This window comes from Bacillus sp. NPDC094077 (assembly GCF_050279465.1).
Taxonomy (GTDB): domain Bacteria; phylum Bacillota; class Bacilli; order Bacillales; family Bacillaceae_G; genus Bacillus_A.
In genome coordinates, this window is the sequence record NZ_JBNNUF010000007.1 from 181,335 (window position 1) to 239,005 (window position 57,671).

The window sequence follows — 57,671 nt, forward strand, 5'->3', positions numbered from 1 at the left end:
CCTGTAATCCAGCACTCGCAAAATTATTAGTTGAACAGTACGGTGGTGCAGATGGTGAACTTGCAGCTGCTCTTCGCTACTTAAATCAGCGTTATACTATTCCTGACAAAGTCGTTGGCTTACTGACCGATATTGGCACCGAAGAGTTCGCACACCTAGAAATGATAGCCACGATGATTTATAAATTAACAAAAGATGCAACACCTGAACAAATGAAAGCTGCCGGATTAGATGCACAGTACGCTAATCATGATAGTGCGTTGTTTTATCATAATGCCGGTGGCGCCCCTTTTACTGCTACTTATATTCAAGCAAAAGGAGACCCTATTGCAGATTTATATGAGGATATTGCCGCTGAAGAAAAAGCACGAGCAACTTATCAATGGCTAATTGATTTATCCGACGATCCAGATATAAATGATAGTCTACGTTTCTTGCGTGAAAGAGAAATTGTCCATTCACAACGTTTCCGGGAAGCGGTTGAAATTTTAAAAGAAGAACGCGATAAAAAGATTTACTTTTAACACATATCGTAACGATATGTGTTTTTTTATATGTAAAGTTAAATCCTTCTTATTTAACATACAAATAGTATATTTATTCGATTTAATGCATTATTTTTTAATATTTTCAAAATTCCCTATTGCTTTCTAGTCATCAGACCTTTAAAATAATAACAGTTACTCGACAAATTATTTGAATTTTCGACAAAAATACTCATTAGGAGGATTTTCTTTATATGCGTACAACTTTAAAACCAGCGCAAATACTTTCGATTAGTTTATTGCTATTCGCGGTTTTCTTTGGTGCTGGTAATATGATTTTCCCGCCCCTTCTCGGACTTTCTTCCGGAGAAAACATGTGGGTTTCCATTACAGGATTTATTATTACAGACGTCGGTTTATCTTTACTGGCTATCGTCGCTGTTGCCCTTGCCGGCGGTAGTTTCAACACTTTAGCGAGCCGTGTTCATCCAAAATTCGCAGCCGTATTCGCTATCATTATTTATCTTTCAATCGGCCCACTATTTGTTATTCCACGAACTGGATCTGTATCTTACGAAATTGGGATCGCACCACTTTTCCCAGATCAATGGTATTCTATGTTAGTTTTTAGCGCTATTTTCTTTACAGTCGTTTACTTCCTATCATTAAATCCATCCAAATTAGTAGATCATATCGGTAAAATATTAACACCCATTTTACTTGTAATTATTGCAATTATGGCAACAAAAGCAATTCTTTCACCAGGATTATTCGCTGAGCCTATCGGTGACTATAAAGACATCCCATTTTTCAAAGGGTTTCTTGAAGGATTTTTAACTTTAGATGCAATTGGAGCACTCGTATTATCAACGATTGTTGTAAATGCAATTCGTCAAAACGGTATACAAGAGAAGAAATCAATTGCGAAATATACAATTATTTGCGGAAGTATTGCTGCCCTATTCTTAACAATTGTTTATTTCTTACTCGGTTATATCGGTGCTTCAAACGGAAACTTAGGACAATTCGAAAACGGTGGTCAGCTATTAGCTACTGTTATGTATCAATTCTTTGGGACAAGCGGTAATATTTTATTAAGTATCGCAATTATTTTCGCTTGTTTAACGACAGCAATCGGTGTTGTAAGTGCATTCGCAAACTATTTCACAACAGTACTAACAAATGTTTCATACAAGAAACTTGTACTATATGTTTGTATCTTTAGCTTCGTTATTTCAAACTTAGGTTTAAGTTTATTAATCAAAATTACATTACCTGTATTAATTATTTTATATCCAATTACAATCATTTTAATTTTCGTATCATTTATTGATAAATATACGAAACGTAAACCTTCTGTCTATATTGGAGCGATGATCGCGGCATTCATTATTAGCTGTATTCATGCACTTGATAATGTGGGAATGATACCAGGTTTTATCGCTAACATCGTGCACACAATTCCTTTTTATAGCTTAGGAATTGGCTGGATTGTCCCAGCAATCATCGGTGGTATAATCGGATACTGTATTCCACAAACAGAAGCTGAAGGTGAAGTTTCTGCAAAGTAAAAAGAAGCAAGCATTGATTATGCTTGCTTCTTTTCTATTTTCACATCGTATGTTTAAATGTAAACAACTCTTCTTTTGACTGCATAGCAGGCTGTTCCTCTTCTACAACGGTCTTCTTTCTCTCTCCCCCTAACCGAACTTTCATCATCGCTTCTTCTATACTTTTTACAATCATATTTCCTGAAAAAATAGTAAGCCCGAAGAATGTAATTGGGACAAGAGGAATCCATGGATGCACTGTTAAAGAACGAAAATATACGCCGATTAATCCTGACCATTCATGTGTGTAGGAATCTAACTCTTTCTCCATCATTCCTCCAAATTCAACTGTTCCTCCAAAAAAGACTTCAAGTAACCCTAAGTGCAGCAAAACTGTAAGAGTCTGAGTAAACTGCTGAAGAAATACGAGTATAAACGTCATATAGAGATGCGGAAAAATATGCTTTATAACAATATGTCTTCTCGATCCGCCTAATATGCGCGCGGCATCAATAAATTCTTCTGTTTGTAATTTACGAACTTCCTTTGCAACATAAAGTGCAATAACTGGCAAAGCAAGCGCTACAAGTAATACAACTTGGAACGAAGCTCGCTCAAAAAAAGTTGATGTCTCCTCTCCACTTCCAAATTTATTAACAGATTGAAGGAAGAAATACGCGATCATGACTGTCGGAATAACTGTAAAACTGTCAAAAAAAGCTTCAATCTTCGAAAAACCCCTTTTTATGTATGTTCCGAGGAAAACACCGAAAAATACACCTATTACCATTCTAAGCGCTGCAATTAAAACAGATATACCAATCGTCCACTTCGCTCCCTCAATTACTAAATTTAAAAGGTCATATCCCTTCCGATCTGTTCCGAGGAAAAATTGTGATGAAGGTGAAAATGGTGGTACTTCTGGATTGTCAGCCTCATCATATTGCAATGTTACTTGCCTAATATGTCCATCATTCCATATCGTATTTCCGACGCTCAAAAGAACTAATATGAGAAGAAATCCAATGCTTATCCAAAACCTTTTATCACGTTTTATATACGTCCACATATTATAATCTCTCCTTCATCGCAGCTGGAACGAGATAATGAAACATTTTAAATAAAATAAAAATCGGAATATAAATAAGCAGCACACTAACAATGAACAGCTCAATCTTCATATCTGGATATGATTTCACAAATATAAAAATACCTCTCGTATTAAAAATCCATTCTATAATATATAAATTTGATAACATAAACCAAATATTCGTTTTTGCAAAGAAAAGTGTACTAAGCAGTACATTTCGGAAAATATGACGATTTAAAATATGAAAGCGACCCAAACCCTTCGCCTTAGCAAATAATACATAATCTTTTTCTAACTCATTTTCAAAACGAAGTACTAACAGTTTTACAAACATAATCGTAGTCGGGATGCTCAAGCAAAATATCGGCAATCCCCGGATGGATTCATCTCCAATTGCCGCAATTTTAAAAGGTAAAAAACCTGTTTGTTTAAAAAACCATATAACTAAAATTTGTGATCCTAAAATAAGAAGAATGTCTGGAATGGATTCTAGAAAGATGAGAAACGATTTAATTCGATGTTGTATACGCGGTGAACTACTCATAATCATATAAACGATACAAAATGCTACCAATAACGAAATACAAAATGCAGCCAAAAAAATAACCATCGTTTCTTTATAATGGACAAACAACTGAGGAAATACAAATTTATCTCTTGCATATTGCATATTGGAAATATCCATTAATTTCGCAAATACTTCTTTTAGACTCTTTATGTACTCTGATGCATTCAACTCAAATCCATAAAATAATTTTGGTAACGCCCCCAAACAAATAATACCCAAAATTGAAATGATAAATTGAATCGTCATTTCCATCCCATTCAAAAAAACTTTTCTGACCATTTTCTCCCTTCTCTCTATATAATTTACCCTTTAATTTTATTCTTAATTTTCTGAATTGTAAATATTCACAACAGAAAAATCGCCAGGTTATGATCCTAGCGATTCTTTATGCACACGTTTTTCACTTTTTGAAAACGGCATATACAAAATGAAACACCCAATAAGCGCTGCAATTTCTAATGAAATAATATAGTAAGGATGCGGCCCTAGCATATCGAGTAATGAAGCAGTTTCTGGCTTATGGGCTAAAAACATATAATTACCACCCGTTTTAAAATTCACAAACGAAACGATAGGAATTAATACGTTTAAAAATAGCATCGTACGCTTAATAGATTGTAATGTCGGACGATATCCTTCCACCCATGTCATAAAGAGCGGTGCCCAAATGAGTAGTATATGTGCGATAAAATATTCAATGAAACGAAAATGCGGGAAAGTATATTGCAAGTTTGGCGTTAAAACGGCTTGTGATGCACCAATAATTCCTGTGAAAAACACAATCTCATATATTCGATAACTTTTCGTTACAATCATAATCGATGCTAACAACAAACTAATCGTACATAACTCAAATGGTAATGAAGTGCCTAGCTCAAAAATCCCTGCTTTCCATTCCCACATATGAAGTCCAATCTCACTCCCTATGAATAGAAATGCAATCGCATATCGAACCGTTATATTCCACTCACTTTGACGTAATACATCTTGGTATTGATATAGAAAAAATATCCCCACCAACATAATAAATAATATAATGGCATGTTGCCTTGAGTATGGAATAAATGGTTTTAATGGATGCGCACTAAAATAAGCTTCCATCTTCCTTCCTCCTCTCCTTCATACAATATTATTGTAAGAAAGAAACAACGAGTCAATTCATTTGCTTAGACTAGGACAACCTCTACCTTGCATCTACATATTCATACCTTACAAAATTGTAAGGTTATTGTAAGCTAAAACGATTTGTCAGATTCTTCACCTCTTCTATACTTAATGTAGATACGAAAACGAACGAAAAGGTGATAAATAGATGAAGAAGAAAAATAAAGTGTTAATTACTAGTGTAGTAGCAATCGGAATTGCAGCTGGATCATATTTTGCATTTGCTGGCGGCGGTTCAGAAGTAGCAATGGCGTATAGCGGTTATAAAGTAACAGAAAAACAAATTGAAAACGCACAAAAATTTGGCGGTGAAGTTATTCCAAACGGAATCGAAACAATTTCATTTGATCCAACAAAGGGCACGTATGAATTAGCTGTTCAAAAAGGTGATGAAGTAAAAAAAGGTCAGCTTCTGTTTAAATATAATGACCCTACTGCTAAACAAGGTGTAACGGAAGCAGAAATGCAAAAGAAAATCGCACAAAAAGAAGTAACATTGTACCAAAAACAAATTGATACAGCGAAACAAAAATTACAAAAAGATAAAAATGCAGGCCTTCCTCAGGAAGCATTAAAAGCATCAGAAATCGAATTGCAACAATTAGAATCGCAACTTGAAATGAAAAAGTTTGAAGTAGAAAAAGCAGACGAAATGATTAAAGCTGCAAAAGAGAAGTTAAATACGCTTTCTGTAACGAGCCCTGCTGATGGCGTAATTGATGATATCGTGAAAACTGCGGATGAAAAAACAGGTATGAGTGGCATTACTCTTCGTCACGCTGGTCCATTTAAAGTAAAAGGTCAACTTTCTGAATATGAACTTGCTAGTATGAAGGTTGGGCAAGAAGTAACAGTTTCATCAAAAACGGTTTCCGGTAAGACTTGGACAGGAAAAGTAACAGAAATTAGCTCTACGCCATTAAAGAGCATGGACGAAAACAAAACAGTTTCTAACTATCAATTCACTGTTACATTAGACAATAGTGAAGAATTACAAAACGGTTTCCACGTTTACGTAACAAGTAAATCAGGCGAAGCAACTGGTACGATTGTTCCGAAAAGCAGCATCGTGAAAAAAGGTGACAAAAATGTTGTATTCGTTGTAAAAGACGGTAAAGCAAAAGAACAAGCAGTTACGGTTGAATTCGAGACAGATAGTGAAGCAAAAGTTTCTGGAGTGAAAAAAGGAGAGCAAATTATCTCTAAACCAGAAAAAGACTTAAAAGATGGTATGGAGGTTGTCGTTGAATGATTAACTTAAAAGGCATCACGAAATCCTTCCAGAACGGTGCAGAGTCCGTTCAAATCTTACACGGAATTGACGTAACACTAAACCAAGGAGAATTTACTTCTATTATGGGACCATCTGGTTCTGGTAAATCAACTTTAATGAACATTATCGGTTGCTTAGATAAACCAACGACAGGTACGTATGAACTAGCTGGTCAAAATATTTCAAACATGTCTGAAACAGAACTTGCTCGTGTTCGTAATAAAGAGATCGGATTTGTATTCCAAAACTTTATGTTGCTACCAAGACTTACAGCAATGCAAAATGTTGAATTGCCTCTTATTTATGCAGGTGTTGATAAAAAAGAGCGACGCGAACGCTCACTAGCCGCTTTAACGAAAGTCGGTTTAGCTGACCGCGCTACCCACTTGCCGAACGAATTATCAGGTGGTCAAAAGCAACGTGTCGCAGTTGCACGTGCAATCGTAAATAACCCGAAATTTATCTTAGCCGATGAACCGACGGGTGCACTTGATACGAAAACAAGTACACAAATTATGGACCTCTTTTACGAATTAAACAAACAAGGCTCAACAATCATTATGATTACCCACGATCGTGAAATTGGGGAAGCAGCTGCACGTCAAATTGTAATTCGTGACGGAAATATCGTCCAAGATTGGAGAGGTTAATTTTGAACACGAGTGAAAATATACGTATGGCCCTTTCCTCTATCTTTGCTCATAAAATGCGTTCTATATTAACAATGCTAGGTATTATTATTGGTATTAGCGCCATCATTACTATCATTTCAATGGGTGATGGTACAAACGCAAAGTTTAAAAAAGAGTTAGGTCAAGGAAAAGATACTGAAGTAACGATTTACTACAACAACCCTGATTACGGAACTGATAGTGCCAAAATTACAGCTGATATGTTAAAACGTCTTCAAACTGTGCCAGGCGTTAAAGATGTTTATCCAGATGTAAGTATGAAAGTAAAAGCATCTTCTGGTTCAAAGGATGTTTCTCTTGATTTAAAAGGTGGAACAGGCGCCTTCATGACAGATGCGAAAATAAAATTAGTTCACGGTCGTGAATTAAATGATAGTGAATTAAAGCAAGCAATCCCTGCTGTTATTTTAAATGAAGAAGCTTTCAACAAATTATTTAACGGTTGGGAATCAAATTTATATACAGACATAAAAGGGAAACCGTATAAAGTAGTCGGTGTGTATGAAACAAAAAATGATTTCGGAATGGCTATGTCAGAAGGCTATACATCACTTGAAAACGCCCCTGTAATTTCAGGAGTAACTGAGTATGACTCGGTAAAATTAATACTAAATTCGCCAGCAGAGCGTAAAAGTGTAGAAAAACAAGCCGTTTCCGTTTTAAACGAAATGAAAGCTCCTAAATTTGAGCATAAATTTGAGGCTCAAGATATGGGTGAATTTACGAAGCAACTAGACGAATCAATCGGTATGATGAAAATGGTATTCGGTGGTATCGCTGCTATCTCCTTACTTGTTGGTGGTATCGGTGTAATGAACATTATGCTTGTATCTGTAACAGAACGTACACGTGAGATTGGTATTCGTAAAGCACTTGGTGCAACACGTGGTAAAGTATTAACGCAATTCTTAATCGAATCTTGTATTTTAACAGGACTCGGTGGTTTCATCGGATTCATGCTTGGTATCTTCTTCGCTTGGATCGTCTCAATCTTTGCCGGATGGCCACTTGTTATCTCAAAAGAACTTGGACTTCTTTCAGTAGGTATTTCAATGCTAATCGGTATTGCATTTGGTCTACTACCAGCTAACAAAGCTGCAAAACTTGATCCAATTGAATGCTTACGATATGAGTAAATAAAAAACGTAGGAGTGTACACTCCTACGTTTTTTATTTACCTATCAAATTACGTTTCTTCTATTATATATGTTTCACGTTACAGCTATCTTTCTAATACTCTTCATTATTTATAGGCACTAAGGCTATTATCGAATCCTATTATTGCAAAAATAATATGTAATAGACAAAATGCAAGGCGTAATTTTTTCCATACTTCGACTGATTTTGTAATAATTCTATCGATATTTTATTAAATTTCACCTCATTTATATATTCCCACAGACAAAAAAGTTATCATTTCATAATTAAATTTTCATTTCAACAGTAAAACACACCGTTTTTGTAACACTTAAGAAAATAATCTGTAACACCAACGAAACATTATTAATCTAACAGAAATTGAAATGCTATTCATTTTATGATTTACATGCTCTAACCCCCCAAAAAAACTATAAGGAAACGCTATCAGGATATTAATGGAATTATTACGGAATATTAACGCCCCGTTACGAAAGCTTTGTAATTTTATGTTTTTCGCAAATAAGAAAATAATGGTTGCTATAATGAGGTCAACGAAAACAAATGCAATGGAGGCTATTATGAAAAAATTTATGGGTATAGCAACAGCAGCGGTTTTTGGTCTTGGGATTTTCACAACATCTGCTAAAGCAGAAACTATCGTAACTACTGACGTACTAAATGTACGTGAAAACCCAACTACTGAATCAAAAGTTGTCGGAAAATTATTAGATGGATATAAAGTAAATGTTCTACATACAGAAAATGGATGGTCAAAAGTTAAATTAAATAGTGGTAAAGAAGCTTTCATCAGCGCTGACTACACAAAAGACACTTACTACGTAACAGCAAACGTATTAAACGTACGTGCTGGTGCAAACACAGACTCAGAAATTCTTGGTAAATTGAAAAAAGATGATGTAATCGAAACAACTCACCAAGTACAAAATGATTGGATCCAATTTGAATATAACGGCAAAACAGCTTATGTTCATGTTCCTTACTTAACAGGGACAGCGCCAGTTAAAGTTCAACCAGCAGTTAAGGCTGAAAAGGTAACTAAAGTTCAAGATACAACTAAAGTTCGTGAAGCAGTTAAAGATCAAGAGGTAGCTGAAGCTCAAGCAAAAGCTAAGGCTCAAGAAGCGGCTAAAGCTCGTGAAGAAGCCGAAGCTCAGGCAGAAGCTAAAGCTCAAGAAGCAACTAAAGCTCGTGAAGCGGCTAAGGCTCAAGCAGAAGCTAAAGCTCAGGCAGAAGCTGAAGCTCAAGCAGTGGCTAAAGCCCAGGAAGCAGCTAAAGCTCGTGAAGAAGCTAAAGCTCAAGCAGAAGCTAAAGCTCAAGCAGAAGCTGAAGCTCAAGCAGCGGCTAAAGCTCAAGAAGCAGCTAAAGCTCGTGAAGAAGCTAAAGCTCAAGCAGAAGCTAAGGCTCAAGAGGCAGCTAAGGCCCAAGAGGCAGCTAAAGCTCGTGAAGCGGCTAAAACTCAAAAACCAGCTACACAACAACCTGTTGCAAAAGAAACTGAAACAAGTGCACCATCATCTTCTCGTGAGTTAAGAGTTGTAGCAACAGCTTACACAGCAGATCCACTTGAAAATGGTTACAACGCAGGAGATCACGTAAAATCAGCTATGGGTCATAACTTAACAGCTAATCCAAACATGAAACTTATTGCAGTTGATCCAAGTGTGATTCCATTAGGTTCAAAAGTATGGGTTGAAGGTTACGGAGTAGCAATCGCTGGTGATACTGGTGGAGCGATTAAAGGAAATAAAATTGACGTTCTAATGCCAGATAAAGGCTCATCAAGTAACTGGGGACGTAAAACAGTTACAGTGAAAATTTTAAACTAATTACTATATAAAAAAGAGTCAGTCTCATTGTTGAGACTGACTCTTTTTTTATGATTCTTACATTCTTTCTCCTTCTCTCCCGTCCAAATTAAATCTATCTCTTTGTGATTCAATTTCTGCTCCGTTTTCTCTCAATATATCATTTAATAATTTTATATCTTTTTGAATCGACTTCGTTGATACATGTAAACGGCTCGCTAAAAAGCTCGATTTAACATCGATTTCTCTTCTAAAAACTCTTCTAAAATAGAAAGTAATCGCTGATGCACTTTTGTCATAGCTCTATATATAAAAAGGAAAAAGCTGCTGAGGTCAGTAGTTTTTCCCTTTTTATTTTCTCTATTTCTTTAATGTAAATCCGAATTTATCCCATGCTTGTAAATAGTCTAGTAAGAAAATCTCTTCTTCTACAATTCGACCAACCACATTTGTTTTTCCTGTATTTACCATGTCTTTTAAAGCAATTTGTAATTCACCTTTATATTGGCCATATTGCTCATTATCAATTAAAAGATCGCCACGCTTAATTTCGCGTGTATTATGAGGTTTAAACTCTTCTTTTTTATATTTCACACGACTTTGTGTAGAACGGATCATATATTCAGATACATCCCCGCGATAAAAATGAGGTTCGTCTAACACGATAATTCTTTCTAGTTCTGTTGTTGTATCATATATTTCTATATCAAATGTTTGTTTCTCTTTATTTAATGCACCTAGTGCTTGTAATTCTTTTTCTGATGCATACGCATTCGCAATAATAACATCATCAATTAATTCTGTTGCAAACAAATGCTTTGCCTGTGTTGTCATCGGTAATTCACGATGCTGCTCTAGCGTACATAATCCTTCTGTTACTGGCCAAGGTCCATATGTTGCATCAAATGATGAAATAAATGCAGCTGTTCTCATGCCGTAATCTTTAAATTGTTTCGAGCATTTAATGAAATGATCGTATGATAATCCAGAATAGCGGTGTGGATAAAAATTATGACAGCCAATTAAATTTTCACGATTTGGTCTATGACTCACAATGTTATCTACATATTTCGTACCGTTACTCATATTAATCTCAATTTTCAAACCGTACGGATTGTACGTCATAATCGATTCTTCTAATCCTGAGAAACCAACATCTAAACGGATACCGTACGCACCTAGTTCATGGAAGAACGATAAATCATTATATGAAATACCTAATTGCGTAAAAACAGACGGACTAATATCAACTAATACTTGGAACCCTAATGCGTTCGCATGAGAGATTGTTTCCTTAAACTCTTCTATAATTTTCTCTTTTTCCCCATCCACAGATAGTAAACATGTGAACACACGTGTGAATCCGTATTTACTTGCTAATGTTAAATACTCCTTATCTTTCTCTACTGTTGAATGTTCTGGATAAATAGAAATACCTAATCGTCTCATATGTACACGCCTCTTTCTTCGTCATATTGTAAACCTTTTCAAATATATGTAGTGAAAAAGTATATATCCCCTTCTCATTCACTACTTTTTTGAATGCGCTTTCTTTAAAGGAAAAACAATTTCTATCATTCATAACAACTATAAGTCTATACATCTATACTTTACATCTTTTTTTCATAGTTGTGTAGCTTTTACACAAATTTGTCAGTTTTTTCACCTTAAAAATTGTTATCCATTTTCAAGACACCTTCCTTGACTGTTACATTGGCCCATACATATACTCGAAAGAAAAGAGAAAATTTTATATAGGGGATGAATATATGGGAGAAGCAATACTCGTAAAACGAGAACCGTTATGGACAAAAGAGTTTGTTGCTTTAATTTTTGCAAACTTATGTATGTTTTTAGGGTTTCAAATGTTAATTCCGACTTTACCTGTTTATGTGAAAGAAATTGGTGGCACAAGTTCCAATATCGGATTTGTTGTCGGTATGTTTACCGTGGCAGCACTTTTTGTTAGACCGCTAACTGGAAATGCCTTGCAGAAATTTAATAAAAAAATCATTTTAATGATCGGTACTGCTATTTGTTTACTCGCTATGGGCAGTTACCTTTTCGCCTCAACCATCTTTCTCTTGCTGGCTGTTCGTATTTTACACGGAGCTGGTTTCGGTATTACAACGACTACATATGGAACTGTCGTTTCTGATTTAATTCCAGCAGCTCGCCGCGGAGAAGGCATGGGATATTTCGGCCTTTCTGGAACAATTGCAATGGCCCTCGGTCCACTCATCGGACTATGGCTTATGCAAACATATAATTTCAACGTTCTTTTTTTATCTGCACTTTCATGCACAATTGTTTCATTAATATTAACGAAACTACTTCAAATCAAAAAAACGAAACAACCACCAAAGCAATCATCTAGTACTTTTCTCGATGGATTTATTGAGCGTAAAGCTTTACTTCCTTCATTATTAATATTATGTATTACATTAATGTACGGAGGAATCGGAAGCTTTATCACACTATTCGCTACCGAAGTTGGCATAGCTGATATTAGTCTCTTCTTTTTATGTAATGCACTAGCAATCGCTGTAACTCGTCCATTTTCTGGAAAGCTATATGATGCGAAAGGCCATACATTCGTCATCATTCCAGGAGTTATTCTAACGTTTACAGGTATTATTTTATTGTCGTATACGACGACAATTCCGAGCTTAATTATTGCCGCAGCGTGTTACGGAAGTGGTTTTGGGGCGATTCAACCCGCACTACAAGCATGGATGATTGACCGAGTAGCACCGCACCGACGAGGAGTCGCAACAGCTACATTCTTCTCAGCATTTGATCTTGGAATTGGTGCTGGAGCGATTATTTTTGGATTCATTGCACATTTTACAAACTATGCAACTGTATATCGTTATTCCTCTCTATTACTTATTGCTTTCCTCTTTATCTACATTACAAGTATAAGAAAACAAAAGCACGGAGATAAAAATACAGAAAAAGCTGCTGGATAATTTAGCGGCTTTTTTATTTTACCAATAACCTGATACTAATCAATACATGTTAGACACTCCCAACTTTTTGCTCGTATAAAGTGAAACTTTAATCAGTGGGGGTTTTGTTCATCCCCCACTGATTATTAGCCCACACCAATCGGGCTTTTACGGGCAGTTGATTTCCCATCTAACTCCCTCGCATTCGCCGAATTTTGAGGTGGGAGTCTTACTGCCCACAAATAGCGGAATAAAACTACATTCATTTTTCTACATATTTTTTTAACTTTCATCAAAAAATATACGATGAACTCGCAGATGCTTTCCTTCATATGAAATCGAATAATATTATTCTAAAAAGTGTGACTCCTTTACAAAAATACCATTTACAAAAGTTGAAAACCAATAAAATACAGCTGTTTCTTTAAATAAATGTAAACTTTTCATCTCTTTGTAAATTTAGTGTAAACTTTACTAATAAACCATTTACAGTGACTCAAGATTCAGTTAATAATTACATCGTACATGAAATTTAAGGAGTGGAATGCGTGGAATACAATATTCAAGATATGATCTTCCAGTTCATTGGTGGATTAGGTATTTTCTTATTCGGGATTAAATACATGGGCGATGGACTGCAACAAGCAGCTGGAGATCGTCTTCGCGATATTCTAGATCGCTTTACAACAAACCCACTTATGGGTGTACTAGCAGGTATGTTAGTTACTGTATTAATCCAATCAAGTTCAGGAACAACTGCTTTAACAGTCGGACTTGTAAGTGCCGGATTTATGACATTAAGACAAGCAATCGGTGTTATTATGGGTGCAAACATCGGTACGACAGTTACTGCATTTATTATCGGAATTAAAATCGGAGAATACGCGCTCCCAATTATGGCAGTTGGAGCTATCTTATTATTCTTCTTTAAAAATAAAAAAGTACATTCTGTAGGTCAAGTTGTATTCGGTTTTGGTATGTTATTCTTCGGTTTAGAATTAATGAGCACAGGTATGAAGCCTCTTCGCTCTTTAGAGTCATTCCAAGAATTAATGGTTAGCATGAGCGACAATCCAATTTTAGGTATTGTTGTCGGTACAGTCTTCACTTTAATTGTACAAAGTTCAAGTGCAACAATCGGTATTTTACAAGAACTATTCGGTCAAGGTGCAATCGATTTACAAGCTTCTCTTCCTGTATTATTCGGTGATAACATCGGTACAACAATTACAGCGGTATTAGCAGCAATCGGTACTTCAATTGCAGCAAGACGTGCAGCATTGGTTCACGTTATCTTTAATATCGTCGGTACGATTATCTTTACGATTTTATTAGTACCTTTTACAAGTTTAATTCAATACTTCCAAACGTCATTAAACTTAAATCCAGAAATGACAATTGCATTTGCACACGGAACGTTTAATGTAACAAATACTATTATTCAATTCCCGTTCATTGCTGTATTAGCATGGATTGTAACAAAAATTATTCGCGGCGAAGATTCTGCTATTAATTTCAAACCGCAACATTTAAATCCAATCTTTATTGAACAGTCTCCAGCCATTGCTTTAACAGAAGCTCAAAAAGAAATTATTCGTATGGCTGAGTTTTCATTACATGGATTAAAAGAAGCAAACCAATTTTTAAACACACAAGATAAAAAACACGCTGACATGGCTACTCAATTAGAAGGAGCTATTAACAATTTAGATAAAAAAATTACCGAGTATTTAGTTCTACTATCAGAAAAGCCACTTTCATCAGCAGACTCTGAGAAACATTCTGTTCTAGCAGGTGTTGTTGGAGATATTGAACGTGTCGGTGATCATGTAGAAAACCTTGTAGAGCTTGTAGATTTCCAAATTTCAAACCGCGTTTCACTATCAGGCGAAGCGCTAGCTGAATTAAACGAAATGCTAGAATTAACAATTTCAACATTACAAGACGCAGTTGAAGCTTTAACAAACTTTGACACAGAACTTGCTCAAACAGTTATTGCAAAAGAACGTAAAATCGATCAAATGGAACGTGTTCTTCGCAAACGTCACGTATTACGTCTAAACGAACGTAGCTGTTCAGGTGATGCAAGTATCATCTTCGTTGATATGGTAAGTAACTTAGAGCGTATCGGTGATCACGCTGTAAATATCGCTGACGGTGTTTTAGGTGAACAAGGAAAAATCAATTTAAAACAATCATTATAATTAAGAAAAGAGACGCTAAAAATTACGCGTCTCTTTTTTTATTTCATTTTTACAACTGTTCTTCCTTTTAACTTTCCTTGCAATATCAGTGTAAACTTCTCATCTAATTCTTCTAATATACATGCTTCTGTATAAGATAGTAACTCTTTGTTTTTCCACTCACTCGCTAACAACGCCCACACATCTTCTCTCACATCTACTGGGCATTGTACGGAATCTATCCCTAAAAGGCTAATGCCTCGCAAAATAAACGGATATACCGTTGTATGTAATTCCTGCCCTGCCACATTACCGCATGTCGTTACACAACCGCCATACTTTACAGATTTTAAAGCTGTTTCTAACATATTCCCACCTACAGTATCGATAACCCCGGCGTATATTCCTTTCAGCATCGGTCTTCCTGATTCATCACTCAATTCTTCACGGTGAATCACCTTTTTCGCTCCTAGACGTAGTAGCATCTCTTCCTCTTCCATTTTCCCTGTCGATCCTACTACGTTAAACCCTAACTTACTTAAAATACTAACCGCTATACTACCTACGCCGCCTGTAGCACCCGTTACTAAAACATCTCCCATACTAGGCGTAATTCCCGTTTTCAAGAGTTTATATACCGATAATGCAGCTGTAAAACCTGCTGTCCCATACACCATACTTTCCTTTAAAGACATTCCTTCTGGCAAAGGAATGATCCAAGACGATGGCACACGAATATATTCACCGAAACCACCAGAAGTATTCATGCCTAAATCATATCCCGTTACAATAACATGATCCCCTTCCTTAAAGGCATCATTTCTACTACTCACAACTTCTCCTGCGGCATCGATTCCTGGTGTATGAGGATATGTTCTCGTAACACCTTTATTACCAGTAGCTGAAAGGGCATCTTTATAATTTAATGAAGAATAATGAACCTGTATTAGCACATCTCCTTCAGGTAAACTCCTTACTTCCCTCTCAACAACATTTCTTTCAAACTGATGATTTTCCGTTTCGTTCACAACGATTGCTCGGAATGTTGTATATTTCATTGTGTTCTCTCCTTTATCCGTAAAATCTGTCTTTATTATATACGACACACAAATAAAACTACTCATTTCTTCTTGGCTATATTTCAACAAATCTTACTTCTCTATCACTTTCTCACAAGACATATTTTCATTTCTACTAAAAAAACATATACTTATCCTACATCTAAAAAATAATATATAGAAAATCTGACTTTTTATAAATAAATTGAATTTTTACGAAATGTAAATGTTTTGTAATGTTTTTTTTCGATAAATTTCATTATAATAAGTGGATATGAGTGTCGTATTTCAATCCAAATGAAGGAGTACAGGAAATGGAGCAAAACCCATCTTTGCAAGAAAATACACGCAGTAAACCCAAAAAAGGTAATAAAAAAACAAAAATTATTATAAGCGCTATTCTATTCTTTTTACTAGTAGGTGGCGGTTATACATGGTTTTTAGTAAATAAAGCATCTTCTGCTGTTCGAAATGCCGCACACGGTTTAGCGCGCGGTGATAAATCTGATTTACGTGATAAGGCTGTAAAACCCATTACGAATAACGTCTCTGTCCTAATAATGGGTGTTGATGAAAGTGATGTCCGAGGAAAAGAATATGGTGAGGCTATAAGAACAGATGCACTGTTACTCGCAACTTTTAATAAAGATAGCAAAACTGTAAAACTATTAAGTATTCCACGAGACACATATACTTATATTCCAGTTGAAAAGAAAAAAGATAAAATAACACACGCTCATGCATACGGTTCTACTAAAAACGGAAAAAAGGGTGGACCACAAGCAAGTATTGATGCAGTTGAAAAATTACTAAATGTTCCTGTTGACTACTTTGTAAAGTTTAACTTCAAATCATTTATCAAAATTGTCGATGATTTAGGCGGCATTGAAGTCGATGTTCCTGTTGAATTTACAGAACAAGATAGTAATGATAATGCCGATGCAATTCACCTGAAAAAAGGTGTTCAAAAATTAAATGGTGAAGAAGCTCTTGCTCTTGCTAGAACACGACACATCGATAGTGATGCAATGCGCGGACAACGTCAACAACTCGTTATTGAAGCGATTTTAAAGAAACTAACAAGCGTTGGATCTGTAACAAAAGTTGGCAACATCATTGATGATATTAACGGACAATTCGTTACAAACTTAACATTCGATGATATGCTTTCATTCTATAAATATGGAGTAGATTCTTCAATTGAGAAATTACAAATTCAAGGTGATGACTGCTATATGGAAAAAGGTGATGATACATGTAGCAAATCTGCTGGTGGCGGCCGAACATATTACTACAATCCAGATCAAAAAGAATTAGCAAATGTTACGAACGAACTTCGTACTCACCTTGGACTACCTGCATATACAAAAACTGACTCTGATTCGAAAAAAACAAGTTCAGAGAAAACAAAAGAATCTAAGTCTGAAAATACGAGTGAACGCGAATCAAGTAACAATGAAGTGAAACATAAAAATAGTAGTGAAGATACAGAAACATCGTCTAATGACAATGAATAATATAGAAGCAGTGCTCTATGGAGGTAGAGCACTGCTTCTTTTTATTTCTTTAAGGTTAAAAATCAGAACTTTCTAACTATCTTTTTTAATATTTTTAAATTATAATAAATGATAGTAATCTATTCCAATTACCAGGGGGCTCATACATATGAAAGCTGCAGTAAAACATAACATTTCAGATTTTAAAGAGTACTTAAAATCCAATGATATATACATGGAAGAAAATATAGATGAAAATGATGGTTCTGTACATTTTTCAGTAGGATTAGAGACAGAAGCTGGCGCAAAAATTCAACTTATCGCTGCTTTTCAAAACGAACATCCTACTGTGGATATATACTGCTTCAATGTTGCTCATGTACCTGATTCAACATCAACAAATGACGTTTTACACGTAATCAATGAATTAAACACATCTTATCGATTTGCAAAATTCACACTAAACAAGCAAAATGCAATTGATATTTCAACATCTCTTGCATTCTCAGAACCAAACTTTAATCCAGCACTTGTCTTTGAACATACGAGAATGCTATATAAGTTAGCAAATGACGAATATAAAAACTTAATGAAAGTGATTTGGGCATAAAGTGAAACTATAATCAGTGGGGTTTTGTTCATCCCCCACTGATTATTAGTTGAACCAATCGGGCGTTTACGGGCAGTTAATGCGGGATAAATAAAAGGATGGGCTGCAAGCAGCACCATCCTTTTATTTCGATATCATATCAATCCACATCTTAACAGCAGTTCCTACAATTAAAATCGATAACATATATTGCAGTACTTTTTGATTTATCCTCTTACCAACTCTTGCTCCAAGCGGCGCAGCAAATATACTTGCAATCGCAATAATTAGAGCTGGAATCATAACTACTTGCCCAGTAATCACTTTTCCAGTCGTAATCCCTACTGAGGAAATAAACGTAATAGCGATAGATGTTGCTATCGTCGTGCGCAGTGGTAATTTTAAAATAACTAGCATGATGGGAACTAAAAGAAATGCACCACCAGCCCCAATAATGCCGGAAACACTCCCTACAATAAAAGCTAACATACTTGCTAACCACTTATTATAATTAACTGCTCCGCTATTATTTTTCTTCGGCACAAACATCATCATAGCTGCAACAGTTGCTAATACTGTATAAACAACATTTACAGCATGTTCATTTAATAGATTTGCACTAAAGCTTCCTATAAAACTTCCTATTAGTATACTAACTCCCATATACACAACTAACGTTTTATCCATATCATTACTTTTCCGATATGCCCATGCACCTGCAAAAGTTGCAAAGAATACTTGCACCGCTGTAATACCGCTCACTTCATGTGATGTATACCCCGCAAACCCTAATAATACCGGTATATATAAAATCATGGGGTAATTAATAATAGCCCCGCCAATCCCTACCATTCCGGATATAAACGAGCCGATAAATCCGATAACGAACAGCAACAAGAATAAATTCATATAATTTCTTTCCTCCCTTCTTATAAACAGAAGGCTATCTTTTCATTAAATAAACAAATTTACATTCCCTTCAGAAGCATCCGCCAAATAAGCTGCAACTCCAGCAAACTCCGCCCCTTCCATAATCTCTTCCTCTTTTAACCCTAATAAATCTACTGTCATTTGACAAGCTACAAGTTTAACTCCTTGTTCTTTCGCCAGATCAATTAAATCCGGCAAAGGCATTGCATTATGTTTTTTCATAATGCCTTTAATCATCTTTGGCCCCATACCAGCAAAATTCATTTTTGATAATCCCATTTTATCAGCACCGCGCGGCATCATCTTTCCAAAAACTTTCTCCATAAAAGTCTTCTTCACTTTCACATGTTCATCTTTCCGAAGCGCATTTAAACCCCAGAAAGTATGAAAAATGGTTACTTCTTGATCATACGCTGCTGCGCCATTTGCAATAATATAAGCAGCCATGGCTTTATCATAATCTCCGCTAAATAACACAATTGTTGTTTTCTTCTTCTGTTCCATATTGTTTCTCCTCCAAATTACCTATAGGGGTATTGAAAAATCTATAAAAAACCATTTATTTTCGCCCTATTCTACTTTACCTTCCCAAGCTAACATACCACCTACCATATTTATCGCTCGAAAACCGTGACTTTCTAAAAATTGAACTGCCCTTGCACTTCTCCCGCCAGAACGACACACGATAATATATTCCTGATTTTTATTTAACTCATGCATACGAAATTCTAATAGTCCTAGTGGAATATTACATGCTTCTGGAATTTTCCCTTCAGCTACTTCTTCTACTTCACGTACATCTACGATATTTACTGCTTCTTTACGTAACAATTTTTCTTCTAATTCTTTTACAGTCATTTCTTTCATGTTTCCCATCTCCTTCTTAATTACAAGCATTCATACCGCCTGAAACATTTGTAATATGTTGAAATCCTAATTTTTTTAACATTTTCGCTGCTTGTTTACTTCTCATGCCACTTTGACAAAGAACAATAACTTCTTTACTTTTATCTAACTGTTTCGCTTTATTAGCTAGTTCATTTAATGGGATATTCCGAAACCCTTTCATATTATTTCCTCTATATTCACCAGGTGTACGTACATCAATAAATTGTTTATTATTTTGTCCCATCATATGCTTCAATTCTTTTCCTGAAATGTTTTTTACTCCTCTAGCTGGTAAGAAGCGAGAAATGATAAACCAGGATACAAGTATAATTAAGATTATATTCAATATTGTCTTTCCATCCATATAATGATGTAGCCTCCTTCTGTTATATTTTTTTATTCGTCGCTACACTATAACTTTGAATACAAAGCCCCTTCTTGTTTAAAAACCGAACACTTAAATTTCGATCTACTTTATTATGAACAATAAGATGTATCGGTTTATTTGGTATTTCATAATAGTACCGCTTTAAATACGCATACGGTATACACATAATTTTAGACGCATGATTACCGTGACTCTCTGTATAGTCACGCACATCTATAACAATAACATCCTCACTTTGTCTTACTTGCTCTATTGAAATATGCGTAACATTTAAAACCGGAACGTAACGTTTTAATATATTTCCTATTATCAATACTATTATGGGTATAACTATATAAAGTGAAACTATAATCAGCCCACACCAATCGGGCGTTTACGGGCAGTTGATCTCCCACCTAACTTCTTTGCTCCAGTCGAATTTTGAGGTGGGAGTTTTACTGCCCGTTAATGCGGGATAAAACATATATGACGATCCTCTTCACTTCTAATAATGGGCAGCGAATAACCTCCACTTGTCATTGAAATATTATGCTTTCTTGATCCAAAACTTTAATTCGCCTTCTTCTTCCGTATGTTTTAACACTTCATGACCGCCTGTTTTGGACCATGCTGGGATATCTTTAATCGCACCTTTATCTGTTAAGTGTACTTCTAGCACTTCTCCTGATTGTAATGCTTCCATTGCCTTCTTTGTTTTTACAATTGGCATTGGACATGCTAATCCTTTTACGTCTAATACTTCTTTCACCTTCATCTTATATACCTCCAATTTTTATCATTAAGCCTTCTTAATCCAGAACTTTAATTCGCCTTCTTCTTCTGTATGCTTTAATACTTCATGACCGCCTGTTTTGGACCATGCCGGAATATCTTTAATCGCACCTTTATCTGTTAAGTGTACTTCTAACACGTCGCCTGATTGTAATGCTTCCATCGCCTTTTTTGTTTTCACAATTGGCATTGGACATGCTAATCCTTTTACGTCTAATACTTCTTTCACCTTCATCTTATATACCTCCAATTTTTATTCATTTGAAATCGAATTATTCATGAACAGCACAACGGTTTGGACCAATCTCCATTTCACGCTCTTCTTCTTGACTTGGATTTAATTGGCCCATATTTGTTTGACGAATTTCTTGATATGCATTCGGTTGAGGTGGTAAATTCTCTGTTACAACTTTACGAAACTCTCCCTCATCCTCAATATTTAATCCTGCATTATACTCAAATAAATCTTTTAATTTTGCGCTAACAATACCATTCTCGTTCATTTCACTTATTTTTGAATAATGAGCCGGCAATACAACTAAATTTTGAGATAGTTCTTTATATCGGCTATACAAAGTATTACGTAAATCCCTTACCCAATCTTCAGCTTTCCCAGCAAGATCCGGACGCCCAATCGAATCTACGAATAAAATGTCCCCTGATAATAAATACTCATCATCTACAATAAATGAAGTACTACCAATTGTATGTCCCGGCGAATAGATTGCTTCAATATCAATCTTTGTTTCCCCAACAGGAATTACAGCACCCTCTACAAGTGGCTCGTAAGAAAATACAACTTCTTCCGCATCTTTCGGCGGTAACCAATACATCCCATTTACTTTCTCAGCTAACTTACGACCTCCTGAAATATGATCGGCATGCAAATGCGTATCCATTACATTTGTAATTACAGCACCTTGCTCTTTTGCAAATTCCTCATATGTCTCAACTGTTCGTACTGCATCAATAACAGCAGCTTCTCCTTTAGAAATGACCATATATGATAAACAACCTTTTCCAAGACGGTTAAACTGATACATACTGCCGCCATCCTTTAAATCTCCCACTTTTATAGGCTTTACATATTCATTCCAAGCCTTCATACCACCAGCTAAATAATAAACATTTTCTAATCCAGCCTCTGTTAATTGCTCTGCCACAAATATAGAAGACCCTTCTTTTGCACATACTACTAAAACATCTTTATCTTTAGGTAATTCACTTACAATATGATCTACACCCTCTAATAAATCAAAGTACGGCACATTCATTGAAGTAACTTCTTTCCCTTCAATTTTCCAGTTTTCATAATCCACTTCATTACGTACATCTAAAATAAACAACTCCTCATACATAACCTTTTCTGCAACATCTTTTGCTTCTAAATGTTTAACCTTCATTCCATTACCCCCAGTGGTATATTTATGTTTAAAATTTTTTCCTTATCTTTTTTCTATCTTCCCATTCCAATGTAGCATGCCAGGAATAACATTATTAACATTGTTAAACCCTTGCTTCTTCAATAGTTGACAAGCAAGATCACTGCGATTTCCTGTCCGACAAACAACATATATTGGTTTTGTTTGACTTAGCACACTTTGTTTTTCTTCTAACTCACCTAACGGAATTGAAATTGCAGATGGGATGTGTCCAAATGTATATTCAGCTTCTTCCCTTACATCTAAAACGATGCATTCTTCGCCAGCTAGTAACTTTTCTTGTAATTCCTCATTTGTTACTGTATGAGCGTATTTTACTAATTCGTTTATTTCTTGTGTACTTGCTTTTCTTACATAATGTTTTAAAGTATCTCCCTCTTGCTTTGTACCTATATATTGATGACCAATATTATTGGCCCAACTTTGTAAATCTGCCGTAGAGCCTTTATCTGTTGCTTCTATTTCAATCACTTGCCCAGATTGTAGTGCCTCCATCGCCTTCTTTGTTTTCACAATCGGCATCGGACAAGCCAAACCTTTACAATCTAAACTCATATCCACTTTTATACTCATAATCGATTCCTCCGCAATTTATATACATATACCCGTAGGGGTATATTGAAATGTTTTTGATAATCTGTCAACACTTATGTTTGACAGATTATCGGCTTTTTACAAGTAATTGAACAGCTTCTTTAATTAATTCTTCATTTGAACCATTACCATTTTCAAACTGCTCACGTAAACATTGCTCTAAATTTGTTCCAACAACGAGTCCAATTGTACGATCAAGTGCAGAACGAGATGCCGTTAACTGTGTAATAACCTCTCGGCAATCTTTTCCTTCTTCCATCATACGAAGCACACCGCGAACTTGACCTTCAATACGTTTTAATCTATTTTTCATATCTTGATTATATTCCATTCTATAATCACCTCATTACCATTATGTCACCATTTATAACTTATGACAATATACTATACCCTATAGGGTATCTTGTAAACCCCTATTTTTAATTTTTATCCTATGTGCTCGCAAAACAAAAAGTGAAACCTTAATCTGTGGATTTTCATCTTCCACAAAATTTTGAAGTGGAAGATGAAAAAATATCAATATACAACTCGTTCTGGTAATACGGTCCCGTATAATTTAAAGCCGCCATCTACATTCTTTACCTTATATCCTTTTTCCATTAACATGCGCGCTGCAACATACCCTCTCATACCAAGTTGACAAGTAATATATATTTCTTTGTCCACTGGCACTTTATCTAAACGATCACGTAATTCATCTAACGGAATATTAATAGAACCATTAATTATTCCCTGTTTTAGTTCATTAGGCTCTCGAACATCAATAAGATACCCACCATTTTCAACAATACGATCTATTTCATGCCATTGTACCGTGTCCACAAAACCATCTACTATATTACTTGCCACATACCCCACCATGTTTACTGGGTCTTTTGCAGAAGAATACGGGGGTGCATATGATAACTCTAAATCCGGTAAATCGATTACAGTTAAATTTGCCTTCATTGCCGTTGCAATAACATCGATACGCTTATCTACCCCGTCACGTCCTAAAGCCTGTGCTCCATAAACTTTTCCGCTATCTTTATTAAAAATTAATTTTATTAGCACTGGCGTAGCATTGGGATAGTACCCAGCATGAGAATTTGCCTGTACATGTACTACCTCATAGGGTATATTTAATCGTTTTAATATTTTCTCATTTACTCCCGTCGAAGCAACTGTTAAATCAAAAACTTTAGCTACAGAAGTTCCCATCGTACCTTTATATAAAGAATCCGTATGACCATGAATAATATCTGCTAACATGCGACCTTGACGATTAGCCGGCCACGCTAAAGGAATCATTGTTTCTGTTTCTGTAACAAAATCTTTCACTTCAATCGCATCACCAATTGCATATATATGTTGGTCCGATGTTTGAAATGTCTCATTTACTTTTATCGTTCCTCTAACTCCTAGTTCTAATCCTGCATCCTTCGCTAAACTACTCTCCGGTTGTACACCAATTGCTAAAATAATCATATCTGTCTTTATTATTGAACCACTTTTTAAACGTACAACAGTCCCGTCCTCTTCTAATACATCTACGCCATCTTCAAAAACAAGCTCAACATTGTGATTTTTCATATGCTCATGTACATATGCCGCCATTTCATAATCGATCGGTGGCATCACTTGATTTGCCATTTCTACGAGAGTAACATCAATTCCTCGCTCTCTTAAGTTTTCAACCATTTCCACTCCAATAAATCCGCCACCAATAACAGTCGCATGACGTGGTTTCTTCTCATCAATATACGCTTTAATACGATCTGTGTCAGGTACATTTCGTAACGTAAACAACGCCTTTGCTTCTTCAATACCCGGAATAGGTGGCACAATTGGTTTTGCTCCTGGTGAAAGAATTAAAACATCATATTCCTCGTTATATGTTTCATTTGTAGTTACATTCTTTATAGTAATTGTTTTCTCTTCTTTATTAATCTTTACCACTTCACTCAATACACGTATATCTAAATTAAAACGCTTTGACATCTTTTCGACAGTCTGCACTAATAATTTTTGTCTTTCTGTAATCACACCGCCAATATAGTATGGTAATCCACAGTTCGCAAATGAAATATATTCACCACGCTCAACCATAATAATTTTATCTTCTTCACTTAAACGACGAAGCCTTGCAGCTACTGATGCTCCACCAGCAACTCCGCCTACTACAATAATTTTTCTAGACATATTTCAAACCTCCATGTTGTTTATTATTCTCATATACAAATTACATATACCCGTATGGGTATATAATAAAATATAAAAAAATTATTTTCAATACATATCTCTTTCGTTCACAAATTCGAAACAAAAAAGAACTTAGATATCGCTAAGTTCTTTTTTGTTTCGTTCTATAACTTTCTGTACGATTAAATCCGCTGTGTCCTCTTCCGGTGGCATCAACAAATTTGTAACAGGTCCATACACAACAGGATTCAACTCCACTTCATATCCACCATATGCATACTCGTCTTTTGTCGGTAAATAACCAATATATCCATTCGTATAGCCACCAAAGAAAGCTAGTTCATTTTGAAGGCCCTCTTTCATTTCTAAAGCAGTTTCTGAAAAAGGTTCCATCGGTATGCCAGAAAACATACCGTCATTAATTTGCACCAATTGAATTTCTAAATCGATACTTAACTGTCGAATATTTTGCTTATATTTCTCTAAAACGATAGTAAACCATTCATCAGTATTCACACCCCACTGCTTCTCAGCTAATTGAGCCATGCTTCGTATCTCATCAATTTCAGGAATATCTTTCAACCTCATTTGCATCGTACTCGAAATCGTTCTTAAATTTAAAATTGGGCTATATGTAACTGTTGGTAACATCGTTAATACATGTCCACTAAGCATGTAAGCCATTTGTTTTAATGCTTCCCTTGAACCGCGATACTTCGCATTCACGTTTCCAGCGGCACCTTGAACAATAATAACATGACAGTTTAATATTTTTTCAAGAATCTCTCTCGTCATTCCAGGATAGTCCGCTGATAATACATCACTATCACCTTTTAAAACATTCGGATGAGCAGTACAAAATACTACAATCCCAGACAGCTCCTTCGTTTCAGCATCTCTTATTGCTAACATACCAATTCGGTTATCTACAACACCCTCTATATTTGTTCCCATCTTCGCTTTTCCATCAGATGTTCTCTCTCTTCGATTTACTCCAATTTCACCTATCGTAACACCCCAGCCAACTTCACATAGCTTCAATTTGTTATTCGCAGTAACAGCACCCTGCACTACATTATTTAATAAAATCGTTTTATAAGACTTTATTAAAGGATGATCACCGACCGTTTCCGGACCAGAGTGTGTATGTGTATAAACAACTGTTATTCGCTCAAATGGTACATGAAGCTCACTAGCTACTCGTTCACGAATAATATTCGTATCTTCTACTAACATCCCAATATTATCAATGCTTATAAACACCGTCTTCACTTCATCTTTTTCAAATACAAAGATTGTCCCGTAAATACGCTCTTCAATATGATGAATCCCTGTTTCTCTATGATATCCGATAAAATCAATACCTAAAGGCGGCGTAATATCCACCTTACATACCCCTACTTTGCTCATTTGAATCGCTCCATTTCTCTATGTAACTCCCTCTCTTCAAGAATAGCATATTTACCATTTTCCAAATAAAAAGAACGGACAAGAAATTCTTTGTCCGTTCTTTTTATTACATCACACATACTTCCGATGCACCATCTTCCCATCATAAGAGAACACAACACCCTTACTTTCCACGATCGACTCCATATGCACCGTTCTTCCCCATAACTGATGAAGATACGGCAATACTTTTTCTAAGTATTTTAAATCTAGCTCGATTCCTTCATAGCTATGTTTAATGTACAATTCCCCATTCTTTAAGTAGTCACCATCTTCTACTACTAAGTACGGGAAACCTCCATTTGTACGCATATTTACGAGCTGATCACGTACATGTTTCCACTCTTTATCTATTACTTTATATTCTTTTCCTTGGCGCTGGAATAAGTACATATCTTCTCGCATGACGAGTTCTTTATTTAAGTAGTTTCTTAGGAACGATACGTCCCATTCAATTTCGCGCACTTCAAAGATTTTGTCACGACCAGATCCTGGCTTCACACCGCGTCGTTTCATTTCTTCTGTCGGGTTGTTGTAGCGTTCTTCAATATCCTCAAACATTTTAATACCGAGGTAGTATGGATTAATGCTTGTTTTTGACGGCTGAACTACGCCCGCATTTAATTTTGCAAATTCAATTGCTTCATCAGATGTTAAGTCCATTTCGCGAAGTATGCGTTGGTGCCAGAAGGACGCCCAGCCTTCGTTCATAATTTTTGTTTCAAGCTGTGGCCAGAAATATAACATTTCCTCACGCATCATCGTTAATATGTCGCGCTGCCAATCTTCTAACTCACGGCTATATTCTTCAATAAAGAGGAGCAAATCTTTCTCTGGTTGCGGCGGAATTTTCTTCTTTTTACGTATATTAGAGCGTTCCTGCTTTTTATTTCGGTTATCTAAATTCCATAAATCATCATATTGTGATACTTTTTTCTTTTCCACTTCTTCCTCTTCTAAATCATCAATACTCCACGCGAGTTTCGGACGCATAAGAGATGGATCAATATGTTCTTGAATAGCGAGTACGGCATCTAAAAACGTTTCTACCTCTTCTTTTCCGTACTTATGCTCATATGCTTTCACACGGTCCGCTGTTGCCGCCATACTCTCTACCATATCTCGCTTCGTATTTGAAAAACGAATATTATTTTTGAAGAAGTCACAGTGTGCTAAAACGTGCGCCACGATTAATTTATTTTGAATTAAGGAGTTCGTATCTAATAAAAAGGCGTAACATGGATCTGAGTTAATAACGAGTTCGTATATTTTACTAAGTCCTAAATCGTATTGTAATTTCATTCTGAAAAATTGCTTTCCAAAACTCCAATGTGAAAACCTCGTCGGCATCCCATATGCACCAAATGTATAAATAATTTCCGCTGGGCAGATTTCATAACGCATCGGATAAAAATCAAGCCCAAATCCAGTCGCAATTTCCGTAATTTCCGCAATCGCATATTGCAGTGCTTTATCGTCACTTGCTCTCATTATTTTCCCTCCTTACACTTTCCCTTAAGAAAGTGTATGATGAGGAACAAGCTTTCATGAGGATTGATTACATAATAAAAAGACATCCCCGTAACAACAAGAATGTCTCATCTATTAACCCTCAATAATCTCCATCTTCTCCGTAATCGGCGTACGAGCTTTGCCTTCTGGTGCTTTATCGAAATAGCCGAGGTGAAGAATTCCAACGATGCGTTGGCCTCTTGTTAAACCAATTCCTTCTATAAATAATGGATTGTAGTTTAATCCGCCTGATTTCCAAACACAACCTAAGCCACGTTCCCAAGCTAGTAATTGGAAGTTTTGCATAAATGCACATGTTGCAGCGTAATCTTCATCACGTTGAATTTGACGTGGATCTTCATTCATGTAAACAACGATTTGTGCGGGCGTGCTTAAGAAACGATCTGATAAAATTTTACCGCGTTTCGCTCTTTCTTCTTCTGTGAAAGAGTTTAATACTGCGTCTACTAATTTCTGACGGCCATCCCCAATATATAATTTACAATTCCATGGCTCACGATGTTTATGATTTGGTGCCCACGTTGCGTCGTTTAATAGTTCAATTAATAATTCTTTGTCTACCGCTTTATCTGTAAATGTACGAACAGAACGTCTTTCTTTAATAACATTTGCGATGGAAGTATATGTAGTCATATGTTTCTCTCCCTTATTTTTTATCTATATGTATAAGTTTATTATTGATATTGATTTTCAATTTCGATTATAACCTAGTTTTTCACTATTAATCAATGTTTTATGTTGGAAAACATATAAAAACTTCTTTTTCTACTGTGAATAAAAAAACTTAGCTTGTTCACAAGTTTTTCACATTTTATGGAAATGATATGTGTAAAGTTTTCCACATTATCCATCTAGGAGGAGTTTACATGTACAAAAAAATCGCAGTAAGTATGACTATAGTAGCATTATTGAGCGGGGTATCTACCTTCCCTACTTCCGCTGCCACGCCAAAAGAAGTGACGATGCACCATCATAAACTAATTTCAGAAGAAGAAATGCAGTCGCTCGAAAAACTCGGCTATAACAAACATGAAATTTGGAAAGCTGTCCATATTGCAAGAATCAGTAAAAAAGAAATTAAGGATGTTTTAGCTTACTATAAGCAAAATAAATCTTGGGAGAAAACAGCAAAGCATTTCGGTGTAGACCCAAATAAATTGAAAAAGCATCATATGAATAAGGAAACAAAAAAAGCATTGCTACAAGAGTTAGCAAATATGCAAAAATCCACACCAGATGTACTAAAACAAAAAATGAAGGAGTATAATATCGGCTTACGTCAGCTCACGGTATTAACAATCATCTCTCAAAAAAGTAATACCCCTCTCGATGATGTACTGAAAATGAAAAAAGATGGGATGGACATTAAACAAATTGCAGAAAAATTAAATGTGAAAAAAGAAGATATACGAGCAGAAATGATGAAATTAGTGAAGTCTATTAAAGAAAAGAAAACAAATTAGCGTACCCAAAAGGAAGAGGTATTTAATACTCTTCCTTTTCTTTATGAACTTTCAATTTTCAAGTATAAATTCCCCTCTTTCCCAAAAACTAACATAAGCAAATGATGTAGTAAGGGGTGAGAAAATGTTTCATATATCGTCTAAAAAGAAGAAAAAAACAATCTGTTCCATTCCGGAGTTTATCCACACTATGAAAGAATCTAGTGATTTCGTTTCTTATAACATCGTAGAAGATGGGACGTTATGTTTGTTTTATTATAAATCTACAGCTGAATCACTCCTCATTAATCGATTCATTTTAACACCTATAAAAAGACAATTAGATCACATTGAAAATATAAGTGACATAGCAAATATCGTCACACTCGAAGAGATCATCACCAATCCTTCTATTGATGATATTCGTGAAAAATTATTAGGTGGGTATGTACTCATACAGATAAAAAATGATTCTCAAGCAGCAGAATATGCACTTATTCGTGCTGAAAGTTCAGTTTTAGGTACACGATTATATAACGATACCGAAAATGAATATAGTGTAATCGGTCCAAAAGTCGGATTTGTTGAAAATATTGATACAAATACACACTTACTTCGCCGAAATATTGTAATGGAGCAATTAGTTTTCAAAGAAGTTGTAGTTGGCTCTATATCAAAAACAAAGGTCGTAGTTGCTTACATTGAAGGCATTACAAATGAACAACACGTCAATACTGCAATGCAGCGCCTACAAGACATTGACTTTGATGTTCCTTTTGATGCAACTATGATTGAACAGTTTATTAGCGATAACAGTAACTCACCCTTCCCTGTTTTGCTACCTACAGAGCGGTTAGATCGCTCCGTGTACGCATTAATTAATGGAGGCATTGTCATTTTAACAGACGGTTCACCTTACGCATTAGCCGGACCGGTGACGTTACTCGATTTCTTCGTCTCTCCAGAAGATTATTATTTACCATGGATAGCAGGCTCATTTCTTAGAATAGTTCGTTTTTTTGGAGCTGCATTCTCTTTATTCTCTTCAGCTATTTACACAGCTGTATTAACGTATCACTATCAAATGATCCCAGCCGATTTACTTGGTCCTATTATTTATTCTAGAGCTAACGTACCATTTCCACCTGTTTTAGAGGCGCTTTTTTTAGAAATTACAATTGAATTGCTTCGTGAAGCCGGAGCACGCTTACCGACTAAAGTTGGACAAACGATTGGTATTGTTGGAGGAATCGTAATTGGACAAGCATCTGTTGAAGCTGCTTTAACGAGCACTATTTTATTAATTGCGGTTGCGTTATCTGCACTTGCGTCTTTTACAACACCAACAGTAAAAATGTCTTCCACTATCCGGATATTACGATTTCCTCTCATCATTTTAGCTGGAGCATTTGGTGGTCTAGGTCTCATTGTCGGATTCGTATTCATATTAGCCCATTTAATTCGCTTAAAATCACTTGGATCACCTTATTTATTACCTTTATACCCATTTCGAGGTTTAGGAACAGCAGAAGGACTCCTTCGCTTACCATTTAGTCAAACTGCCGGACGTGCCTCTTTTCTGAGACCGAAAAAGAAATGGCGCTATGATCCAAACAATGCAAAAGGGAAACGTGATGGTGAAAAGAAATGAAAAATATTTTACTATGCTTTGCCATTATCATTATTCTTTTCCAATCGGGCTGTACACAATCGAACATAGTAGATACGCAGCGGATTATTCATGTGGGCGGATTCGATATAACGAAAGACAAACAATTTCGCGGGACGATCCTCTATCCCGATTACACAAAAGGCGTGCAATCAAAGCCACAAACCCAATCAACTACTGCTGGCACGATTGAAACAATCTCTTCACGACTTAATGCAAAATCGCCTCATACTATCGCTGTAGGTCAAATGCGTGTTGTGCTTTTCGGAAAATCCTTTGGTGAACATGGAATTGGCGATATTATAAATAATTTGCAACGTGATTCTAATATTGGGCGGGATGTTCAACTAGCACTTGTAGACGGTTCCACAGAAAAGCTACTCAAACATGTTAAAACAAATGGATCACTATATCTATCAGACTTACTTGAGCAAAACATAGAAAGCGAAACGATTCCACGGACTGCTTTAAATATTTTTTTATATAACTTTTATTCATCAGGATGCGATCCATTTCTTCCTTATATTAAGGTTGATGAAGATCAATCCGCTTCTATTAAAGGACTCGCTTTTTTAAAAAAGGATAAAGTAGTTATGTACACAGATAAAAAAGGCTCTTTTTTATTCAAATTACTTATTAATCCAACTAAAAATGGTCGTTACGAAGTTCCAATACAGCAAGGTAACCATAAAGGATTAATCGCCACTCAAAACTTATCTGGAAAGAGCGTTTGCTATCTTTCCGATACTGGTAACATGCCAAAAGTTCATATTCATCTAAAATTAAATGGACTCATAAAAAACGCTCCGAGCTGGCTTGACTTAGCGAAGAACGAAGATATAAATTACATAAAAAAACATGTAGAAAAAACAGTTGAAAAACATTTAAACGAACTAATAAAACAATTCCAAGAAAAAGAGCTCGATCCAATAGGTATACGGGAAGAAATTCGTAGTCATTCGAGAAAATGGACGATAAAACAAATTCAAGACATGTACCCTAATGTAGATGTTGCTGTTCATGTACAAATCAATGTCGTGCAATCTGGTATCGGAGAATAGTGAGGTGTTACAATGGCTGAACAAAATAAAACAATTACTGTTTCCCCTTATTTCACATTTCTTTTATTACACTCGCTTCAAATTGGAGTAGGCGTGTTAGGATACCAACGAGTTATTGCACAATATGCTGGTTATGATTCTTGGATTTCCCTTATTGTTGCGGGTGTTTTAACTCATATCGTATTGTTTTGTATGTTAAAAATGTTAGATAAAGATAATGATTTAATGACCATTCATGCGACATGTTTCGGAAAATGGTTTGGAACTTTCTTGTCTATGTGCTTTGCCGCATATCTTCTATTATTTTGCCTTACTGTGCTTCGTACATATATTGAAGTCATTCAAGTATGGGTCTTTCCTACAATTAAACCATGGAAACTAACGTTATTATTTTTACTCGTAATGTATTACGTCATAAAAGGTGGATTCCGCTCTGTAACAGGAATTTGTTTTTGGGGCGTCGTAATACCGATTTTCGTACTATTTTTCTTATTTTTCCCTATGAAATATGCACATGTCCGTAATATTTTACCGATTCTCACCCATTCGCCTGCAGACATTCTATATTCAGCGAAAGCATCTGCATTAGAATTTCTTGGCTTTGAAGCAATCCTTATCTTTTACCCACTTATTAAAAAAGGAAAATCACTACATAAATGGGCACATGGTGGTATTGCTTTTACAACTATTTTATATGTCGTACTAGCAATCGTTTCCCTTATGTACTATAGTCATGGGCAACTACATCATACAATTTGGCCTACTTTAACGATGCTAAAAATTATTAAAGTCCCATTCATTCAGCGATTTGAATACATTATTATTTTCATCTGGTTTCTTATTATTTTACCTAACCTTTGTTTAACCATTTGGTCTTCTTGTCGTATTAGTAAATACTCTTTTCACATACCATTTAACATCACATTACCACTTTTTATTGCGACTATATTTATTTCATCTCTGTTTTTCACAAACAGAGAAAGCATTAATACATTAAATACCGTACTTTCTCAGGCCGGCTTATATATTGTATACGCTTATATCCCAATTTTATTTCTCATCCATTCACTACGGTGGCGCTTCAAAGATCAGTCGAAAAAATCTTCACCCGACACACCATGATATTTGATACAATTTGATTAATACATTTGTAAAGGGGACAAGCGAATGAAAAAGTATGTATTTTCTTTACTTGCAGTACTGAGCTTACTTCTTGCTGGATGCGGCAGCACTGGTACAAACGAAAAAAAATCTTCTGAATCAAAAGAAGAGCATGACCATGCATTGCATACTCAGCAAGCTGACATTCAAGAAAAAACAAAAGGAGTCGACACACTCCCAACTTTCCTAGACAAGCTTGATCCACAAATGAAGGATATCTACACTGTCGCTGGACAAAATGCGGAACTATTAGATTGGATTCCATGTTACTGCGGTTGCGGTGAAAGTGTAGGACATAAAAATAATAAAAACTGCTTTATTCGTGAAATTAAAAAGAATGGTGAAGTTGTTTGGGATTCCCACGCAACGACTTGTGCCAATTGCCTAGAAATCGCGGTTGAATCTGCTTCCATGAAACAAAAAGGAAAATCAACGCTCGAAATTCGCAACTATATTGATAATAAGTACAAAGAAGGATACGCAAAACCGACACCTACACCAATGCCAAAAGCTTAAAAAACGAGGAAACACCTCGTTTTTTCTTTTCATTCACTTTTTTTCTTAACAAATTCTTTCAAGTGTATTTCTCCTTACTTGTCACACACTATATATAACTCCTCAGTAAGGAGGGTACACAGTGCAAACATATAACGACTATGATAAAGCTCTCTATTACACGTATTGTTGTAATTGGGATAAATTACTCGTTCTCATGGTTCAAACGAACGATCAATTATTTTCTAAGCGTATCGAGCATTTTTTACACGCTTATCAATACAGCAAAGAACTTCCAGAAGTTGATAAACAATTGCAGCTCCTATTTCAATATATTGACCATGCATCCCAAAAGTCACATATAGAAGAAGTAGAGCAAATTCAAATGTAAAATATAGCGCTATTCTCTTCATGAGAATGGCGCTTTTTTGAAATGTTGATATCAATAAAAGTTTCCTCTTATAAAACTTTTATTGATAAACATATTTTTTCTTTCTTTTCTCTACTACTTCATACTATAATTTAGTATGTAACTATTATAAGAGAGGTATAAAATATGGGACGAGAAAAAAAGCAAGAATATGCTTTACTTACCGCATGGGGAGCTTCTTTTATCGCTACACTAGGAAGTCTATACTTTTCCGAAATCATGAAATTTGAACCTTGTGTCCTTTGTTGGTATCAACGTATTTTTATGTATCCATTCGTTTTATGGCTTGGTATCGCTGTAGCAAAGAAAGACTATCGCATCGCAAGTTATTCTTTACCAATCGCAAGTATTGGTGCTTGTATTTCTTTATATCACTATGCAATTCAAAAAATCGCAGCATTTTCAGCTGCTGGAGCAGCTTGCGGACGTGTACCTTGTACAGGAGAATACATAAACTGGTTCGGCTTTGTGACAATCCCGTTTTTAGCACTTATCGGCTTTATCACAATCGCTGTTTGTAGCTTCATTGTAATCAAAAACAAATAAGGAGATAAAAGAATGAAAAAAATGCTTATATTTGGTGGTATTATTATCGCCTTGTTTGCAGCAATTTTCGCTGTAACACAAATGGAAGAAAAAAACGCATCTACAAGTCAAAAACTTAATAATACTACTAGTAGTCAAACAGATGGTCCTGACTACTACACAAACAAAATCTCTCTTTCAGATCTCCAAAAGAACTTAAAAGAGAAAAAAGAAGAAACTGTATACTTTTATCAAACATCTTGCGTTCATTGCCAAAAGTTATCCCCTATTGTAGTACCAATGGCTAAAGATTTGAATGTTGATATGAAAGTTATGGATATTGAAAAATTAGATGTTCCTTGGGATGAATATAAAATTACAGGAACTCCAACAATCATTCATTTTAAAGATGGCAAAGAAGTGAGCCGTATTAGTGGCGAACAACCGAAAGACAAATTAAAAGAATGGCTTGAGCAAACGAAGAAATAACGAGAAAAGGAAACTCCTTCTACACATGAAATGGGTGTAAAATCCCACACTAATGTATAAGGAGGGGGTTTTATGCCAGAAGTAAAATGCTCTGTTTCCAATTGTTCATTTTGGGGACAAGGTAACTTTTGTCAAGCAAGTGCGATCGTTGTTCAACCCGATGCACAAGAGGCTGGTCAAAATGCAAATGATTCGTATACAAGCGCAGCTTTAACAAACGAGACACTAGAAAGTTCTGTAACAACGAGTGTAGAGACTTGTTGTCATACGTTTAAGCCAAAATATTAATCATTATTCCACCTCATATACGTGAGGTGGTTTTTTCTTTCCCTCTTCTTGTTTACGTCACCCCTAATTCTCCCTATAATAAAGTTAACATTTTTTATGAATACGAAGGTGGAATACTATGGCTAAAACAATTGCAGATATCGCCAAATTAGCTGGGGTTGCAAAGAGCACAGTCTCTCGGTACTTAAACGGCGGATATGTAAGTGATAAAACAAAACAAAAAATCGAAAGTATTATTCAGGAAACAAATTTCTCTCCCAATACATTTGCTCAAAGTTTAAAAGCAAAAACAACAAATTTAATTGGTGTTATTATCCCCCGATTAGACTCCTTCGCTACAATGAAAACACTTATTGGAATCGATAGTACGTTGCAGGAAAATAATTATCAAATGCTTGTAGCAAATGCAAATCAAACAATCGAAACTGAGATACAAGCGATGGAAAACTTTATAAAACAAAAAGTAGCTGGCATTATTTTATTAACCAAAACTTTAACGAACGAGCATCAGCAAATCATTGCTAATTCAAATATCCCCATTTTATTCGTTGGTCAAGAATATAAAGATCAATATTGCCTCGTTCACGATGATTTTGATGCCGCTTATGAGTTAGGAGCATACGTACTATCGCAAGGACACCGAAATATTGCCTATTTAGGGGTAGAACAAGATGATATTTCTGTTGGTATAAATCGAAAAAATGGTTTTCAAAAAGCAATTGAAAATTTAGAACCGACTTGTAATGTTTCTTATTATGAGACAACTTTCCGCATAGAAGATGCAATGAAACAAGTACAACATATTTTAGATAATAACCGCCCGACTCTTATCGTATGTGCTACAGATAACATCGCTCTTGGAGCAATGAAAGTCATTCACTCCCATTCCCTTTCTGTACCAGATGATATTTCTGTTACAGGGTTCGGAGGATACGATATTTCTGAAATGGTACACCCTAGCTTAACGACAATTGCGTTTGACTATGAGTATGCCGGAAAGCTTGCTGCCGATTCTCTTTCACAGCTTGTTGAAAACAAAACCATACCAAAAATATTGCACTCTCGTTATACATTAAAAATTCAAGAAAGCGTTGACAAAATTTAAAGGCGCTCTATAATAAAATTAAAACCGGTTCCACATTTTTAAAAACAGGATTCTTTACATCACTTCCCTGTTTTTTATTTTAACCATTTACGGAACCGGTTCCACAAAGGATATAGTAAGGGGGAATTTTTATGGATATGAAACAAATTGCAACTCAAGTATTACAAAATATTGGCGGAAAGGAAAACATTGTTCGTGCTACACATTGCGCTACCCGCCTTCGTCTTGTACTAAAAGATGACACAAAAATAAACACGGCAGAAATAGAAAACATCGATGGAGTGAAAGGTGCTTTCGCAACGACTGAACAATACCAAATTATTTTTGGAACTGGCATAGTAAACAAAGTATATGATGAATTCTCAAAACTAATTGGAATAGCCGATCTTGATTCTACAACATCAAACGATATGCCTAAGAAAAAAATGAATCCCATCGCTCGCCTAGCAAAGACACTATCTAATATTTTCGTTCCAATTATCCCAGCTATCGTCGCAAGCGGTTTACTTATGGGCTTACTCGGAATGTTGAAAGCGTTTAAATTAGTTCCTGGAGATCACTCACTCATCCAATTACTTGATATGTTCTCAAGTGCGGCCTTCATTATTTTACCTATTTTAATCGGGGTTAGTGCAGCTAAAGAATTTGGAGGGAATATTTTTCTTGGTGCAGTTATTGGTGGTATATTAACGCACCCTAGCTTAACGAATCCTTGGACCCTTGCAAACGCAAAACCAACTGTTTTACATTTCCTTGGTATGGATATTAATATGATTGGCTATCAAGGTACAGTTTTACCAATTTTATTATGTGTATACGTAATGAGTACAATTGAAAAAGAACTTCGAAAACGCGTTCCGAACTCTTTAGATTTATTAATCACACCGTTCTTAACAATTATTATTACTGGATTCTTATCACTTATTATTATCGGACCAGTTGGGTATAAAATCGGTGATGGTATTACGTACCTTTTAAATACTATTTATCAATTTGCAGGACCAGTAGCTGGCCTTATATTCGGAGGATTATATTCAACAATTGTTCTTACCGGCTTACATCATAGCTTCCACGCAATTGAAGCTGGATTACTTGCCAATAAAGATATCGGTGTCAATTTCTTACTTCCTATTTGGTCAATGGCTAACGTTGCACAAGGCGGAGCTACTTTAGCCGTTTATTTCAAAACAAAAAATAAAAAGACGAAAGAAATCGCAATTCCAGCAGCTGCTTCAGCATTTTTAGGAATTACAGAACCAGCTATTTTCGGTGTCAATTTAAAACTTGGAAAACCATTTCTTGCAGCAGCTATTGGCGGTGCAATTGGAGGCGCTTACGTTGTTTGGATGCAAGTGGCCGCTAATGCATACGGTTTAACAGGTATTCCAATGCTTACAATTGTTGCACCTCTTGGCATGATGAATATGATTCACTATATAATTGGCTTCGCTATTGCAGTTATCACTGCTTTTGTTGCCACATTCATTTTATATAAAGAAAGTAAATAATAACGAGGTGAAAACCTATGTCGAAATATAAAACAATACTGCAATCCAACAAAGAAGAATTACATTCTTTATATGAAATTGCAAACCAAGATTCATGGAAACCCATTTATCATATCCATCCACCCTTTGGATTAATGAATGATCCTAACGGTGTATCATACTACAATGATGAATATCACGTTTTTTATCAGTGGTATCCGTTTGGTCCTATTCACGGAATGAAGCATTGGGGACATGTGAAGTCAAAAGATCTTATTAACTGGGAGCGTATGCCTGTAGCCATCATCCCTACTGAAAGCTATGAGTCTCACGGCGCATATTCTGGTAGCGCTATTGTAAAAGACGGACTTCTTCATTTACTGTATACAGGGAATATAAAAAAGGCTGATGGTTCCCGTGATGCAAAACAATGTATAGTGGCAATGGATTCACAATATACGATAACGAAATATGGTAATAATCCTGTTATTGATATAATTCCTGAAGGATATACAAAACATGTACGCGATCCAAAAGTATGGAAACATAACGATATGTATTATATGTTACTCGGTGCCCAACGCGAAAATAAAACAGGAACTCTATTACTATACAAGTCACAAGACCTATACAATTGGAATTTCCAAGGTGAAATTACAACAAACTTAAAAGAATTTGGATTTATGTGGGAATGCCCCGATTACTTCCAATTATCAGGGAAAGATGTACTCCTCTTTTCACCTCAAGGAATTGCAAAAGATGGAGAAAGTTTTCAAAATATATACAATGTCATTTACGCAGTGGGAAATTTCGATATTGAAAATTTATATTTCCATATTGATTCATATTACGAGGTTGATAAAGGATTCGATTTTTACGCCCCTCAAACTCTAGAAGACTCTGCTAGTCGCCGCCTATTGTTTGCTTGGGCAGGATCAAGTGAAATCACCTATCCTTCTGATGATTATATGTGGGCTCATTGTTTAACACTTCCACGTGAATTAACATTAGAAGATAACGTATTAAAACAAAAACCAGTTTCAGAGCTAACAAAACTACGAACAGCAAAAAAAGAAGTTTTAGGAGATATAACAACTGGACTACACGTATTAACAACACTTGATCATGAAGACTCATATGAATTAATTGCCACTCTTAAAACAAAGGATGCGAATAGCTTCGGGCTTTCTCTCTTCCATAATGAAGAGGAATCTTTCCCGATTACATTTAATCGTGAACAAGACACTGTTTCTATAGATAGAAGCAACTTCTATCATCAATTTGGCGGAGAATATGGATATGAACGCTATAAAAAAATCGATATTCAAGATACGATAGAACTACAAATATTTGTAGATAAAAGCATCGTGGAAATTTTCTTATACGATGGTTCAACAGTCTTTACGTCACGAGTCTTCCCGCAAAAAGACATGAAACATCATATCGCAATCTTTTCAGATGCAAAACTAAAATTTACCATTACACAATATAAACTGGAAAGAGGGATTGTATGAGAAATGTCTTTTGTATAGGTGAACTCTTAATTGATTTCGTTTGCCGAAATTCCAACGTTTCTTTAGTAGATGGTTCAGATTTCGAAAAAAAAGCTGGCGGAGCGCCCGCTAACGTCGCTGCTGCTATTACAAAATTAGGTGGACACGCTACATTTATGGGACAAGTAGGAAACGATCCATTTGGTGAGTTTCTTGAACAAACTTTACAACGTGCTCATGTTGACACTTCAATGCTCTTAAAAGATAAACAAACAACACTTGCATTCGTATCCATCGATCAAGATGGTGAGCGCGATTTTACCTTTATGCGTGGCGCGGATGGTGAATATCACTTTGCTAGCATTGATTTATCAAAAATAAAAACGAATGATTTAATACATTTCGGTTCAGCGACAGCTTTACTATCAAGCCCGTTAAAAGACACATATTTCCAATTATTACAATACGCAAGAGACAATGGCCATTTTATTTCTTTTGATCCGAATTATCGAAGTGCGCTCATTACAAATACAGAACAATTTGTTCAAGATTGCTTAACCTTTATAAAACACGCACATTTCGTAAAAGTAAGTCAAGAAGAAGCGATTATGCTTTCTAAAGAGTATGATTTACAACAAGCTGCACTCAAATTATTAAGTTATGGTGCGAAAGCCGTGGCCATTACACTCGGAAAAGACGGTACCCTTCTTGCAACAAAAGAAGGACAAACTATTGTACCTTCTATCTCCATTCAACAAGTCGATACAACTGGTGCTGGTGATGCTTTCGTCGGAGCGATGCTATATCAAATTTCCAAAAGTGAACAAACACTTTCTCATCATGTCAAAGATTTAACAGCGTTTATCTCATTTGCAAATAAAGTAGGCGCTATCACATGTACAAATTACGGAGCAATTGCCTCTCTTCCATCATTAACAGATGTAAAAGCATACGATTAATCGTATGCTTTTACATTCCCCTCCAAAAATCATGCATCATAAACAAGTACAAAATAACGAAAACGACCGTCCCGCATAAGGTAATGCACCGATATATACTCTTCTCCCCTTCTCTTGCTTTAACAAACGCCCAAATAAATCCGAAGAACAATATTAAATCAACATATGGAACATAAAAAGAAAAGACGAGAAACGCGTACAAATACACGATAAATAAACAGGTCGTTACTAAGAAAATTTTAAATGCAAATTCACTTTTCATAATGTAACCGGCCCCCAATCTGTACTGTATTATATTCAGCAAAATATAATAGTTGCTGTTTCATTTTTTCATCCTGCTATTTGCGCGCATCCCGACTAATAGAGACTAATAATTAATGCGAAATGTAGCTTCACTTAATCACAAATAAGCTACCGTCTATAATACGGTAGCTATTACGGAACATTGTGTTTCCGTTTATATATATTACTTAAAGTTGAAGAAGGGATTTGCTCGTAACGAATTTTTTCTCCTGTTTCATCTACAATATACAAATTGTTTCCTATATAATATATTCCATCTTTTTGTTTGGAATACACGGCATATCTTTCGTTTGGCAATACCGTTTTCACTTTTGTTAACTGCCCATTTGGTTCTTGCCAATATATATTTATACGGTCTACTAACGTAAGGATTCCAATTTGTTCTTCTTCTACTTTACGACCATTCCAGCTCACAACACGATAACCAAGCTTATTTGCTTCATATTCAGGACTCGTATGAAAACGAGAAATAATTACTTTGGTCTGTAATGGTACTCGGTCATATAACCATTTTATATCCCGGTCATGCATGCGAATACAACCATTTGATTCCCTACTTCCAATCGTCCATTCTCGATTTGTCCCGTGAATCGCATATTCATTTTTATCTAGTCCGAGCCACCTCGTACCGAGCGGATTATTCGGCGCACCCCCAGCTATTTTTTTACGATGGTATTCCTTATTTTTATATTTAGATATAATACAAAAATTACCTTCAGGCGTAGGCGTACGATCTCTTCCAGTCGTTATTGGAAACGTTCTCGTATAATTGCCATCTTCAAAAAAAGATAGCTGATTTGTCGTAAGATTCACTAAAATCAAATGATCTGTAGTAGCAAAAGCGCTAGCTGGTAGGCAGAAAAATAGGATTACGATAAACAATGCTTTCTTCATCTAAATCCTCCCTAGCACTAGTATCATAATAAATGCAATTAGCTTTACTTTGCTCTTATAAATGAAAACTATCCATTTACGATAACGCCCCCGTTTACATGTATCATTTGCCCGGTAACATAGGATGAATCGCCAGACGCTAAGTATACGTATGCTGGTGCTAATTCATATGGTTGACCAGGTCTTTGCATGGGAACATTGCTTCCAAACTGTGAGACTTTCTTCTCATCAAAGCTCGATGGAATAAGAGGTGTCCAAATTGGACCTGGTGCAACACCATTTACACGAATTCCTTTTTGTACTAACGATTGAGAAAGAGATCTTGTAAAGGCTACAATAGCTCCTTTCGTTGCAGAATAATCAATCAGCGTTTCATTTCCTTCATATGCAACGATAGACGCCGTATTTATAATGCCATCCCCTTGCTTTAAATGAGAAAGTGCTGCTTTCGTAACGTGAAAATAAGAAAAAATATTAATACAAAACGTTTTTTCTAGCTGCTCTGCTGTAATATACTCTAGTCCTTGCTGCGGATATTGCTGTGCGACGTTATTTACTAAAATATTCAAACTACCTAGCTTCACAACAGTCTCTTTCACAATATCTTTACAATGCTGTTCATTACTTAAATCACCCGGCAACAATACACACTTTACCCCTTCTTTTTCAACAAGTTGCTTCGTCTCATTTGCATCTTCTTCCTCATCTAAATAAGCAATCGCAATATTTGCTCCCTCTTTCGCAAAAGCGATGGAAACAGCTCGTCCAATCCCGCTATCTCCCCCTGTAATTAATACATTCTTTCCTTTTAACTTTTCACTTCCCTTATAATTTGGATCTTCAAACTGCGGAAGTGGATTCATTAATGATTCAATACCAGGCTGTTTATTTTGATGCTGCGCTGGCATTGTTAAAAAGTTTTTTTGCTGTGGCATACTTTCAATCAGCTCCTTTTCCTTTATGATGTGCACAATATGAAAAACTACTTACATATAAAAAACGTAATTTACACGTAGTTCTAAGGTTAATATTCGAATTTAAGACACAAAATATGAATTGTTCTAAAGTTTTTATGCAAAACTATTGCAAAATAGATAAAAAACGAATATTATATATAACTGTTGTGAAAATTATTCGTAAACAGAAAGGATGTTTATATGTTTAACCTTTCAAAACATAAAACTTCTATTAAAACTGAAATTATGGCAGGTATTATTACCTTCTTAACAATGGCATATATTATTGTCGTAAACCCTGTCATCCTTGGGGATGCAGGTGTTCCGTTTGAACAAGCATTTACAGCAACAATTATCGCTGCTGTTGTCGGAACATTATTTATGGCAATCTTTACAAACTTACCAATCGCAATTGCACCAGGTATGGGATTAAATGCTTACTTTTCTTATTCTGTTGTAAAAGCTCATGAAGGCATGACTTTTGCAATTGCATTCTCTGCTGTATTCGTAGCAGGTATGATTTTAATTTTGTTATCATTTACATCATTCCGTACAAAATTAATGGAAGCAATTCCTGAAAACTTAAGACATGCAATTACTGCTGGTATCGGTCTTTTCATCGCCTTTATCGGTTTACGTTTAACAGGTATCGTTACAAAAAACGATGCAAACTTAGTTGGACTTGGCGATCTTCATTCTGCTCCAGTTCTACTAGCATTGGCTGGCCTTGGAATTACAATTATCCTTATGTCTTTAAATGTAAATGGCGCACTATTTATCGGCATGCTATTAACTGGTATTATCGCTTTCTTTACAGGACAATTAACATTCTCAAACGGTGTTACATCAATGCCTGGATTACCAGAAGGCATTATCGTTTCAAATCCAATTACTGCTGTATCTGATGTAATTAACTACGGATTATACGGCGTTGTGTTCTCATTCTTCCTTGTTACACTATTCGATACAACGGGTACATTACTTGGTGTCGCACAACAAGGTGGATTTATGAAAGATGGAAAGCTTCCAAAAGCAGGACGGGCTCTTCTATCTGACTCATTCTCAGCAACAATCGGTTCTATGTTCGGAACAACACCATCAACAGCTTATATTGAATCATCTGCTGGTGTTGCTGCCGGTGGTCGTACTGGTTTAACAACTGTTACAGTAGCTGTTCTATTTGCATTAGCAGCATTCTTCGGACCATTAGTAAGTGCCATTTCTGGTGTATCAGCTATTACTGCACCATCACTAATTATCGTTGGTAGTCTTATGATGGGCTCTGTTCGCCACATCAATTGGGATGCATTTGATGAAGCATTCCCAGCATTCTTAGTAATCTTAAGCATGCCACTTACATCAAGTATCTCAACAGGTATCGCACTTGGATTTATTTCATACCCACTTATGAAAGTGGCAAAAGGTAAATTCCGTGCGGTTCACCCACTTGTGTATTTATTCGGAATCTTGTTCGCTTATCAATTGATATTCTTACCACATTAAAATCCCTCGTAAAGAGGGATTTTTTTATAAATAAAAAACCTCTATATAGAGGTTTTTAACTTTGCAAGAACGCCTGCAAATCTGCAAATTGTCTCTTTGCATCTTCATAGCCTTGCTCATATAAATTTTGTAGTTTTGCTGCATCCTTTTCCATACGATCTACTTGAAGTGGCACTTCTGGTCGAATAACAAATAAATTACCCGCTTGCTCTTCTTTTTCAATATAATGAAGTGTTTCATTATACACTTCATAACGAGTTAGCATCGTATTTACAAGGTTTGGATACTTTTTATAAGCTTTCGCCGCCACCCAGCCAAACTTTGATTTTTTCTTCGCGTAACCATGGTTTCTCGTTAAAATAACGACTGATTTTTTAAATCCATCCTCCTGTGCTTTACGAACTGGAATCGGATCAGAAATCCCGCCATCTAACAATTGCTTACCTCGGTAATTTACTACCGGTGCAATGAAAGGTAATGAACTAGATGCTTGTAATAAATTTAGTGCATCATCATTCGTTCCCTCTTTTTCAAAATAAACAGACTGTCCTGTTTCACAATCCGTCGTCCCTACAAGAAAGCGCTCTGGACTATTAAAGTATGTGTCAAAATCAAACGGCACATGCTTTTCTGGAATTTCATGAAAAATAAAATCCATATCAAATAGCTGGCGTTTTCTCCATAAGTTTTTATACGATAAATATTTCGGATGTGATGCATAATCAATATTTACTGTTTTATTTCTATTTCTTTGTCTGGAAAGATACGACGCTGCATGACAAGCACCAGCTGATACACCGATTACATATGGAAAATATAAATCTTGTTCCATAAAGTATTCTAGTATCCCACCAGTATATACACCACGCATACCGCCGCCCTCTAATACTAACCCCGTATTTTCAAGCATGTTATTCTCTCCTCTTTATATATTGACTCTTTAATTATTCACTATGTTAAGTATCTTTTTCTATTATATACGAGTTCTTGCAGAAATTATATTCAAAAGGCTTGAAATGGAGGGATTTTTTCTCTCAATTAATTTTCCAAGTGATTCGAAACATCCTTTATAAACCTTTGGATACAATCTAGCTCCTCTTTCGTATACCTTTCTAAAAGGGAAAGCCACTTCTCTTCAGCTCTTTTATGTAACTCTTCATGAGCTATATATATTTCTTTTCCTTTTTCCGTAAGGCGAAAGAAAATTTCTTTTTGATTATCTAACATTTTCATCTTCTCAACGCATTGTTTTTGGAACAACTTTGTACAAATTTTAGAGATTGCTCCCTTCGTCATGCCCATTTCTGTCGTAATTGCCGTTACATTCATCAGACCATTTTTTCCGACACACTCGATCACATGTAACTCAGATAAAGACATACCACTTACACCTGTTTCACGAAGAAACTTCTCACTATTTTCTTTCATATACTCCTCTTTTTTATGAAAAAGTGTACGAATATCCGAAAGCATTTCCATTTGTTTCGCTGTACGTTCCAACCCGTTCGCCTCCTAAGTTTCCAAAGAAACAATTTAACTATATACCATTTTAAAATTATTTTCCTATCTTTACAAGTGAGAAAATCATGTTAAAATAAATTTAGTTTCCAAGGAAACTAAATGACAAGGAGGTTAACATTATGAAAAAATCCAAACTAAATTTCATTTTATATGTTGTCTGTATTAGTGCTTTACTCGGATCCTTCGCTCAAAATATTTACACACCTATCTTACCGATGATTCAAAATTCCTTTCATACTTCTCTTTATCTTGTAAATTTAACCGTTTCACTTTTCACATTCGTTCTTGCGATTATGCAGCTCTTCTATGGACCTTTAATTGATACAAAAGGAAGAAAATCTGTCCTTATCCCTAGTTTAATTATTAGTACAATCGGCTCAATTGGTTGTGCTTTCTCACCAAGCATTTACTTATTTCTATTCTTTAGAGCTGTTCAAGCTATAGGAATAGCGGCTATACCTGTAGTTGCCGCAACTATTATTGGCGATTTGTTTGAAGGAAAAGAACGCGGAGAAGCGATGAGCCTTTATCAAATGTTACTTGCTCTCGCACCTGCAATCGGTCCTCTCATAGGTGGTTATCTCGGCAATATAAATGGTCACTTATCTGTCTTTCTCTTTTTATCTACAATTGGCATCATCTTATTAATCATAAACATTTCATTACTTCCAGAAACAAAACCACATGTAATTCAGCAACCTAAAGCAAAGAAGAATTACTGGCTTATCTTAAAAAATAAAACTGGATTTTCTATTACCCTTATTGGCTTTATTCAATTTTGTATGTATTTTTGTTTCCTCGTTTTTTTGCCTAGCATATTAACAAATTTATTTCATCTACACGCAAGTGAAATTGGACTTCTGTTTGTACCTATGTCCCTTTCTATTATGCTAGGAAGTTATTGCTACAAATTTTTTCAAAAACAGCTCACAACAAAGCAAGCTTTATTCATTACTAGTTTCTTCAATATTATATGTGTCACTTTATTCTCTTTCACATATAGCATCAATATCCCACTCATAATTATCGTTACTTCTTTATACGGTTTTAGTATGGGATTTTCTATGCCAACTCACACTACTTTATTAACAGAAGAATTCGTACAAGAACGTGCAACAGCTATCGGTATGTACAACTTCATCCGCTACCTCGGAATGGGAACAGGACCAATTGTAGGTGGGTTTCTTTTATTTCATCACAATTACTTTTGGATTTTCTTTATAGGGGCAATCACATTCCTACTCGTAATCTTATACGCAATGAAAATATTACATTTTCCTACTACACAAAAAGCAAAATAGAGACCTACAAATGGTCTCTATTTTAAGCTCGTTGATCCGCAACAATATGAATATCAATATGCTTCGTTTGTCTCATAATTTCATTTACAATAGAACCTTTTCGTATTTCCTCCCATCTCGTTCTCGCCGATTGTCCAAGTAAAATTTGCGTTACTTGTAGTCTCTTTGCTACTTCAATAATAACATCCGCTGGCTTTCTTCCTTTCGCCTCTTCTAATACAAAGCTCGCATCAAATTGATTCGTTAGTGACTTCCACTCTTCAATTGTTTGCTTTTTACCAGCTGAAATAGAATCTATATTTTCCCTCTCTACATTTAACACATACAATTCAGCATTTAACCGATCAGCCATGCGCCAACCTCTCCGTATTAATTTCTCCGCTGTTGAACTGTATTGCACACAAACGAGAATTTTTTCTTTCACACCGATTGGTTCTATTACTGTTTGGCTAATTTTTTCATCCATATCATCGGCCACTTCACGAAGCGATAGTTCCCTGAGTGCTCCTAAATTGTTAAGCGTAAAGAAATTTTGTAAGCTTTGTTGAATTTTTTCTTCCTTATATATCTTTCCGTCTATTAATCTCTTCCGTAATACTTCTGGTGTTGCATCAACGAGCTGAATTTCATTTGCTTTTTGCAAAATAAAATCTGGAATACGCTCTCGTACTTTTACATTCGTAATTTGAGCTACAATGTCATGGACGCTTTCTAAATGTTGAATATTAAACGCTGATAAGACTGATATGCCAGCCTCTAGTAATTCCTGTACATCCATATAACGTTTCTTATGTTTAGATCCAGAAATATTACTATGCGCGAGTTCATCCACTACAACTACTTGCGGCGCACGCTTTATAATTCCTTCTACATCAAGTTCATAAAACACTTTTCCTTTATACTCTATTTCTTTTAAAGGAACTTTTTCTAAATCAGCAATTGCCTCTTCTGTCTCTTTTCTTCCATGTGTTTCAATTAAACCAATTACAATATCAATTCCATCTTTTTTCATTTCTCTTGCATCAAAGAGCATTTTATAACTTTTCCCTACTCCTGGGGCAGCCCCTACGTATAGCTTTAACTTTCCGCGATTTTGCTGCTGAATGTATTCTAAATATTCCTCTGGCGTTCGCCTTTGAAACGTCGGTTTATAGTCATCTGCATACAAAACACTCACAACCTTTCTTTCGAAACAACACTACCTCAATCCGTTAGATTGAGGTAGCACTGTTATTATTTCATTAATTTCTGTAATTCTAAGTTTAACTTTAAGACGTTCACGCGATCTTCTCCAAATAAACCGAGTGCAGCGCCTTCCGTTTGATCCTTAATCAATTGATTTAATATTTCTTTCGGAATATTCGTTAATTTCGAAATTCGATCTACCTGCACGGAAGCCGCCTTCGGACTAATGTCAGGATCAAGCCCTGAACCTGAATTCGTCACTAAATCGATCGGTACTTCTGTAACTGGAACAGTTGGATTTTGTTTCTTCCAGTCTGCAATACTTTTCTCAACTCGTTTTGCTAAATCTGGATTAGACGGTGCATAGTTATTTGAGCCAGATGCTTCTGCTTTATATTCTATACTAGAGACACGCCCATGAAAATAACGTGGATCTGTGAAATTTTGACCGATTAATTTAGAACCAACTACTTCATTTTTATCATTATATATAAGACTTCCATCCGCATTATCCTTCATTACCGCTTGCGCAATACCAGTTACAATTAGCGGATATACAAGGCCACACAAGACTAGAAATGTAAAAGTAATACGAATAATTGGTGAAAGTATACTAAGTTTTTTCGCCATCTTTTTCCCCTCTTTCTTATATGAACAAGCCGACAATCATATCAATTACTTTAATTCCAATGAACGGAACGATAACTCCGCCAAGTCCGTAAATGAGTAAGTTACGGCTAAGAAGTGCATTAGAACTCATCGGTTTATATGCAATACCTTTCATCGCTAACGGAATGAGTAACGGAATAATAACTGCATTAAATATTAATGCTGATAAAATCGCTGAAATTGGCGATGTTAATTTCATAATGTTTAATGCTTCCATTTGCGGAATTGCTAATGTAAACATCGCTGGAATGATAGCAAAATATTTCGCAATATCATTTGCAATACTAAACGTCGTTAACGCACCGCGTGTCATTAACAATTGCTTACCGATTCCTACAACCTCAATAATTTTCGTTGGATTCGAATCTAAATCGATCATATTCGCTGCCTCTTTCGCAGCTGTCGTACCACTATTCATTGCTAATCCAACGTCCGCCTGGGCTAACGCCGGAGCATCATTTGTACCATCACCTGTCATCGCTACAAGTTTCCCTTTATCTTGCTCTGCTTTAATAACCGCAATTTTATCTTCTGGTTTACACTCCGCAACGAATTCATCTACCCCCGCTTCTTTTGCAATTGTTGCTGCTGTTAAAGGATTATCACCAGTACACATAACCGTTTTAATCCCCATTTGGCGCAATTGTTCAAAGCGTTCACGCATACCGGGTTTTACTGTATCCTTTAAATAAATTAAACCGTAAATACGATCATCTACTGCAACTACAAGTGGTGTCCCGCCCTCTTTCGAAATTAAATCTGCTTTTTGATTTACATCTTTCGGAATCGTTCCGCCTTGTGATTGAACCCATTCAATAACAGCACCGACAGCACCTTTTCTCACTTTCGTTCCGTCCTGTAAATCGACACCACTCATTCTCGTTTCTGCTTTAAACGGAACAAACTCACCTTGTTCTGCAAGTTCTCGATTATATGATATAGCTTTCGTTTGCACATATTCTATAACAGATCGACCTTCTGGCGTTTCATCTAAAACGGAGCTCATTGCAGCCCATTTTCCAACTTGCTCAATCGTTTCATTTCCTACAGGTAATAGTGTATGAGCCATTCGGTTCCCGAAAGTAATTGTACCTGTTTTATCTAAAATAATTGTATTAATATCGCCCGCAGCTTCTACTGCTTTTCCTGACATCGCTAGCACATTAAACTTTGTCACGCGGTCCATCCCAGCAATACCAATCGCTGATAATAACCCACCAATTGTCGTTGGAATTAAACAAACTAACAACGCTACAAGTACAGCTGTATCAATTTGAAACCCTAAATAATTTGTAAAAATCGGCAACGTCACAACAACGATTAAGAAAATAAGCGTTAAGCTCGTTAACACTGTATTTAAAGCAATCTCATTCGGCGTTTTTTGACGAGCAGCCCCTTCTACTAAAGAAATCATTTTATCAATAAATGATTCACCTGGATTACTTGTAATCACAATGGTAATCTCATCACTTACGACCATCGTACCGCCTGTTACGGAACAAAAATCACCGCCCGCTTCTTTAATAACAGGAGCTGATTCCCCTGTTATTGCTGATTCATCTACAGACGCTAATCCTTTAATAACTTCACCATCATTCGGAATCATTTCTCCTTGTTTTACAATAACAACGTCACCTTTTCTCAGATCGGTTGCTGAAACTTGGACAATGTCTCCATTTTCTTTTACAACATTTGCAAACACATCTTTTTTCGATTGTTTTAAAGAGTCAGCTTGCGCTTTACCACGCCCTTCAGCTAATGCTTCTGCAAAATTAGCGAATAAAACTGTAAATAATAGAATAAGAGAAACTGTTATATTAAACCATCCTGGTACGCTACTAGAACTACTTGGAAGAAAGGCTAAAATGAACGTAATGATAAATCCAATTTCTACAATGAACATAATAGGATTCTTTAACATTACTTTCGGATTCAATTTTGCAAAGGATTGTTTCATCGCATGCGTCACGATATCACGATCCAACGTTTTTGCTTGTCTAACCTCATCTTCTACAGCATGTATTGTTGACTCTTTCACTCTTTTTTCTTTTACTACTACCGGTCTCATCATGTACCCTCCATTACTTCAATGTAAGAAATTCTGCAATTGGGCCTAATACTAACATCGGAAAGAATGTTAACGCACCGACAATTACAATTGTTCCGATGAAGATGCCACCAAATAAACTATTATCAGTACGGAATGTTCCGACTGTTTCTGGCACTACCGTTTTTTCTTTTAGCGAAGCTGCAACAGCTAACATTGTAATTAAGCTAAAATAACGCCCTAAAAACATAACTAAACCAGTCGTTATATTCCAAAACGGTGTATTATCTCCTAACCCTTCAAATCCCGATCCGTTATTCGCTGCTGACGATGTATACTCATATACAACTTGCGTTAAACCGTGGAAACCTGAATGAGAAATGGCATCCGTTCCTAAATTTGTTGAAAGAGCTAATGCTGAAAATCCTAAAATAAGCAATGGATGAAATAAAATCGTTACCGCAATCAATTTCATTTCCTTACCTTCAATTTTCTTACCTAAAAACTCTGGCGTTCTTCCGACCATTAATCCGGATATAAAGACTGCAATAATTGCATACATAATAATGTTAATAAAGCCCGCTCCAACGCCGCCATATACTGTATTTAGCATCATATTTACGAGTGGAACTAGACCACCAATTGGTGTTAACGTATCATGCATCGTATCAACCGCTCCTGTTTCAGCAGCTGTCGTTACTGTTGCGTATAGTGAAGAAAATACTGTTCCGAATCGTACTTCTTTTCCTTCAGTGCTTCCCTGCACATGCTGGATACCCATTTCGTTTAATGCTGGATTTCCATGCAATTCGGATGTCGTAATCGTTATAAATCCTAGTAAGAACACCATAAATAGTGATACGAAAAGGATACGACCTTGTTTTTTATTTCCTACCATTCGTCCGTACGTAAATGGAAGTGCAGTTGGCAATAACATCATAAGCATCATTTGTAAAATATTACTCATTTGCCCTGGATTTTCAAAAGGATGTGTAGAGTTTGCTCCGAAAAATCCTCCGCCGTTATTTCCAAGTTCCTTAATGGAAACGAATGATGCAACTGGACCACGTAAAATACTTTGTTTTGCCCCATCAATCGTTTGTGCTGTAACCGCCCCATCTAACGTTTGTGGTACGCCAAGTGCGACAAAGACTAACGCTGCTATAAATGCGATAGGAAGAAATACTCTCGTTAACGCTCTCGTAAAATCAACGAAAAAGTTACCGAGTTCTTTTCCAGCAAGTCCTCTTATAAAAGCCATAACAATCGCTAACGTCGTTGCTGGTGCCGCAAACATTAAAAATGTAATTCCAATTAATTGTGATAAATAAGATAAACCATTTTCACCGCTGTAATGCTGTAAGTTTGTATCAGCCATAAAACTAATTGCTGTATTAAAAGCGAGCGTAGGCTCCATTCCTTCAATATGTGCTGGATTTAATGGCAATACACCTTGTAATCTGAAAATGAAATATACAACGACAATCATAAATCCATTGAGTAGAACTAATGATAATGCGTACTGTTTCCACGTTTGATCGTATCCTTTTACGCCTGTAATTTTAAAAATAAGTTTTTCAAAAGGCCCGAATACTTTATCTAGCGTTTTGCTACCTTGAAAGGCTTTCTCTAAATAAATCCCCGTTGGCTTTGCTACTAGAATAAACAACAGCATTGTAACGACAACTGCAACCCAAATCATAATCAATGATTCCCCCTAATTAAAACTTCTCTGGATTTAATAATGCATACACTAAATAAACCGTAATTGCTGCAACAATAACCGATAAGACAATCATCATGATTGCTTCCCTTCTTTCACAACTTTATCTGACCAACTTGCCAGACTTGCCATCGATGCAACTAATACAACAAATATCCCGATCATTACAACATCCAACATAGCTATCCCTCACTTTCTTTTGTTAAAATTTACCATTAAAATATTAAAAAAGAACACTGAGCTCTACTCAGTGTTCAAAAAATGAACAACAAAAAGTAAACCTCCTCTCTAAACGCTTACGAGGTTAGCTGTCGGATTCGGGCCTAAAGAGTAGCCCTACTTTCAGAACTGAAAGATTCACCCCAAGTGACGATGCACAAAATTGGTTCCCCCGCTCCATCTCTGGAACTCAGCGATTTTAGGTTTTTTTGGAAATTTTATGAATGATTTATGAGAGTAAATATACTCCTCAAAATTTAACTTGTAAAGAGGTAAATTAATTTAAATAAGAAAATATTTTATCATTTAAACGCTTACATTATATATTTTTTATATCTTTTCATCTGTTTTCTTATCTTTTCTTTTTTTTTCATAGAAATGCCCTTTTAAAATATGAAAAAAGAGCGAATGTATATAAGTACCCACCTTAGGTGCACTTAACATTCGCTCTCCTTTTCGTTCAAAATTTATTCACCTCGTAAAAAAGCACGTAAATTTCTTCCACGAATATAAACTTGTGCTAATTCTACATGCAATTGTTCATACTCGGTAATATCCGACTCTAAATACAAAGCATCTTTTGATGGTAATAAAATATATGGTTTCGGAAAAATAGGATCGATCTGGGTCAATTCTTGAACCCTCTCTATCGATACCGCCCAACGATTTGCTATATCTCCAAGTAGTAGTACCTTCATCATTTCTTCCCCCGCCCTATTCAAAAAATAAAAAAGAAATATTATCACAGTTCGTAAACACGACAAACTTAGCTCCAATTGTTTCATAGAGCCTCGCTGGATAACGTTTATTCCTTGTAACAACAGTAATAGGCGCTTGAAAAGAAAAGTGAATGTGTTCTGTGAAGAAGCTAACTATTGGAAGCTCATCTCCTAGTAAAATCACCTTCTTAATACGTGTGCAAATACTAGTAAAATCCTGCTTTCGATTACAACTATAAGCCGCCTCAAATCCATAATCCCTAACTTCAGCTGCGATCTCTTCATTTGCTGTAAAAATAATTAACTCATGCTGAAATGCTACTAACTCTCTTAAACTCTTTATCTTGTTTTCTTCTCCAACACAAATAAGTGTTAGTTCCATGTACCTCATCCTCCTTAGCATAAAAGAACTCAAACGTAGATTGATATTCCCCTATACTAATCAGACCGATGAAGTGATGTATCCATCATGGCACCGTCCTCTCTCAAGACGCTTACGAAGTTAGCTGTCGGATTCGGACTTTGAGAGTAGCCCTACTTTCAAAACTGAAAGATTCACCCCTAGTGACGACGCACAATTTGGTTCCCCCGCTCCATAAATTTGGACTCAGCGTTTACAAAAAAATGTATTCTGGCTGATATATTACTCCTGCATTTGGAAAAAGTAAACAAAAAAAAGCTCCTCAAAATGAAGTTTTTTTTTGTTAAACATTATAAATCTTTACACTCAAGAGGAATTTTCATTAGTCGTATTGTAATAATATTAAATAAAGAAATGATTGAAAATTAAAGGTGAAACGAGAGAGGTATATGACCGAAAACAACAAGAATAATTCTATTAAAATAATAAAATGAAACTTTAATCAGTGGGGGTTTTGTACATTCCCCACTGATTATTAGTTGAACCAATCGGGCTTTTACGGGCAGTTGATCTCCCACCTAACTTCCTCGCATTCGCCAAATTTTGAGGTGAGAGTCTTACTGCCCGTTAATACGGGATAAAAATTCTAGGTAATTCGTTACTATTAATTTTAGCGATTTTAGTTATTATTCCTTGTTATACTAACTTCCGTACTATATTAGAAATCATTTTTTAATTTCTTGTTTGTTATTAATTTATAGTAAATACTTAAAAATAAGAAAGCTATGATTCCCTATTTTATATATTTAATATTAATATCATCACATTTTTTATATACTTTACTCATTTAAACGAGAAGAGCCAATCACATTTACTAACATATATTATTAATCGTTAACATGAATAACCCGTGGGGAGCCCCACGGGTTAAATTTTCACTTATGCATGTGTCTTATTCAATTGATACGCAAAATGATTCGTCGGTCCATGACCACTTCCAATATTCAACGGCTCTTCAATTGCTATACTAATAAATCGTTTTGCTTCTTGAACTGCCTCTTCAATTGAGTATCCTTTCGCAAGTCCTGCCGTAACTGCAGATGCAAATGTACAGCCGCTTCCATGTGTTTGCTTCGAAGGAATTCGTTCACTTCTAAATTCAATAAACTTTTCTCCATCAAAGAGTAAATCAATTACTTCATTACCTTGATACTCTGCATGTCCGCCCTTCATAAGCACGTATTTAGCACCTAATTCGTGCAATACTTTCGCAGCTTCCTTACTATCTTCAACATTATGAATCTCCATCCCAGTTAACACTTCTGCTTCAGGAACATTCGGTGTTACAACAGTTGCTACTGGTAATAAATATTCTTTTAATGCTTGTACTGCTTCTTGTTGTAATAATGATGCTCCACCTTTTGCAATCATAACAGGATCTAGCACAATATTATTCCAGCCAAATTTCTTAATACGCTCTGCAACAATTTGAATAATTTCACTGCTAAATAACATTCCTAGTTTCACAGCATCTGGTGTTAAATCCGTACCAATTGAATTCAGCTGTTCCATAATACCTTCTAACGGAACAGGATATACCCCTTGAACGCCAAGCGTATTTTGCGCTGTAATTGCAGTAATTGCTGTCATTCCATACACACCAAGCTCTTGGAACGTTTTTAAATCTGCTTGAATTCCAGCACCGCCTCCGCTATCAGATCCTGCAATTGTTAAAGCTTTATTTACTTTCATCCCACTCATCCTTTTCTATCCAAAATAGCGATGATAAATTGTTTTTGCTTCACTTATATCTTTCGTTCCATGTACGAGTACACGGCCATCTTTAAAGGCGACTAACCTCTTTTCTTCAACAGAAAATGATAGTAAATATGGATTTATATTTAAATCCTTCACGCGACCTTTCAGCAGCTGCTTATATTGTTCAAAATTCATTTCTTCCTTATAAGGTGGTCTAATTTGAACTGTATTTCTCCCGCATAAAACTGCTGTTTTCGAAGTGTTTTCTTTATTTAAATACGGGTATAGCGCATCCTCACCACACGAAGGACAATTATGCTTACGAAGCTTTTGCACATTCATACATGAATATTCATTCTTCCATACATCAAACGACACAAGTCCATCTCGAAGCGATTCATAATCTTCTACTAACAGTTTAAGAGCTTCCGTAACTTGATGAGAAACAACAAGAGATACAGCAGGTGATATAATCCCCGCTGTATCACATGTCGCCCCGCCAAGCGGAATCGATTGTAATAAGCATGATAAACATGGCGTTTTACTAGGAAGAATTGTGTAAGACAGGCCGTAACTTCCTACACATGCTCCGTATATCCATGGAATAGAATATTTTTGCGCTATATCATTTACAATAAAACGTGTTTCGAAATTATCAGTCGCATCAATCATTACATCGACGTTTGTAACAAGTTCTTCTAGCTCTTCAGCCGTTACATCTTGAACGAGAGCTTCTATTCTTACTTCACTATTAATCTCTTCTAGACGTTTTTTTGCTGCTACAGCCTTCGGAAGATTATTCTCTACATCGCTTTCTGCATACAATTGTTGTCTTTGTAAATTACTCCAATCTACATAATCACGGTCAACAATTGTTACATTGCCAGCACCAGCCCTTACAAACATTTCTGCATTTGCACTACCTAATGCGCCTGCACCGATAATAAGTACATGCTTTTCTTTTATCTTCTGTTGTCCTTCTTCTCCAATTGGAGAAAATAGTTCTTGGCGCGAATATCGATTATTCAACTACGCTCATTCCTTTTAAAGGACTGCTTGCAGTTGCACAACGTTTGCGCGCAATACGACCTGCTTCAAAGCCTAAACGTCCTGCCTCAATACTTAATTTCATTGCCTGTGCCATCTTAATAGGATCTTTCGCACCAGAAACAGCTGTATTTAATAAAACACCATCTGCTCCTAATTCCATCGCAAATGCTGCATCAGCTGGGCTACCAATACCAGCATCAACGATAACTGGTACTGTTGCTTGTTCAATAATAAAGCTTAAATTTAATGGATTTACAATTCCCAGTCCCGATCCAATCGGTGATGCGCCTGGCATAATCGCATGCACGCCAAGTTCTTGTAATTTACGTGCTAATACAACATCATCAGATGTGTACGGAAGAACGATAAATCCTTCTTCCAGTAACATTTCAGATGCCTTTAATGTTTCTACTGGATCAGGTAGTAACGTTCTATCATCGCCAATAACTTCTACTTTTACCATGTCACAAAGTCCAGAAGCTTTTGCTAATTTTGCAATACGAACAGCTTCTTCAGCATTTTTTGCCCCTGCTGTATTTGGTAATAACGTATATTTTTTTACATCAAGTTTCTCTAATAAATTAGGTTGCTTTGCATCAAATATATCCATACGACGT

Annotated in this window: 60 protein-coding genes, 1 pseudogene and 2 riboswitches (2 of these 63 cut by a window edge); of the genes and pseudogenes, 25 read left to right on the forward strand and 36 right to left on the reverse strand. The window is 35.9% G+C overall.

Features of this window, described 5'->3' with window-relative positions:
* On the forward strand, nt 1–524 hold the 3' portion of the coding sequence (gene cotJC, locus ACQKNR_RS18265; protein WP_000265282.1) for a spore coat protein CotJC. Its footprint begins 46 nt before the window's first position; the window shows 524 of its 570 coding nt (coding positions 47–570); its start codon lies off the left edge, out of view; it ends in the stop codon at nt 522–524.
* Between the two features lie 215 nt (nt 525–739).
* Nucleotides 740–2,056: a branched-chain amino acid transport system II carrier protein BrnQ2 gene (brnQ2, locus tag ACQKNR_RS18270; RefSeq protein WP_427319361.1), complete on the forward strand. Its 1,317-nt coding sequence runs from the start codon at nt 740–742 to the stop codon at nt 2,054–2,056.
* Between the two features lie 40 nt (nt 2,057–2,096).
* On the opposite strand, the gene ACQKNR_RS18275 is transcribed toward brnQ2, so the two are convergent.
* The 3 genes from ACQKNR_RS18275 to ACQKNR_RS18285 form a co-directional block, all read right to left on the reverse strand.
* Entirely contained in the window at nt 2,097–3,104 is a 1,008-nt protein-coding gene (locus tag ACQKNR_RS18275; RefSeq protein ID WP_427319363.1) for an ABC transporter permease, read from the reverse strand.
* Nucleotide 3,105: 1 nt separating this feature from the next.
* Nucleotides 3,106–3,972: an ABC transporter permease subunit gene (locus ACQKNR_RS18280; RefSeq protein ID WP_427319365.1), complete on the reverse strand. Its 867-nt coding sequence runs from the start codon at nt 3,970–3,972 to the stop codon at nt 3,106–3,108.
* Between the two features lie 87 nt (nt 3,973–4,059).
* Nucleotides 4,060–4,794, reverse strand: coding sequence for a TIGR02206 family membrane protein (locus ACQKNR_RS18285; RefSeq protein ID WP_427319366.1), 735 nt, complete (start codon nt 4,792–4,794; stop codon nt 4,060–4,062).
* Between the two features lie 211 nt (nt 4,795–5,005).
* On the opposite strand from ACQKNR_RS18285, the gene ACQKNR_RS18290 reads away from it, so the two are divergent.
* The 4 genes from ACQKNR_RS18290 (at nt 5,006) to entC (ending at nt 9,809) form a co-directional block, all read left to right on the forward strand.
* Entirely contained in the window at nt 5,006–6,109 is a 1,104-nt protein-coding gene (locus tag ACQKNR_RS18290) for an efflux RND transporter periplasmic adaptor subunit (protein WP_427319368.1), read from the forward strand.
* Nucleotides 6,106–6,780 carry an ABC transporter ATP-binding protein gene (locus ACQKNR_RS18295; RefSeq protein WP_427319370.1) on the forward strand — a complete coding sequence of 225 codons (675 nt, stop codon included), beginning with the start codon at nt 6,106–6,108 and terminating at the stop codon, nt 6,778–6,780. Before ACQKNR_RS18290 ends, ACQKNR_RS18295 begins: the two co-directional genes overlap by 4 nt.
* 26 nt (nt 6,781–6,806) lie before the next feature.
* A complete protein-coding gene (locus ACQKNR_RS18300) occupies nt 6,807–7,958 on the forward strand; it encodes an ABC transporter permease (RefSeq protein ID WP_427319495.1) in 1,152 nt (383 codons plus the stop codon).
* Between the two features lie 459 nt (nt 7,959–8,417).
* On the forward strand, nt 8,418–9,809 hold the full coding sequence (entC, locus tag ACQKNR_RS18305; protein ID WP_427319372.1) for a cell wall-binding protein EntC: 1,392 nt from the start codon (nt 8,418–8,420) through the stop codon (nt 9,807–9,809).
* A 99-nt stretch (nt 9,810–9,908) separates the two neighbouring features.
* Here entC and ACQKNR_RS18310 read toward each other — a convergent pair.
* Together ACQKNR_RS18310 and ACQKNR_RS18315 are read right to left on the reverse strand one after the other, a co-directional pair.
* A pseudogene (locus tag ACQKNR_RS18310) lies at nt 9,909–10,087 on the reverse strand (helix-turn-helix domain-containing protein); the annotation flags it as partial.
* A gap of 61 nt (nt 10,088–10,148) precedes the next feature.
* Complete coding sequence (locus ACQKNR_RS18315; RefSeq protein ID WP_427319374.1) at nt 10,149–11,237, reverse strand: DUF871 domain-containing protein; 1,089 nt, start codon at nt 11,235–11,237, stop codon at nt 10,149–10,151.
* A 320-nt stretch (nt 11,238–11,557) separates the two neighbouring features.
* On the opposite strand from ACQKNR_RS18315, the gene ACQKNR_RS18320 reads away from it, so the two are divergent.
* Together ACQKNR_RS18320 and ACQKNR_RS18325 are read left to right on the forward strand one after the other, a co-directional pair.
* Complete coding sequence (locus ACQKNR_RS18320; RefSeq protein ID WP_427319376.1) at nt 11,558–12,760, forward strand: MFS transporter; 1,203 nt, start codon at nt 11,558–11,560, stop codon at nt 12,758–12,760.
* 527 nt (nt 12,761–13,287) lie between these two features.
* On the forward strand, nt 13,288–14,943 hold the full coding sequence (locus ACQKNR_RS18325; protein ID WP_427319378.1) for a Na/Pi cotransporter family protein: 1,656 nt from the start codon (nt 13,288–13,290) through the stop codon (nt 14,941–14,943).
* A gap of 38 nt (nt 14,944–14,981) precedes the next feature.
* On the opposite strand, the gene ACQKNR_RS18330 is transcribed toward ACQKNR_RS18325, so the two are convergent.
* Entirely contained in the window at nt 14,982–16,067 is a 1,086-nt protein-coding gene (locus ACQKNR_RS18330; protein ID WP_427319380.1) for a YhdH/YhfP family quinone oxidoreductase, read from the reverse strand.
* Nucleotides 16,068–16,294: 227 nt separating this feature from the next.
* Here ACQKNR_RS18330 and ACQKNR_RS18335 point away from each other — a divergent pair, with 227 nt between their 5' ends.
* Nucleotides 16,295–17,497 carry an LCP family protein gene (locus ACQKNR_RS18335; protein ID WP_427319382.1) on the forward strand — a complete coding sequence of 401 codons (1,203 nt, stop codon included), beginning with the start codon at nt 16,295–16,297 and terminating at the stop codon, nt 17,495–17,497.
* Between the two features lie 148 nt (nt 17,498–17,645).
* A complete protein-coding gene (locus tag ACQKNR_RS18340) occupies nt 17,646–18,086 on the forward strand; it encodes a hypothetical protein (protein ID WP_427319384.1) in 441 nt (146 codons plus the stop codon).
* Nucleotides 18,087–18,209: 123 nt separating this feature from the next.
* Here the strand turns inward: ACQKNR_RS18340 and ACQKNR_RS18345 are convergent, their stop codons facing one another.
* From ACQKNR_RS18345 to ACQKNR_RS18410, 14 genes are all read right to left on the reverse strand, one after another.
* On the reverse strand, nt 18,210–18,974 hold the full coding sequence (locus ACQKNR_RS18345) for a sulfite exporter TauE/SafE family protein (protein WP_427319386.1): 765 nt from the start codon (nt 18,972–18,974) through the stop codon (nt 18,210–18,212).
* Nucleotides 18,975–19,019: 45 nt separating this feature from the next.
* A complete protein-coding gene (locus ACQKNR_RS18350) occupies nt 19,020–19,499 on the reverse strand; it encodes a DsrE/DsrF/DrsH-like family protein (RefSeq protein WP_427319388.1) in 480 nt (159 codons plus the stop codon).
* A gap of 66 nt (nt 19,500–19,565) precedes the next feature.
* The gene (locus tag ACQKNR_RS18355; protein ID WP_427319390.1) at nt 19,566–19,862 is read right to left on the reverse strand and encodes a rhodanese-like domain-containing protein; all 297 of its coding nucleotides are present in this window, start codon (nt 19,860–19,862) and stop codon (nt 19,566–19,568) included.
* Nucleotides 19,863–19,878: 16 nt separating this feature from the next.
* Entirely contained in the window at nt 19,879–20,247 is a 369-nt protein-coding gene (locus ACQKNR_RS18360; RefSeq protein WP_427319392.1) for a rhodanese-like domain-containing protein, read from the reverse strand.
* Between the two features lie 22 nt (nt 20,248–20,269).
* Nucleotides 20,270–20,620, reverse strand: coding sequence for a sulfurtransferase (locus ACQKNR_RS18365; protein WP_427319497.1), 351 nt, complete (start codon nt 20,618–20,620; stop codon nt 20,270–20,272).
* A 177-nt stretch (nt 20,621–20,797) separates the two neighbouring features.
* A complete protein-coding gene (locus tag ACQKNR_RS18370; protein WP_427319394.1) occupies nt 20,798–21,025 on the reverse strand; it encodes a sulfurtransferase TusA family protein in 228 nt (75 codons plus the stop codon).
* Nucleotides 21,026–21,049: 24 nt separating this feature from the next.
* On the reverse strand, nt 21,050–21,277 hold the full coding sequence (locus ACQKNR_RS18375) for a sulfurtransferase TusA family protein (RefSeq protein ID WP_427319396.1): 228 nt from the start codon (nt 21,275–21,277) through the stop codon (nt 21,050–21,052).
* Between the two features lie 37 nt (nt 21,278–21,314).
* Nucleotides 21,315–22,445 carry an MBL fold metallo-hydrolase gene (locus tag ACQKNR_RS18380; RefSeq protein ID WP_427319398.1) on the reverse strand — a complete coding sequence of 377 codons (1,131 nt, stop codon included), beginning with the start codon at nt 22,443–22,445 and terminating at the stop codon, nt 21,315–21,317.
* A gap of 42 nt (nt 22,446–22,487) precedes the next feature.
* On the reverse strand, nt 22,488–23,057 hold the full coding sequence (locus tag ACQKNR_RS18385) for a sulfurtransferase TusA family protein (RefSeq protein WP_427319400.1): 570 nt from the start codon (nt 23,055–23,057) through the stop codon (nt 22,488–22,490).
* 88 nt (nt 23,058–23,145) lie between these two features.
* Nucleotides 23,146–23,409, reverse strand: a complete 264-nt coding sequence (locus tag ACQKNR_RS18390) for a metal-sensitive transcriptional regulator (protein ID WP_144613009.1) — start codon at nt 23,407–23,409, stop codon at nt 23,146–23,148.
* Between the two features lie 185 nt (nt 23,410–23,594).
* Nucleotides 23,595–25,259 (reverse strand): CoA-disulfide reductase, encoded by a 1,665-nt coding sequence (cdr, locus tag ACQKNR_RS18395; RefSeq protein ID WP_427319402.1) that lies wholly within the window; start codon nt 25,257–25,259, stop codon nt 23,595–23,597.
* A gap of 132 nt (nt 25,260–25,391) precedes the next feature.
* Nucleotides 25,392–26,669 (reverse strand): neutral/alkaline non-lysosomal ceramidase N-terminal domain-containing protein, encoded by a 1,278-nt coding sequence (locus ACQKNR_RS18400; RefSeq protein ID WP_427319404.1) that lies wholly within the window; start codon nt 26,667–26,669, stop codon nt 25,392–25,394.
* Between the two features lie 111 nt (nt 26,670–26,780).
* A complete protein-coding gene (spoVR, locus tag ACQKNR_RS18405; protein ID WP_427319406.1) occupies nt 26,781–28,199 on the reverse strand; it encodes a stage V sporulation protein SpoVR in 1,419 nt (472 codons plus the stop codon).
* 114 nt (nt 28,200–28,313) lie between these two features.
* The gene (locus ACQKNR_RS18410; protein WP_427319408.1) at nt 28,314–28,874 is read right to left on the reverse strand and encodes a nitroreductase family protein; all 561 of its coding nucleotides are present in this window, start codon (nt 28,872–28,874) and stop codon (nt 28,314–28,316) included.
* 233 nt (nt 28,875–29,107) lie between these two features.
* Between ACQKNR_RS18410 and ACQKNR_RS18415 the strand changes: the two genes are divergently transcribed.
* The 13 genes from ACQKNR_RS18415 (at nt 29,108) to ACQKNR_RS18475 (ending at nt 40,845) form a co-directional block, all read left to right on the forward strand.
* Nucleotides 29,108–29,704, forward strand: coding sequence for a hypothetical protein (locus tag ACQKNR_RS18415; protein WP_427319410.1), 597 nt, complete (start codon nt 29,108–29,110; stop codon nt 29,702–29,704).
* A 124-nt stretch (nt 29,705–29,828) separates the two neighbouring features.
* Nucleotides 29,829–31,334 carry a spore germination protein gene (locus tag ACQKNR_RS18420; RefSeq protein ID WP_427319412.1) on the forward strand — a complete coding sequence of 502 codons (1,506 nt, stop codon included), beginning with the start codon at nt 29,829–29,831 and terminating at the stop codon, nt 31,332–31,334.
* The gene (locus tag ACQKNR_RS18425) at nt 31,331–32,413 is read left to right on the forward strand and encodes a Ger(x)C family spore germination protein (protein WP_427319414.1); all 1,083 of its coding nucleotides are present in this window, start codon (nt 31,331–31,333) and stop codon (nt 32,411–32,413) included. The genes ACQKNR_RS18420 and ACQKNR_RS18425 overlap by 4 nt, the downstream gene beginning before the upstream one ends.
* A gap of 12 nt (nt 32,414–32,425) precedes the next feature.
* Nucleotides 32,426–33,535 carry a GerAB/ArcD/ProY family transporter gene (locus ACQKNR_RS18430; RefSeq protein ID WP_427319416.1) on the forward strand — a complete coding sequence of 370 codons (1,110 nt, stop codon included), beginning with the start codon at nt 32,426–32,428 and terminating at the stop codon, nt 33,533–33,535.
* 45 nt (nt 33,536–33,580) lie between these two features.
* Entirely contained in the window at nt 33,581–34,090 is a 510-nt protein-coding gene (locus ACQKNR_RS18435; protein WP_427319417.1) for a PCYCGC motif-containing (lipo)protein, read from the forward strand.
* A gap of 121 nt (nt 34,091–34,211) precedes the next feature.
* Nucleotides 34,212–34,460: a YhdB family protein gene (locus tag ACQKNR_RS18440; protein ID WP_001195458.1), complete on the forward strand. Its 249-nt coding sequence runs from the start codon at nt 34,212–34,214 to the stop codon at nt 34,458–34,460.
* A 165-nt stretch (nt 34,461–34,625) separates the two neighbouring features.
* Entirely contained in the window at nt 34,626–35,045 is a 420-nt protein-coding gene (locus tag ACQKNR_RS18445; RefSeq protein WP_097935884.1) for a disulfide oxidoreductase, read from the forward strand.
* Between the two features lie 12 nt (nt 35,046–35,057).
* A complete protein-coding gene (locus ACQKNR_RS18450; RefSeq protein WP_427319419.1) occupies nt 35,058–35,513 on the forward strand; it encodes a thioredoxin family protein in 456 nt (151 codons plus the stop codon).
* Between the two features lie 72 nt (nt 35,514–35,585).
* On the forward strand, nt 35,586–35,801 hold the full coding sequence (locus ACQKNR_RS18455) for a DUF1540 domain-containing protein (RefSeq protein ID WP_427319421.1): 216 nt from the start codon (nt 35,586–35,588) through the stop codon (nt 35,799–35,801).
* Between the two features lie 118 nt (nt 35,802–35,919).
* Entirely contained in the window at nt 35,920–36,906 is a 987-nt protein-coding gene (locus ACQKNR_RS18460) for a LacI family DNA-binding transcriptional regulator (protein WP_427319423.1), read from the forward strand.
* Between the two features lie 131 nt (nt 36,907–37,037).
* Nucleotides 37,038–38,414: a sucrose-specific PTS transporter subunit IIBC gene (locus ACQKNR_RS18465; protein ID WP_427319425.1), complete on the forward strand. Its 1,377-nt coding sequence runs from the start codon at nt 37,038–37,040 to the stop codon at nt 38,412–38,414.
* Nucleotides 38,415–38,431: 17 nt separating this feature from the next.
* Entirely contained in the window at nt 38,432–39,907 is a 1,476-nt protein-coding gene (locus ACQKNR_RS18470) for a glycoside hydrolase family 32 protein (protein ID WP_427319427.1), read from the forward strand.
* Nucleotides 39,904–40,845 carry a carbohydrate kinase family protein gene (locus ACQKNR_RS18475; protein WP_427319429.1) on the forward strand — a complete coding sequence of 314 codons (942 nt, stop codon included), beginning with the start codon at nt 39,904–39,906 and terminating at the stop codon, nt 40,843–40,845. The genes ACQKNR_RS18470 and ACQKNR_RS18475 overlap by 4 nt, the downstream gene beginning before the upstream one ends.
* A gap of 10 nt (nt 40,846–40,855) precedes the next feature.
* On the opposite strand, the gene ACQKNR_RS18480 is transcribed toward ACQKNR_RS18475, so the two are convergent.
* From ACQKNR_RS18480 to ACQKNR_RS18490, 3 genes are all read right to left on the reverse strand, one after another.
* Nucleotides 40,856–41,107 carry a hypothetical protein gene (locus ACQKNR_RS18480; RefSeq protein WP_427319431.1) on the reverse strand — a complete coding sequence of 84 codons (252 nt, stop codon included), beginning with the start codon at nt 41,105–41,107 and terminating at the stop codon, nt 40,856–40,858.
* Between the two features lie 173 nt (nt 41,108–41,280).
* On the reverse strand, nt 41,281–42,042 hold the full coding sequence (locus ACQKNR_RS18485) for a L,D-transpeptidase (protein ID WP_427319433.1): 762 nt from the start codon (nt 42,040–42,042) through the stop codon (nt 41,281–41,283).
* A 68-nt stretch (nt 42,043–42,110) separates the two neighbouring features.
* The gene (locus ACQKNR_RS18490) at nt 42,111–42,977 is read right to left on the reverse strand and encodes an SDR family oxidoreductase (RefSeq protein ID WP_427319435.1); all 867 of its coding nucleotides are present in this window, start codon (nt 42,975–42,977) and stop codon (nt 42,111–42,113) included.
* Between the two features lie 222 nt (nt 42,978–43,199).
* Here ACQKNR_RS18490 and ACQKNR_RS18495 point away from each other — a divergent pair, with 222 nt between their 5' ends.
* Nucleotides 43,200–44,501 (forward strand): NCS2 family permease, encoded by a 1,302-nt coding sequence (locus ACQKNR_RS18495; protein WP_427319437.1) that lies wholly within the window; start codon nt 43,200–43,202, stop codon nt 44,499–44,501.
* A gap of 55 nt (nt 44,502–44,556) precedes the next feature.
* Here the strand turns inward: ACQKNR_RS18495 and ACQKNR_RS18500 are convergent, their stop codons facing one another.
* Nucleotides 44,557–45,411: a patatin-like phospholipase family protein gene (locus ACQKNR_RS18500; protein ID WP_427319439.1), complete on the reverse strand. Its 855-nt coding sequence runs from the start codon at nt 45,409–45,411 to the stop codon at nt 44,557–44,559.
* 128 nt (nt 45,412–45,539) lie between these two features.
* Nucleotides 45,540–46,001, reverse strand: coding sequence for a MarR family transcriptional regulator (locus ACQKNR_RS18505; RefSeq protein ID WP_427319441.1), 462 nt, complete (start codon nt 45,999–46,001; stop codon nt 45,540–45,542).
* Nucleotides 46,002–46,141: 140 nt separating this feature from the next.
* Here ACQKNR_RS18505 and ACQKNR_RS18510 point away from each other — a divergent pair, with 140 nt between their 5' ends.
* The gene (locus ACQKNR_RS18510; RefSeq protein WP_427319443.1) at nt 46,142–47,323 is read left to right on the forward strand and encodes an MFS transporter; all 1,182 of its coding nucleotides are present in this window, start codon (nt 46,142–46,144) and stop codon (nt 47,321–47,323) included.
* A 22-nt stretch (nt 47,324–47,345) separates the two neighbouring features.
* Here ACQKNR_RS18510 and kdpDN read toward each other — a convergent pair whose 3' ends face one another.
* The 11 genes from kdpDN to thiG form a co-directional block, all read right to left on the reverse strand.
* Nucleotides 47,346–48,500 (reverse strand): KdpD-like non-kinase potassium sensor, encoded by a 1,155-nt coding sequence (gene kdpDN, locus ACQKNR_RS18515; protein WP_427319445.1) that lies wholly within the window; start codon nt 48,498–48,500, stop codon nt 47,346–47,348.
* A 56-nt stretch (nt 48,501–48,556) separates the two neighbouring features.
* The gene (kdpC, locus tag ACQKNR_RS18520; protein WP_427319447.1) at nt 48,557–49,138 is read right to left on the reverse strand and encodes a K(+)-transporting ATPase subunit C; all 582 of its coding nucleotides are present in this window, start codon (nt 49,136–49,138) and stop codon (nt 48,557–48,559) included.
* Between the two features lie 16 nt (nt 49,139–49,154).
* Nucleotides 49,155–51,245: a potassium-transporting ATPase subunit KdpB gene (kdpB, locus tag ACQKNR_RS18525; protein WP_427319449.1), complete on the reverse strand. Its 2,091-nt coding sequence runs from the start codon at nt 51,243–51,245 to the stop codon at nt 49,155–49,157.
* Between the two features lie 13 nt (nt 51,246–51,258).
* Nucleotides 51,259–52,926, reverse strand: coding sequence for a potassium-transporting ATPase subunit KdpA (gene kdpA, locus ACQKNR_RS18530; protein ID WP_427319499.1), 1,668 nt, complete (start codon nt 52,924–52,926; stop codon nt 51,259–51,261).
* Between the two features lie 19 nt (nt 52,927–52,945).
* On the reverse strand, nt 52,946–53,026 hold the full coding sequence (kdpF, locus tag ACQKNR_RS18535) for a K(+)-transporting ATPase subunit F (protein WP_000973728.1): 81 nt from the start codon (nt 53,024–53,026) through the stop codon (nt 52,946–52,948).
* Nucleotides 53,023–53,127: a SipW-dependent-type signal peptide-containing protein gene (locus tag ACQKNR_RS18540; protein ID WP_000887889.1), complete on the reverse strand. Its 105-nt coding sequence runs from the start codon at nt 53,125–53,127 to the stop codon at nt 53,023–53,025. Before ACQKNR_RS18540 ends, kdpF begins: the two co-directional genes overlap by 4 nt.
* 99 nt (nt 53,128–53,226) lie before the next feature.
* Nucleotides 53,227–53,372, reverse strand: a riboswitch (cyclic di-AMP (ydaO/yuaA leader).
* Nucleotides 53,373–53,633: 261 nt separating this feature from the next.
* On the reverse strand, nt 53,634–53,867 hold the full coding sequence (locus tag ACQKNR_RS18545) for a hypothetical protein (protein ID WP_427319451.1): 234 nt from the start codon (nt 53,865–53,867) through the stop codon (nt 53,634–53,636).
* A gap of 13 nt (nt 53,868–53,880) precedes the next feature.
* The gene (locus tag ACQKNR_RS18550; protein WP_427319453.1) at nt 53,881–54,267 is read right to left on the reverse strand and encodes a hypothetical protein; all 387 of its coding nucleotides are present in this window, start codon (nt 54,265–54,267) and stop codon (nt 53,881–53,883) included.
* Nucleotides 54,268–54,360: 93 nt separating this feature from the next.
* A riboswitch (cyclic di-AMP (ydaO/yuaA leader) is annotated at nt 54,361–54,508 on the reverse strand.
* Nucleotides 54,509–55,185: 677 nt separating this feature from the next.
* Nucleotides 55,186–56,007 (reverse strand): bifunctional hydroxymethylpyrimidine kinase/phosphomethylpyrimidine kinase, encoded by an 822-nt coding sequence (gene thiD / locus ACQKNR_RS18555; RefSeq protein ID WP_427319455.1) that lies wholly within the window; start codon nt 56,005–56,007, stop codon nt 55,186–55,188.
* A gap of 6 nt (nt 56,008–56,013) precedes the next feature.
* Nucleotides 56,014–57,033 carry a thiazole biosynthesis adenylyltransferase ThiF gene (gene thiF, locus ACQKNR_RS18560; RefSeq protein WP_427319457.1) on the reverse strand — a complete coding sequence of 340 codons (1,020 nt, stop codon included), beginning with the start codon at nt 57,031–57,033 and terminating at the stop codon, nt 56,014–56,016.
* On the reverse strand, nt 57,026–57,671 hold the 3' portion of the coding sequence (thiG, locus tag ACQKNR_RS18565) for a thiazole synthase (RefSeq protein ID WP_427319459.1). 125 nt of this gene lie beyond the right edge of the window; the window shows 646 of its 771 coding nt (coding positions 126–771); its start codon lies off the right edge, out of view; the stop codon is at nt 57,026–57,028. The genes thiF and thiG overlap by 8 nt, the downstream gene beginning before the upstream one ends.

What these genes read in the sequence shown, in the direction of transcription:
- brnQ2 (WP_427319361.1), top strand. Translation starts at nt 740, where the DNA reads ATGCGTACAACTTTAAAACCAGCGCAAATACTTTCGATTAGTTTATTG.
- ACQKNR_RS18275 (WP_427319363.1), bottom strand. Translation starts at nt 3,104, where the DNA reads ATGTGGACGTATATAAAACGTGATAAAAGGTTTTGGATAAGCATTGGA.
- ACQKNR_RS18280 (WP_427319365.1), bottom strand. Translation starts at nt 3,972, where the DNA reads ATGGTCAGAAAAGTTTTTTTGAATGGGATGGAAATGACGATTCAATTT.
- ACQKNR_RS18285 (WP_427319366.1), bottom strand. Translation starts at nt 4,794, where the DNA reads ATGGAAGCTTATTTTAGTGCGCATCCATTAAAACCATTTATTCCATAC.
- ACQKNR_RS18290 (WP_427319368.1), top strand. Translation starts at nt 5,006, where the DNA reads ATGAAGAAGAAAAATAAAGTGTTAATTACTAGTGTAGTAGCAATCGGA.
- ACQKNR_RS18295 (WP_427319370.1), top strand. Translation starts at nt 6,106, where the DNA reads ATGATTAACTTAAAAGGCATCACGAAATCCTTCCAGAACGGTGCAGAG.
- ACQKNR_RS18300 (WP_427319495.1), top strand. Translation starts at nt 6,807, where the DNA reads ATGGCCCTTTCCTCTATCTTTGCTCATAAAATGCGTTCTATATTAACA.
- entC (WP_427319372.1), top strand. Translation starts at nt 8,418, where the DNA reads ATGGAATTATTACGGAATATTAACGCCCCGTTACGAAAGCTTTGTAAT.
- ACQKNR_RS18315 (WP_427319374.1), bottom strand. Translation starts at nt 11,237, where the DNA reads ATGAGACGATTAGGTATTTCTATTTATCCAGAACATTCAACAGTAGAG.
- ACQKNR_RS18320 (WP_427319376.1), top strand. Translation starts at nt 11,558, where the DNA reads ATGGGAGAAGCAATACTCGTAAAACGAGAACCGTTATGGACAAAAGAG.
- ACQKNR_RS18335 (WP_427319382.1), top strand. Translation starts at nt 16,295, where the DNA reads ATGGAGCAAAACCCATCTTTGCAAGAAAATACACGCAGTAAACCCAAA.
- ACQKNR_RS18340 (WP_427319384.1), top strand. Translation starts at nt 17,646, where the DNA reads ATGAAAGCTGCAGTAAAACATAACATTTCAGATTTTAAAGAGTACTTA.
- ACQKNR_RS18345 (WP_427319386.1), bottom strand. Translation starts at nt 18,974, where the DNA reads ATGAATTTATTCTTGTTGCTGTTCGTTATCGGATTTATCGGCTCGTTT.
- ACQKNR_RS18350 (WP_427319388.1), bottom strand. Translation starts at nt 19,499, where the DNA reads ATGGAACAGAAGAAGAAAACAACAATTGTGTTATTTAGCGGAGATTAT.
- ACQKNR_RS18355 (WP_427319390.1), bottom strand. Translation starts at nt 19,862, where the DNA reads ATGAAAGAAATGACTGTAAAAGAATTAGAAGAAAAATTGTTACGTAAA.
- ACQKNR_RS18360 (WP_427319392.1), bottom strand. Translation starts at nt 20,247, where the DNA reads ATGGATGGAAAGACAATATTGAATATAATCTTAATTATACTTGTATCC.
- ACQKNR_RS18370 (WP_427319394.1), bottom strand. Translation starts at nt 21,025, where the DNA reads ATGAAGGTGAAAGAAGTATTAGACGTAAAAGGATTAGCATGTCCAATG.
- ACQKNR_RS18375 (WP_427319396.1), bottom strand. Translation starts at nt 21,277, where the DNA reads ATGAAGGTGAAAGAAGTATTAGACGTAAAAGGATTAGCATGTCCAATG.
- ACQKNR_RS18380 (WP_427319398.1), bottom strand. Translation starts at nt 22,445, where the DNA reads ATGAAGGTTAAACATTTAGAAGCAAAAGATGTTGCAGAAAAGGTTATG.
- ACQKNR_RS18385 (WP_427319400.1), bottom strand. Translation starts at nt 23,057, where the DNA reads ATGAGTATAAAAGTGGATATGAGTTTAGATTGTAAAGGTTTGGCTTGT.
- ACQKNR_RS18390 (WP_144613009.1), bottom strand. Translation starts at nt 23,409, where the DNA reads ATGGAATATAATCAAGATATGAAAAATAGATTAAAACGTATTGAAGGT.
- cdr (WP_427319402.1), bottom strand. Translation starts at nt 25,259, where the DNA reads ATGTCTAGAAAAATTATTGTAGTAGGCGGAGTTGCTGGTGGAGCATCA.
- ACQKNR_RS18400 (WP_427319404.1), bottom strand. Translation starts at nt 26,669, where the DNA reads ATGAGCAAAGTAGGGGTATGTAAGGTGGATATTACGCCGCCTTTAGGT.
- spoVR (WP_427319406.1), bottom strand. Translation starts at nt 28,199, where the DNA reads ATGAGAGCAAGTGACGATAAAGCACTGCAATATGCGATTGCGGAAATT.
- ACQKNR_RS18410 (WP_427319408.1), bottom strand. Translation starts at nt 28,874, where the DNA reads ATGACTACATATACTTCCATCGCAAATGTTATTAAAGAAAGACGTTCT.
- ACQKNR_RS18415 (WP_427319410.1), top strand. Translation starts at nt 29,108, where the DNA reads ATGTACAAAAAAATCGCAGTAAGTATGACTATAGTAGCATTATTGAGC.
- ACQKNR_RS18420 (WP_427319412.1), top strand. Translation starts at nt 29,829, where the DNA reads ATGTTTCATATATCGTCTAAAAAGAAGAAAAAAACAATCTGTTCCATT.
- ACQKNR_RS18425 (WP_427319414.1), top strand. Translation starts at nt 31,331, where the DNA reads ATGAAAAATATTTTACTATGCTTTGCCATTATCATTATTCTTTTCCAA.
- ACQKNR_RS18430 (WP_427319416.1), top strand. Translation starts at nt 32,426, where the DNA reads ATGGCTGAACAAAATAAAACAATTACTGTTTCCCCTTATTTCACATTT.
- ACQKNR_RS18435 (WP_427319417.1), top strand. Translation starts at nt 33,581, where the DNA reads ATGAAAAAGTATGTATTTTCTTTACTTGCAGTACTGAGCTTACTTCTT.
- ACQKNR_RS18445 (WP_097935884.1), top strand. Translation starts at nt 34,626, where the DNA reads ATGGGACGAGAAAAAAAGCAAGAATATGCTTTACTTACCGCATGGGGA.
- ACQKNR_RS18450 (WP_427319419.1), top strand. Translation starts at nt 35,058, where the DNA reads ATGAAAAAAATGCTTATATTTGGTGGTATTATTATCGCCTTGTTTGCA.
- ACQKNR_RS18455 (WP_427319421.1), top strand. Translation starts at nt 35,586, where the DNA reads ATGCCAGAAGTAAAATGCTCTGTTTCCAATTGTTCATTTTGGGGACAA.
- ACQKNR_RS18460 (WP_427319423.1), top strand. Translation starts at nt 35,920, where the DNA reads ATGGCTAAAACAATTGCAGATATCGCCAAATTAGCTGGGGTTGCAAAG.
- ACQKNR_RS18465 (WP_427319425.1), top strand. Translation starts at nt 37,038, where the DNA reads ATGGATATGAAACAAATTGCAACTCAAGTATTACAAAATATTGGCGGA.
- ACQKNR_RS18470 (WP_427319427.1), top strand. Translation starts at nt 38,432, where the DNA reads ATGTCGAAATATAAAACAATACTGCAATCCAACAAAGAAGAATTACAT.
- ACQKNR_RS18475 (WP_427319429.1), top strand. Translation starts at nt 39,904, where the DNA reads ATGAGAAATGTCTTTTGTATAGGTGAACTCTTAATTGATTTCGTTTGC.
- ACQKNR_RS18480 (WP_427319431.1), bottom strand. Translation starts at nt 41,107, where the DNA reads ATGAAAAGTGAATTTGCATTTAAAATTTTCTTAGTAACGACCTGTTTA.
- ACQKNR_RS18485 (WP_427319433.1), bottom strand. Translation starts at nt 42,042, where the DNA reads ATGAAGAAAGCATTGTTTATCGTAATCCTATTTTTCTGCCTACCAGCT.
- ACQKNR_RS18490 (WP_427319435.1), bottom strand. Translation starts at nt 42,977, where the DNA reads ATGCCACAGCAAAAAAACTTTTTAACAATGCCAGCGCAGCATCAAAAT.
- ACQKNR_RS18495 (WP_427319437.1), top strand. Translation starts at nt 43,200, where the DNA reads ATGTTTAACCTTTCAAAACATAAAACTTCTATTAAAACTGAAATTATG.
- ACQKNR_RS18500 (WP_427319439.1), bottom strand. Translation starts at nt 45,411, where the DNA reads ATGCTTGAAAATACGGGGTTAGTATTAGAGGGCGGCGGTATGCGTGGT.
- ACQKNR_RS18510 (WP_427319443.1), top strand. Translation starts at nt 46,142, where the DNA reads ATGAAAAAATCCAAACTAAATTTCATTTTATATGTTGTCTGTATTAGT.
- kdpC (WP_427319447.1), bottom strand. Translation starts at nt 49,138, where the DNA reads ATGGCGAAAAAACTTAGTATACTTTCACCAATTATTCGTATTACTTTT.
- kdpB (WP_427319449.1), bottom strand. Translation starts at nt 51,245, where the DNA reads ATGAGACCGGTAGTAGTAAAAGAAAAAAGAGTGAAAGAGTCAACAATA.
- kdpA (WP_427319499.1), bottom strand. Translation starts at nt 52,926, where the DNA reads ATGATTTGGGTTGCAGTTGTCGTTACAATGCTGTTGTTTATTCTAGTA.
- kdpF (WP_000973728.1), bottom strand. Translation starts at nt 53,026, where the DNA reads ATGATGATTGTCTTATCGGTTATTGTTGCAGCAATTACGGTTTATTTA.
- ACQKNR_RS18540 (WP_000887889.1), bottom strand. Translation starts at nt 53,127, where the DNA reads ATGTTGGATGTTGTAATGATCGGGATATTTGTTGTATTAGTTGCATCG.
- ACQKNR_RS18545 (WP_427319451.1), bottom strand. Translation starts at nt 53,867, where the DNA reads ATGATGAAGGTACTACTACTTGGAGATATAGCAAATCGTTGGGCGGTA.
- ACQKNR_RS18550 (WP_427319453.1), bottom strand. Translation starts at nt 54,267, where the DNA reads ATGGAACTAACACTTATTTGTGTTGGAGAAGAAAACAAGATAAAGAGT.
- thiD (WP_427319455.1), bottom strand. Translation starts at nt 56,007, where the DNA reads ATGAGTGGGATGAAAGTAAATAAAGCTTTAACAATTGCAGGATCTGAT.